The organism is Larkinella arboricola, from assembly GCF_003259745.1.
GTDB lineage: Bacteria > Bacteroidota > Bacteroidia > Cytophagales > Spirosomataceae > Larkinella > Larkinella arboricola.
This window is the reverse complement of sequence record NZ_QLMC01000001.1, coordinates 115,343-173,013: the sequence shown is the minus strand read 5'-3', so window position 1 is coordinate 173,013 and position 57,671 is coordinate 115,343. Positions and strand designations below refer to the sequence as shown.

Here is a 57,671-nt window from a genome sequence, read left to right as displayed (position 1 = left end):
TTCAGGTCGTTATTAACCACTTCATCGTTTAGCAGCGATCCAATGGCATTGTTATTGGAATTCAGTTTTTCGGTGGCCCGTCTCACGTTCGTCGTTGCTTCGACCGCCGTGTTCGAGACATCCTTCAACCGGGCGGTTGACGCCCGCAAATCCCGGACAATGGTGGTATCGGAAACCAGATCATGCGCCAGCGTCCCTTTGGCATTGAGTTGGGACGCAAACTGATTCAGGGAGCCGGAAGCCGAACTCAACGACCGGGTAACCTGAGCCGCACTATTGGAAGCCGCCTGTAGGTTCGCCATCGTATTCTTGAACCGGGTGGCCATCGTCGAATCCCGCAGAACTGCGCCCGCAACGCCCTTGCCTTTCAGCACTTCATCCAGAATTTTTTTAGCATCGGTCGTGACCCGGAGCAGGTTGTTGTTGTTGGCCTGCAACGTCGTCATGATTTCCTCGGTATTGAGAGCCGCTTTGGTATGCAGAATATCGCCGTCTTCGACAACCGGCGAGTTGGTGCTTCCACCAACAATTTCAACAATTTTGTTACCAATCAAACCATCCGTGCTCAAAGCCGCCTGCGCATCTTTGCGAATGTACTGCTGTACATCTTCTTCAATGTTCATGGTCACTTCAACCTGCGAGTTACCGTAAAACTGAATACGACGAACGGTACCGACTTTGACCCCGGAAAACCAGACGTTGGCTCCGGACTGCAAACCGCCTACGTTATTAAAAATGGCATTCACCCGAATGCTCTTGACAAACCGTTTCTGTTTTCCGCCCAGTACCATGATGCCGGTTACCAGAATGACGATGCCGATTAATACAAAAATACCGACGGAAATAGCCCGCTTATTCTCTGCAGCTTTCATTGCGTGTCTTTTTAGGTATGGATTTTACTCCTGAATCCTTGATGTAATGTCTTTACTTGTACCCGTTTATAGTCAGTAGGTTGCCTGTAACCTATCCCTGTTTAACGGGTTACTTATCAATCAATAAAGTTGTACTCATAAAACTGTTTTACGCGCTCATCGTTTGGATCTTCGAAAATTTCTTCGAACGTTCCCTGCCGCTCAAACCGGCCATCAAGCAGCATCGCAATCCGGTCGCCAACGGTTTTGGCGCAGGTTAAGTCGTGCGTGATGATAATCGAAGACGTATTATGGCGCTCCTGCACCTCATTAATGAGGTTGTTGATCTCGTTGGACGTAATGGGGTCCAGACCCGCCGTTGGCTCATCATACAGCATAATCTCCGGTTTCAGAATTAGCGTACGGGCAATCCCGATCCGCTTTCGCTGTCCACCCGACAGTTCTGACGGCATCTGGTTGATGGTCTGGCTTAGCCCGACATCTTCCAGGGCTTCTTCAACGGCTTTGTTTATTTCCGCGCGGCTCAGGTTGCGAACGTTCCGGATCAGCGGAAATTCCAGGTTCTCGCGCACGGTCATGCTGTCGTACAAGGCACTGCTCTGAAACGAGAAGCCGATTTTAAGCCGTAGTGCATCCAGCTCCCGGCTGTTCAGTTGGCTAACATCCTGCCCCAGTACATTTACCGTTCCTTCGTCCGGTTCCAGCAGCCCGGAGATAATCTTGATCAGGACCGACTTTCCGGTACCGGAACGGCCCAGCACAACCAGGTTTTCACCCTGGTACAAATCCAGATCGACCCCCCGAAGTACGTGCAGATCGCCAAACGAGATTTTCAGGTTACGGATTGTGATAACCCCTTCTTTCTGGTCGTTATATCGCGGTTGTTTAGGATTCATATCTACACGGCGCGAATGGCATTAATAATCTGCAAAGCCAGCAATTCTTCAATGAACACGAGAAACATCGACGTTACCACCGATGAATTGGCCGCCCGGCCAACCCCTTCTGTCCCTTTTGATGAATGATAGCCCTTGTACGAACCCACCATACCGATTGTAAACCCGAAAACAATCGATTTCACCACCGTCGAATTAATGTCCAGGAAAGAAATTGAGCTAAAGAACTGGTCGATAAACGTCATAAAGCTGGTGGCTTCATTTTGGTGGACATTCACGTAGGACCCCAGCATCCCGAGCAAAATAAAAAACATCGCCAGCGTCGGGATCATAAAGGTAGTAGCCACAACACGACTGACAACCAGAAATTTAAACGGGTTGGTCCCCGACACTTCCATGGCTTCGATCTGCTCCGTCACCCGCATCGAGCCCAGCTCGGCGCCAATGTTGGACCCCACCCGCCCGGAAGCAATCAGGGCCGTAACCAGCGGAGCCAGTGCGCGCACCAAGGCAATGGAAATCAGCGAGGGAAGCCAGGAGGTCGCGCCAAACGTAGCCAGCGACGGACGCGACTGGTTGGTGAACACAATCCCGGTGATAAAACCCGTCAGCGAAATGAGCGGCAGTGATCGCACGCCCACCTCGTAACATTGCCGGATGATTTCCTTCCCTTCATAGGGCGGAACAAATACTTCTTTAAAAAATTGCGCCATAAACGATGCTACATCGCTTAACGCCAGAAATATACGGTCGAACCGCCGGGAAACCACCGGCTTGGCCGACGAGTCACTTTTTGATGAGGTTGTGCTGGCTTGCATCAGTAAAAATCAATGGAACCGGGCAAAATTAATTTATGGTTTATTATTTACCGTTTTTAGTTGCCATTACTCGATAATTAGCCGATTATCTATGTTATCAAGAACGGGTTGCAACCGATAAATCCTAAACAGCTTTTTGTACTCTCTAATAACTGGTTTTGAGGATACAAGGTTAGATTTTGTTAGATTTGGCATTCGAAAAACATGAAATACCTGCGTATTCTCTTAAAAACCCTGTTAGGTCTGGTCGGAATTATTCTGCTTTTCCTGGCCGTTAGCCTGGCACCGGTCAGCGACACCCCGTACCGAAAAACCGATTATTACGCCCACACCCGGCAACGGCTTCTTCACCTGCCCAGGCCCCTCCGCCCCCAGACGGGTCTACAGGCAGGATGGGCAAAAGTGAACCTGACGCCCTCTTTTACCACCCCAACGGGTGGGTATGGGGTCCGCCGGGGGGAACACTGGAAAACCGTGAGCGATTCCATCTATGTCCGGACGGTCGTGTTGACCAACGGCAGCACCAAAGTAGCCCTTGTTGCGCTGGACCTCCTGATTACGCCCCCCACCGTAACAGAACAACTCAAAAAAAGATTGCCGGAAATCGGATTTCAGTGGGAGAACGTATTTACCGGAGCCATTCACAGCCATAATAGCCTGGGCGGCTGGGCCCCCGGACTGGTCGGCGGACTCTTTGCGGGCGAGTTCGACCAACGGGTGGTGGATCATATTACCAATGCCGTTCTGAAATCGATTACACTGGCCCAGCGGCAACTGGCTCCGGCGGAGGTGGGTTTTACGCAGATTGCGGCCCCCGAACTGGTGTACAACCGCATGAACAACGAAGGAGAGGTGGATGGTAACATCCGGCTTTTGAAACTTCGGAAAAAAACCGGTGAATCGGCGCTGCTTTGCACGTATGGGGGCCACGCTACCATCTTCCGGGCAGCGGATGCGCAGTACCTGAGCCGCGATTATCCGGGTGTACTGGTCGATCAACTCGAAAAACAATCGGGAAGCTTTGCTCTTTTTATGGCCGGATCGGTGGGGAGCACGGGTTCGAAGGTTCGCGAAGAAAAGGATGTTTTCCGCACCATCCGAAATTATGCCGACAGCCTGACAAACCGGATCGTCCCCGCCCTGCCGCAAGTAAAAACCCGACCAGATAGTACACTCGAACTGCTAACCCTGCCGCTGGAATTGCGCGAACCACACCCGCGCGTGGTCGGCAACTGGCGGGTCCGCCCCTGGCTGTTTTATTCCGTTTATGGTGATTATCCGTCGGATTTGAAAGCCCTGCGGATTGGCCAGACGGTTCTGCTCGGCACGCCCTGCGATTTTTCGGGAGAGCTGGTGCCAGCTCTCCTCCGTCAGGCGGGTCAGAAAGGATTTAATTTAATGGTGACGAGCTTCAACGGTGGCTATGTCGGCTATATTACCCCGGATCAATATTACCACAAGCAGGCTTACGAAACACAAACCATGAACTGGTTCGGGCCGGAAAACGGCGCTTACTTCGTTGAAATGATGAAGGGCCTGTTGGTGCGGCTGTAATCAAGGGTCTGGTACCATAAAAATCTTCGTGCAGATTAGGAAAGATTCACAGCGCCACTATATTTGTATGCGCAACTATCTGTGAGATATTTCTGAAAACCCGGCATGAAGTCCCTGATTAAAGCCCTCCTGCATTCCATTCCGTATATCAGAAATATGCGGATTCAACTGGAACAATACCAAACCATGTACCCGCCCGGCCATTATTACAGTCCGATTGTGGATGCTAAGGAATTGGCCGCATTACGCACGACTGTTTTCTCCCGCAAGCCCCGTCCGATCAAAGCCATTCGCCTGTGCAGGCACACGCAGTTTCAACTCCTACAGGCATTTGCGCTGGGCTATTACGATACCGTTCCCTTCCCGACCACTAAACAACCAGACTTTCGATACTACTTCGAGAATGATCTGTTCAGCTACGGGGATGCTATTATTTTACATTCCATGCTGCGCCATTTCCGCCCCCGCCGGATTGTTGAAGCCGGATCGGGTTTCAGTTCGGCGGTCATGCTGGATACCAGCGAATTATTTTTAGACAACTCACTGGCTCTGACGTGCATTGACCCGAACCCCGAGCGGCTGCACAGTCTGCTCCACCCTCAGGACCGGGGAAACCCAACGGTGTTGGTCACCAAACTTCAGTCTGTTCCTCTGGAGACGTTTGACACGCTGGCTGCGAATGATATCTTTTTTGTGGACTCTACCCACGTGGCCAAAACCGGTAGCGATGTTAATTACATCTTTTTTGAAATTCTGCCCCGGTTGAAAAGCGGAGTTCTGATTCACTTTCACGACATTTTTTACCCCTTCGAATACCCCGAAGAATGGGTGCTGGGCTGGAAAGGGTTCGGCTGGAACGAAAGCTACATGCTGCGCAACTTCATGATGTATAATGAGTGCTTCGAAATTGTGTTTTTCAATTCCTTCATGCACCAGCATTATACTTCCTGGATTTCAAAAAATATGCCCCGTTACAACTATAATCCGGGCGGAAGCATCTGGTTACGGAGAAAGTAACCTACTCAGTTTCCCACCAATGCGTATTCGGAACCGTCGCTCCCAGTACCACCACTTCGCCAATCCGGGGGGTGGCGACTTTCGTGCCCAGGTCCGCCGACCGTTTGAGCAGGCGCTGAATCGGGTCGCGCCAAGTATGCAGGGCCAGATTAAACTTACCCCAGTGAATCGGGATGAGTAAATCAGCTTTCACGTCGAGTTGTGCCTGAGCGGTTTGTTCAGGCATCATATGAATATCAATCCAGTCTTCATTGTACGCGCCACACTCCAGCAACGCCACATCGAACGGCCCGTATTTCTCCCCGACGGTTTTCAGTCCCGGATAGTAACCCGTATCCCCGCCGTAGTAAACCCTTTTCTGCGTACCGAGCAGGGCCCACGACGCCCAGAGCGTGGTGTTCCGGTTGGTCAGGCCGCGGCCTGAGAAGTGCCGGGCCGGAGCGCAAACCAGCGTCAGATCGCCCAGTTTGGCCGATTCGTGCCAGTCCAGTTCCGTAATCTGCTCCGGCGCAATGCCCCACTTTTCCAGGTGAGCGCCCACGCCCAGCGGCACAAAAAACCGTTCTACTTTGCTTTTTAGCCGGATAAACGTTTCGTAATCCAGGTGGTCGTAATGATCGTGGGACAGAATAACGGCGTCAACCTTCGGCAGTTCCTCCACGTCCATGTAGTGGTTGTACGGAAACCGTTTTGGCCCGCTAAAGGATGCAAACGAAGCCCGTTCACTAAATACCGGGTCGGTCAGCAGCGTTTTGCCCTGAATGCGAATCAGCAGCGACGAATGCCCGAACCAGCTAATGGCCACCTGCTCCGGCCCACCCGTTCCTTCAAAAAGTGCAGCATCGAACGGCACCGTCTGGATCGTGTCGGCTGGTTCAGACCCCGGTACGCCCGTGAGCATCTTCCAGGTTGCCAAAACCAGCTTGCCCGGCGACATATCGAGGCTGGTTGGCACCAGATTCTGAAACGTGCCGTCTTTATAATTGGGTGATGCCTGGATGCGTTTCAGCCGGTCGCCGGTCGCGTTGGCCCCAAACTGCGGAGAAAGATTGACAAAGGCAACCACGGCCAGTATTAGTAAAAGCAGGAGCGAAACAGAAATAAAGGCCATTCTTTTGATAACTTTTTTCATGAAAGTGGTGGGCAGCCTGTCAGGCATACGACTGGAAACAAGCTGATTCTCCGGGTAGTTCCGGCCCCGTTTAAAAACGATGCACCTATCTTCCTCAACCAGACTGGCCCGGATGCCGATGTGCGCAAAGGATACTGAATGGCCTTCAGAGCGTTGCTTTATATCCTAAAAAAAACGGCGGGTCGTTCCACCCGCCGTTGAAGAGCAAATCCTTAAAATAGAAAGCTTTTACTGATCACTTAACACGGTTGAACACAAACAAATCGACGAATGCCCATTTGCCGCCTTCTTTTTTACCGCGCTGAATGACGAGTTGGTTGTCGGAGCGTTTTTCGTAAATAATCCGGACCTGACCGTCTGATTTTTCAAACAACGCCTGATTTTTCTTGGCTTCAATGAACGAATACCGGTCCGACTGGTCTTTTTCTTCTGACCCAATCAAACCCGGCTTGAAGTGTTTGACAAGAACAATCGGGCCCTGTTCGGTTTGTTCGAAAATCAGCATTTCGTACATCGTTACCTTATTGTCTTTCATCATCCGCATGAAACCGGGCAGGTTGTCCCCTTCAGGAGCGGCCCAGGCAGCATCAATCGGCCCGCCATTAAACGTACCCCGCCAGCGGCCTTCCATAAAAGCAACATCAGACAACGATCCTTTCTGGGCAAAAACCGTCGGGGCCATCAGGAAACTACAAAAAACAACCAGTGAGAAAGATGCCAAACGGCGCAGCGCACGAAAGCGAGAGTTGGTAAATAAGTGCATGGGAATAGGTTTTATGATCGGCAAGATACTAAAATCTCTCTGATGAGACGCGGCCATTTGCTTTTTTGCAAACCCCTATAGACCTTGCTGATCCGAACTCTCCTAAACCCGTATGACTACCAACACTTTCAGGATGAAGTGGTTCCGACACCTTCTGACGCCAATCACCTGCGTTTACTTTCTGGCCCTGCCGCCCGCAACCGCTCAGTCGCTCCAGGCCGGTCCGCACGATTTGCAATTCGCCCAGTTACCAACCCGCTGGGACGAAGCCCTGCCGTTGGGAAACGGTACGTTGGGAGCCTTGATCTGGCAGAAGGCCAACCACGTACGGTTTTCGCTGGACCGGGTTGACCTGTGGGACCTGCGCCCGATGAAAGGAATTGACCGACCCGAATTCAGTTACCGCTGGGTGCAGGGGCAGGTTATGAAGAAAGACTACAAGATTGTTCAGGAGTATTTCGACAAACCGTACGATCAGGAACCCGGTCCGACCAAGATTCCGGGGGCAGCCCTGGAATTTGACACCCAGGGCTGGGGAGCCGTACAGTCGGCAAGGCTGTTGATCCGCGACGCTGTGGCGGAAGTAAAATGGCAGAACGGGGCTGTTTTGCGTTCTTTCGTCCATGCCACCGAACCCGTCGGCTGGTTTCGTTTTGAGAACCTACCGGCCCGGTTTTCGCCCACGCTGATTCCGCCCGCTTACGGAAAGCCGGTTCAGGAAAAAGCCGAAAACGCCGTGGTCGATGGTGATGATCTGGTCCGACTGGGCTACGCGCAGGGTATGGTTTCGCGCCAGAACAACAAAATCACGTACCACCAGACCGGCTGGGGTGGTTTTACGTATGATGTAACGGTACAGTGGACCCAGAAAGGCAAAACGGTGGAAGGCACCTGGACCATCACGTCTGACTATCCCCAGAAAAAGAAAACGCTTGTTCCCATCAAACCCGTTGGCCGAACGTATGCCGCCGATCTGGCGTCGCACCGCGACTGGTGGCACCGGTTCTGGTCAAAATCGTCGCTGCACGTGCCGGACCCCGTGCTTTTGAAACAGTGGCATCTGGAAACGTATAAGTTTGGTGCTACGGCCCGCGCCGACACCCCGCCGATTTCCCTGCAAGCCGTCTGGACCGCCGACAATGGCCGGATTCCACCCTGGAAAGGCGATTATCACCACGACTTGAATACCCAACTAAGTTACTGGCCGAGCTATAGCGGTAACCATCTCGAAGAAAGCATTGGGTACATCAACCACCTGGAAGAAAACCTGCCAACGTACCGCGATTACACCAAACGGTTTTTCGGGACCGACGGTATTGCCGTGCCGGGCGTTACCACCTTGACTGGCAAGGAAATGGGTGGCTGGATTCAATATTCGCTCTCGCCCACGGTTTCGTCCTGGCTGGCCCATCATTATTATTTACAATGGAAGTATAGCCAGGATGCGAATTTTCTGCGTCAGAAAGCGTATCCCTGGCTGAAAGGCGTGGCGCAGCACCTGGAACAAGTGACGGTTCTGGACGAGAATGGCAAACGCAAACTGCCCATCAGTTCAAGTCCGGAGATTAAAAATAATAGTCTGGAAGCCTGGTTCACCACTAACACCAATTACGATCTGGCGCTGATGAAGTTCGTGTTCAAAGCCGCCACGGAAATGGCAACGGCGCTGGGCAACGACACTGACGCCAAACGCTGGCAGGCCATTCAAAACCAGTGGGACGAGTTTGCGCTTACTGAACAAAAGGAGTTGATGTTTGCCGCCAGCCTACCCTACAACGAATCGCACCGCCATTTCTCCCACGTCATGGCAATTCATCCGCTGGGCCTGATTCGATGGGAAGACGGCGAAGCTTCACAGCAGATCATCCGGAATTCGCTGGCCCTCCTCGACCGCGTTGGGCCGGATTGGTGGTGTGGCTACTCATACGCCTGGCTGGGCAGTCTGAAAGCACGGGCCAAAGACGGTAACGGTGCCCGCGAAGCGTTACACACCTTTGCTTCGGCCTTTTGCTCTCCGAATTCGTTCCACCTGAACGGCGATCAGACCAAGTCCGGAAAGTCGAAGTTTACCTATCGTCCGTTTACGCTGGAAGGCAACTTTGCCTTTGCCGCCGGTTTGCAGGAAATGCTGATTCAGAGTTATGCCGGTTTTATTGAAGTGTTTCCGGCCATTCCGGCGAGCTGGCAGGAATCCAGTTTTACGGATTTACGAACCGAAGGCGCTTTTCTGGTCAGTGCCCAACGCCGGGACGGCGCTGTAACGGAAATTACAGTAAAATCAGAGAAAGGCGGCACTACCCGGCTGAAATTGCCTTTCCGCAAACACAGTATTAAAGCATCGAAACAAGCCACGGTTGAACCTACCGAAGCCGGTTTTGTAACCGTAAAATTGCAACCCGGCGGGTCGGTAACGTTGGTTAATCAATAACTTAGTTGTCTTTTCGGCGGGTCGTATCCCGTTTTTCCAGCGTTGCGCCCACACCAAAGGCATTCGGTTCGCTCGGTGGCACCACCCGGACTTTGCGTTTGCCCCGGCTTTCGCGCGGATTGATTACCGTGCCGGGCGTGGATACGGGTTCCGCAGCCGGGGCTGTCATGGGCACACCGTTCGAGGGCGTCACCACGGGCGAAATCGTCGTGGGCAACTGCTGCGGATTCTGGCGCACTGTTGTATCCCGTTGCGCGTAGCAGGCCAGAGCAGAAAAACTAAAAAGCAGGGAAAACAAAAGCCGGTTCATACCATAAAGATTAGTTGTAGAATGAAACGAAATGCAACGGCTTTTGTTAGAACCAACGGCACTAGGCTTTGGGCGGTTTCCGGAAGCCGTGCCGCTCCACCCAAAATCAGTTTACATCATGAAGTATAACCTTTTAGGCAATACGGGCCTGCTGGTTTCTGAACTCTGCCTCGGCACCATGACGTTCGGCGGCAAAGGCATGTGGACGGCTATTGGCCAACTGGACCAGGACCCCGTCGATCAACTGGTGAAACGCTCCATCGACGCCGGAATTAACTTTATCGACACGGCCAATGTGTATTCAGAAGGGCTATCGGAAGAACTGACCGGGCAGGCCATTCACAATCTGGGTCTAAGGCGCGATGATCTGGTCATTGCAACCAAGGTGCGGGGTAAAATGGGCGAAGGACCCAACCAGATCGGACTGAGTCGGAAACACATTCTGCAACAGGCCGAAGAAAGTCTGCGCCGGTTGAAAACCGACTACATTGACCTGTACCAGATTCACGGATTTGACTTTCTGACTCCTCTGGAAGAAACGCTCCGGGCTCTGGACGATCTGGTTAGCAGCGGAAAAGTGCGCTACATCGGAGCCAGCAACCTGGCGGCCTGGCAACTGATGAAAGCCCTCTCCTACTCCGAACACAAGGATGTAGCCCGCTTTGTGTCGCTCCAAGCCTATTACACCATCGCAGGCCGCGATCTGGAACGTGAAATCGTGCCCCTGCTGCTGGACCAGAAAGTCGGTTTGATGGTGTGGAGTCCGCTGGCAGGCGGTTTTTTGAGTGGCAAATACGGTCGCAACAAAAATCCGGAAGATGCCCGCCGGGCCAATTTTGATTTTCCGCCCGTCAACAAGGAGAAAGCATTCGACATTCTGGACGTTATGGAACCGATTGCGGCCGAAAAAGGCGTTTCGGTGGCTCAGGTGGCACTGGCCTGGCTGCTACACCAACCTGCCGTTACCACCGTAATTATCGGTGCCAAGAAACCCGACCAACTCGAAGACAATCTGAAAGCCGTTGATGTGGTGTTGAGTACCGACGAACTTACGAAGCTGGATGAAGTCAGCAAACTAGCCCCCGAATATCCGGGCTGGATGGTGGAACGCCAGATGAGCGATCGAAAAAAATACATCGCATAAACCATAAAAAAAGCCAGGGTCAACCCTGGCTTTTTTTATGGTTGAAACCGTTAGCGCTTAGTTCATAACAACCAGACGCGTAGGGGCTTCCGTAGGTTTTGAGTTTAAATTCACCTCTTTGCGGATGCTGCCCTCTTTTGATTTCACTTCGAGCTCATAGGTTCCATTGGCTAAATCAGCAACGTCCAGTTTAACGGCGTATTTCTGTGCTTTTTTACCAACAAATTGCTGGAAAAGCACCCGGCTGTTTTTATCACGCAACAGAACGACAACGGGTTCCGCCGACGTTTTTTCGACCGCCAGCCGAATCTGGTTGTTAACCGTTACGTAGGCGCTGGCATCGAACGAAAGGGCTTTCGGAGCAGCCGCCGGGTCAACAGAAGTAGTGCTTAAGAGAGCAGTGCAGATCAGGTTACTCAAAAGGTTCATCATGATATTTGTTGTTTAGTAATGGTCCGTCAGCGCGGTATTGTTTATGTCGTAGTACTGTTGTTTAGCTGTTCTCCTTATCTATATACCAACCTTATGCCAACAATTTTACAGAAACATAACACCCTATTAGTCAAACACTTGACCGATTGACAAGTTACTATATCTGTACGAATCCGGACACCCTCTGTTCACTTGCGGACAAAAGCGGACGCTTTATTAGTAGCGTTAAAACCGTCTTTGCACGTTATTTGCTTGTAAAACCATATCAATTACACCTTACGTTTTGCTATCAAATTCAATCACACAATTATGAAAAAAATTCTTTTGAATGTGGTGGTTTCGCTCGCCATTGTTGGTTTTGCCCAAACGGCCTCGGTCTCAGCGTCGGTTGTTGATTTTTCTACAACCGTCCGTTCAGCTTTTCAGGCGAATACAGATTCAACCGTAGCCCTGCTTGATAAAGCCGTAGCAGCCAACGCCAAAGGCGACAAGGCCGGAACCGTACAAGCGTTGCAGGCCAGCACCACGGCCCTCGAAGCCGAAGCCAAAAGCAGCACAGGCAGTCTGAAGGATAAACTAGTGGGGCAGGTCAGTAACCTGAAAAAACTGATTCCGCTGGCGCAGGCCGGTTTGCTCAAAGGCAATATGCTGCAAAAAGCCGTGAGTCTGGCTAAAACGGCCCTCGGTGCCAATCAAATTGAAAAGCTCATTGGGAGCGGCAATCTGATCTCGAAAGTCAGCGGTTTGACCAAAAATCTTAATCTGGTTAAAACGGGTCTTTCGGTAGTGGGCGGCAGCACCGCCAGTTCCGGCAACTCGCTCATCAATACCGCCCTGGGCAGCCTGTCAAAATTGGGCAAGGGTGGCGCTGTAGCAAAAGCCGCCGAACCCGCTGTAAAAAGTCAACTCAACAGCGTACTGGGGCTTGTAAAGGGAATTCTGTAAGAAAACCGTTAGCGGACAGGTAACAAAAAAGCCCGGTGCAAACGCCCCGGGCTTTTCCAGCTCAACTCTAACCCTTAAACACACACAAACAATCTTTATTAGAATACTGAATAACAAATCCTGATTAAACCGCTGACGGCCTGCCGGTTACTAATCCTGTTTATTGCCCGATGGCAAACGAGTAGCCAATCGATGCGCTCAAACCCCGGTTACGGATCGGAAGCTGGATAAATGGCAAATCATACTGCCGTGAAAAACCGTGTTCGTAGCGCGCTTCGACAAAGAATTTACCGGCTCCGGCTTCGGCGCTCAGTCCAAGCCCACCGATGGCGCTAAAATCCCAGCGGTTGTAATTGAGCATCCCCATATTCATATCCACATCCATCGGCTGGCTCCGGAAAATACCGCTGGTACGGGTTCGAATACGGCCGTTGACGGCATAACCGGCGGCTCCACCCGCCAGCATATAAAACTGCACGGGGCCCTCGTTCAGGTTGATTTTGGCCAGAACCGGCAGTTCTACATACCGCGTCTGGTAAGCAACCCGGGCACCGAGTGGCAGGTCCCAGCCGCCCAACGGCAGTTTAAAACCTTCATCAATCAAAAATCCTTTCTGAATATACGAGATTTCGGGCCGGATGCTGACACGCTCACTGACCGGCGCTTCGACAAAAAACGCGCCCGTCAGACCGGGTGACAGCCGAAAGGTAGGTGAAAAATTATCCAGAAATTCGGGTTTGGAAACTGCGCCCCAGTTGGCACCCGCCCGAAAGCCGACCTGAACCTGAGCCGATGCGGTTTGAATCAATAAAAAGGCTAGTGCGGCTATTCCGGCCAGTGTAAATCGTTTCATGATTGATAAAAATAGGTTGGTTGTCCATCGCAAACGGTCTCATTTTCGGATGCCGTTTGTTTCTGCAATCTGATGCTTTGACAGGTACGGACACCAATGGATTAATGCCATTTTACTTTTTTATCAATTTTTATTTATATGCTGGCCGCCAAACCCGGCTTTTCATTCAAAACATTGTCCTGATTTTTTGGATTTACTACGTAATCGATTAATCTGCTGATGAATGGATTATAAACCGCCAACGCAATACAGCTTTTTGCCGAAACCGCTTGACAAACTCGATTTCATAGGTCTTTTCGAGAAGGACCCGTTTGGCAATTCCTTATTTATCAAGCGCATTCTGATTGCCGTTATAGGCTGGATTACCTATTTCCGGTATACGCTTTATAATAAACTTAAAATTGAAGGCACCGAATATCTGGAGAACTTACCGGTCAGCAATGTGATTTTCCTTTCCAATCATCAGACCTATTTTGCCGACGTAATTGCCTTCTTCCACATTTTTTGCAGCGTTAAGTGGGGATTTAAAAACACGATTGTACCGCCGGTTTACCTGCTCTGGCCCCGCGCCCGCAATTATTACGTAGCGGCCAGCGAAACCATGAAAGGCGGCTTACTGCCCCGTATTTTTGCCCTGGGAGGTGCCATTCAGGTCGAACGGTCGTGGCGGTCGCAAGGACAGGATGTCCGTCGGGAAGTGGATAGTACGGCCAATGAACGCATCGTGCGGGCGCTTGAACACGGTTGGGTGGTTAGTTTTCCGTAGGGAACCACCAGCCCCTATGCTCCGATCCGGAAGGGTACAGGCCACATTCTGAAAACCGCTAACCCCATCGTAATTCCGGTAGTAATCAACGGCTTTCGGCGAGCCTTCGATAAAAAAGGATTACGGTTTAAAAAGCGGAATACGCAATTGAGCGTACGCTTCAAACCACCGCTGGAATACGATGCAGATGAATCCATCGACTCGCTGGTCGATAAAATACGGGAAGCCATCGAACAGGAACTTCCCAAAGAAAAAATGACGTGGCTCTAAAAGTCGCGGAGCGGATACGTCAGTCTAACATCCAGCGTAAGATCAGGTAGAGCGTAAACGAAAGCAGGATGGATACCGGCAGTGTCATGAGCCAGGCCAGGGCGATGTTTCGAACGGTTCCTCCCTGTAGGTTTTTAATTCCTTTGCTGGCCACCATGCTTCCGGCAATCCCGGACGACAGCATGTGGGTGGTGCTGACCGGTGCTTTATAAAGCGTCGCCAAGGCAATGGTGGTGGCCGCTACCAGTTCTGCCGAAGCACCCTGGGCATAGGTCAGGTGCTGCTTTCCGATTTTTTCACCGATGGTCACGACAATCCGTTTCCAGCCCACCATCGTTCCCAGACCGAGCGAGAGCGCAATCATCAGAATAACCCAAAGCGGAGCATAATCCGTAAACCGGCGCAGGCCCACTTTTTCGTTCAGGTTGGTTGTCAGTGTGGTTATATCCGTTGCACTCAGATCCACCTCCTCGCTTTCTATCAGCTTTTTAACGTTGTTGTTGATCAGCAGCAAGTCACGACGAACCTGTAGGCGGTCGTCCGTTTTAAATTTACCATCTTCCAGCGGTATATTAATTACACCTTGAAGATCAGTAATTTCCGCTTTGGTCTGGCGAACCCGTCGCCGGTCAGCATCCGATAAGCGAACCGTGTCGATTTTATTGACAACCTGAGAAATCTCCACCAGATTTCCGCGCATGGTCGTAGGGTCGATGTTATTGTTCAGGGCGAAATAAGCCGGCGTAATTCCGATCAGGATCAGCATGACAAGGCCCACTCCTTTCTGGCCGTCGTTCGAGCCGTGAAAAAAACTAACACCGGTACAGGTCGCGATCAGGATCGAGCGAATCCAGGTCGGCGGTGGAGCGTTTTTCTTGGGTTCTTTAAACAGGTCTTTGTTGCCAACCAGCTTCCGCAGCAGGTACATCAGGATAATGGCCAGACTGAACCCGATCAGGGGCGACAGCAGCAGAGCCTTCCCAATTTTTTCGGCTTCCTCCCAGTTGACACCACCCCGTTCGCCGGTGGTTCCCATCGTCGAAAACGCCAGGCCAACGCCCAGAATGGAACCAATGAGGGTGTGTGAACTGGAACTGGGTAAACCGAAATACCAGGTGCCTAAATTCCAGATGATGGCGCTGAAAAGCAGTGCCAGCACCATCGCAATGCTATGGTATACGTTCTGATCAACCAGCAACTCGACCGGCAACAGGTTGACAATTCCCATCGCAACGCCAATACCGCCCATTAAAACGCCAACAAAATTGCAGATGCCCGACCAAACTACGGCCACGTTGGGTTTCAGGGAGTTGGTATAAATAACCGTAGCGACGGCATTCGCCGTATCATGGAATCCATTTACAAATTCAAACGCGCAGGCAGCAAAGAGACAAAGAGCGAGGAGGATAAAAATATCCGTTTCTAATCCGAACATGCAGATACAAGTCTGTAGTACCGGGCCTTGTGAAACCCAAAACCCAATTAATTATTCCTCAAAAATACAGTAAACTTCCGAGGGCAATGTTAACTAAATGTTAAGCAATAACCGGACCGATTGTCAAAATTTTCCCGTTTTGTACTTAGCCCTGAATACTTTGTAACCTGCACAGTCGAAAAAGACGCAAAACAAATTACTGTTTCCCCGCCAGTTGTCCGCAAGCTGCGTCGATGTCTTTTCCCCGGCTCCGACGAATGTTAACCACCACGCCCCGGTCTTCCAGAAAACCGGCAAAATGGTCGAGCTTGTCTGCGTCAGTATTCCGGAAATCCGCTTCAGCAATCGGGTTGTATTCGATGATATTCACCTTAGCGGGTACCTTTTTCGTAAACTGCCACAGCTCCTTGGCGTCCTGTAAGGTATCGTTAAAATTATTGAAGACGATGTACTCAAACGTCACCCGGGTACCGGTTTTCTTGTAGAAATAGTTCAGGGCTTCGGCCAGCGCGGGCAGCGAATTGCTTTCGTTGATCGGCATGATCTGGTTGCGCTTGTCGTCGTTGGCGGCATGGAGCGAAAGTGCCAGATTGAATTTCACCTGATCGTCGCCCAGCTTTTTAATCATTTTGGCAATCCCGGCTGTCGAAACCGTAATCCGCCGGGCTGCCATACCCAGACCGTTGGGCGACGTAATCCGCTCCACTGACTCCAGCATGTTGGCGTAGTTCAGCAGCGGTTCGCCCATACCCATGTACACGATGTTGGTCAGACCGGTGCCGTAGGCGTCTTTGGCCTGCTGATCAATGGCTACGACCTGATCGACCATTTCGCTGGCTTCGAGGTTGCGTTTCCGGTCCATATACCCCGTTGCGCAGAATTTACAGGTCAGCGAGCAGCCCACCTGCGACGAAATGCAGGCCGTCATCCGATTGTCCTCATCCTTACGCAGCGCCGGAATCAGCACCCCCTCGACCAGATTACCGTCGTACAGCCGGAACGACGACTTAATGGTGCCGTCGGCGCTTTGCTGCTGCCGGGCCACCGACAGCGTGCGTACTTCAAAATGTTCCGCCAGCAACTGCCGGGTTTTCAGTGAAAGGTTGGTCATCTCGTCAAACGTCCGCACGGATCGTTTCCAGAGCCATTCCTGAATTTGTTTGGACCGGAAGCCTTGTTCGCCGTGGCTGGTCAGCCACGTTTTCAACTGGTCTTCGTTCAGTTTTCGTATATCCTGCTTTGTCGTTATCATCCTTCTTTATCTGCACGTTCCGCTTTCAGGTCGTCCGGTTTATTGTTGGACCAGCTTCGCGAAAATTCTTCTTTCTGTTTGCGAATCCAGTTCGTTCCCACCGGAATCCAGCCGGACGTTGCGTCCATGACTTTCGGCGCGATGGGTTTGACCATAGGATAGAGGTACGTTTCCTGCGTGTGTTTGATCGGCATACGTATCCCCATCCAGGTTAACAACCAGAGCATTACACTAATTCCGAAAACCCAGGTAAAAATTCCGACGGCGGCTCCGGCCAGGCTATCGAACGTGCCCAGCAGGGTATACCGCAGCGAATTCCGCAGGGAAAAACCCATGCGGTTGATCAGAAAAACCGTCGGAAAGAAAATAACGGAGAAGCCCATCCACGGTAATAACCGCCGGGCCACTTCCACACTGATGTACGGTGCCAGCAGATCAATCCCGAATCCTAAAAACTTAAATCCGACGATCATCGCTACCAAAAATGCAACAACGGCAACCACTTCTACCAGCAATCCCTTGCGGTAACCATTGTACGCACCATAGCTCAACGAGATCAGAATAACGATGTCGAGGATTTTCAAGTTTCGGGAGATGGTTTTGAATAGTTTATGGCTGAAAAGAATTGGATGGTTTACGGTTAAACGGTTATTTACGGACGTACAATGAACCCTTCAATAATCTAACCATTTTTACCCATCCAAAACCATCCGTTCTTTAAGACAGCAAATTCTTTACCATCGCCGAAATCGCTTTGCCGTCGGCCTGGCCCGCCAGTTCTTTGGTAGCTGCGCCCATCACTTTGCCCAGGTCCGACGGGCCGGATGCACCAACGCGGGCAATGATGGCCTGCAAACGGCTTTTCAGTTCCTCTTCCGAAAGCTGCTGCGGCAGGTATTTCTCGATCACGGCAATCTCGGCCAGCTCGTTCTGCAACAGATCCTCGCGGCCCTGGGTGCGGTAAATGTCGGCCGAATCTTTGCGTTGCTTAACGGCTTTGGTCAGCAGTTTAATCTCATCTTCGGGTTTCAGGTCGCCCCCGGCCGAGCCATCTTTGGTTTCTTCCAGTAAAATTAGCGATTTAATGGCCCGCAATGCCCGCAGCCGATCCTGCTCCTTGGCCTTCATGGCTTCTTTAATATCCGTATCGATCTGTTGTTTCAGCGACATATTTTTGAGTGATGAATTAAGAGTGATGAGTTAAGAATTGCTTAACCCGGAACCATTGAAAGTTGGGCAAAGTTACAAAAACGAGGGCGGCTTGTTACAACTCATCACGTATAACTCTTAATTCATCACTCAGCAAATGACTCGTTTGAGCGTAAACATCAATAAAATTGCCACGCTTCGGAATTCGCGGGGCGGCAACAATCCGAATGTGGTTAATGTAGCACTCGACTGCGAGCGGTTTGGTGCTCAGGGCATCACGGTCCACCCGCGCCCCGACGAACGGCACATCCGGTACCAGGACGTTCTGGATTTAAAAAAGGTTGTAACCACCGAGTTCAACATTGAAGGAAATCCCGACGCCCGGTTTATTGAATTGGTCACGCGTGTTCGGCCCGAGCAGGTGACGCTCGTACCCGATGCTGTGGATGCCATCACCTCCAACGCGGGCTGGGACACCCTGACGCACCGGGCCCATCTGACGGATTTAGTCAAACGGTTCAAAGATTTGGGCATTCGGGTTTCCATTTTCGTGGATGCCGACGAGCGGATGGTTGAAGGTGCTAAAGAGGTAGGTACCGACCGGATTGAGTTATATACCGAACCGTATGCTACTCACTACGCCGAAGACCGGGCAGCCGCCGTTGCACCCTTTGTTAAAGCCGCTCAGGTTGCCAACAAATTGGGGCTGGGCCTGAACGCCGGTCACGACCTGAGCCTGGAAAACCTGCGGTATTTTCAACAGGCGATTCCTGGTCTGCTGGAAGTTTCGATTGGTCACGCGCTCATCAGTGATGCACTTTATTTCGGCCTGGAAAACACCATTCAATTATATTTGAAACAGTTAGAAGAATAAAGAATTGAGACAAAAGAGTAAAGACTTAACCAAAGCGGTTTTAGTTACTCTCTTGTCTTTACTCTTTTGTCTCATGTCTCCCTTCTCGTGTCTTTCTATATGATTCAATCCGTCGAAACGCCCCATGCTCCGCTTCCCGCCGGGCACTACGCCCAGGCTACGGTCTGGAACGACCTGATTTTTGTATCCGGTCAGCTGCCGATTCATCCCGTTACAAAGGAAAAGATTACCGGGTCAATTGACGAGCAAAGCCGTCAGGTGCTGGAAAACATGAAGGCCATTCTGGAAGCTGCCGGAAGCGACCTGAACCACGTTCTGAAAACAACGGTTTACATTGCCGACATAGCACTCTGGGATCAGGTTAACGCGGTATATGCCGACTTTTTTGGGGAACACAAACCCGCCCGCGCGGTGGTACCGACCAACCGGCTACACTACGGTTTTCTGATTGAGATCGAAGCCGTGGCGGTGCGGAGAGCGAATCAATAAGAGAACCGGCCCGGTGTGCATACCGGGCCGGTTTTAAGTAATTCATTAAAGCGAATAATTCCCCCGGTACTGCCGCTTTACAAACTGATTGGCGTAATCGAAGTTGGTGATTTTCATGCTGGCACCGTCCCAAAAGAGTTTTTTACGACCGGGGAAGTTGTAACCGCCGTCAGCCCTGGCTTCCCGGTGCATGTAACTGCGCGTCGCCAGATTGCCCATCAGGACGGTTTCGGTCAACGGACCAGCCTCCTCAAACGACGAACTCGTGTAAGCGCCGTACCCCTGCTTGCAGGCTTTTACCCACTGCTGCTGATGTCCCTCCGTTTTGCCTTCGACCAACGGTTTTTCGGGACCGGGCAGCTTTTTACCGTCAAATTTTTCTTCCGGGAACAACCGTGGATTATTGCCAAACAACTCCGCCACCAGAATGCCCTTGCTGCCAATGAACATCATCCCGCCGTCGATACTCGTGAATACTTTCTCGTACGGAATGCCTTCCGGAACCTGCGGACGAATACCGCCGTCGTACCACGAAAACCTGATTTCCTTTACCTTACGGTTGTCCGACGGAAAGGTCAGGTGAATAGCCGATGAAGGCGGACAAACATCGTCGTAAAAGGCTTCCTTGAAAAAATCGGCGTACACCGACCCCACACTGCATTCCACTGAGGTGGGGTATTTCAGTTTCAGTGCCCGGAACGGTACATCCATGAAGTGGCAGCCCATATCGCCCAGTGCGCCGGTTCCGAAATCCCAATACCCGCGCCAACGGGTTGGCATATAGGCTTCGTGGTACTTGCGAAACGGAGCCGTTCCCAGCCACAACTCCCAGTCCACTTCCGAGGGCACCGGCTGCGATTCGCCCTTGTCTTTCGGCGACCGAACCCCCTGCGGCCACACCGGTCGGTTGGTCCAGCAGTTGACGGTATGCACAGGGCCAATCACGCCCTTCTGAATCCAGGTTTCGATTTTGCGCGTGTCATCCCCACTGCTGCCTTGGTTGCCCATCTGCGTCACCACCTTATAGTTACGGGCGGCTTCGGTCAGCATCCGGGCTTCGTAAATGTCGTGCGTCAACGGTTTTTCGCAGTACACATGCTTGCCCAACTGCATGGCCGCCATCGCAATTGGCGCGTGCATATGGTCGGGTGTTGAGATGATGACCGCATCGAAATTCTTCGCTTCTTTATCAAATAGCTCACGGTAATCCTTAAAATACGGCGCTTGGGCGAACTGGGCACGGTATTTCCTGGCTTGCCGGTCGTCAACATCGCAGAGTGCCACGATGTTGTCCGAGCCGTTGTTGTAAGCCAGACGGATGTTCACGTTGGCCTTTCCACCGCAACCAACAGCGGCCATGTTCAGCTTATCGCTGGGTGCCACAAAGCCGGGCCCACCCAGTACATGACGCGGTACGATGGTGAAACCAGCAGCCGCCAGAGCGCTTCCCTGTAGGAATTTTCGACGCGAGAGCGATGAGAATTTCATGAGGTCAGAAGTTGAAATCAGACGTGGTTACATCCTAACTGAGTTTCTGGCCAATTTTCATGGCAAGGCCCATATCACCCTGCACCTTCAGCTTGCCAAACATAAAAGCCGTCATGGGATTCAGCTCGCCCGTACCCAGTTTCTGTAAATCGCTCAGCGAGACTTTGATCGTGCTGTCCGCTTCGGCATCTTCGTTGGAAACCACCGGGGGCGACTGACGCCCGTCGATGTAGATAACTCCCTGATCGGTCGCCAGTTTGACTGTTGCATCAAAGCCGCTGTCTGTGCTAACCCGGCGCCGAATCTCTTCTGTAAAATCCTGTAAAGTCATGCGTATGGTTTATGTTGAATCAAATCACGAATAATTAGAACAATAGTTAATAAAACTAGCGGCTTTTTCGGTAAAAATATGCAGAATACCGAAATTTTTAGTAAGTTCAAACCCGTTAATTACCCTTTGAACAACGCTGTTTTTTTCGTGCGGATGGAGAAAAGGTCCGAAATGTCTGATTATGTGTAGATACATTCATGTTCTGCCATTTTTTGCCATTTAAGGCTTTTTACCTTTCTATTGGGCATAAACAGAGCCTTAATACGCTTTCAGGACAGGCAATTACGGTTTTCTCCTTTAGTAAACGGGAGATTGTAAAAGAGTAGGAGCCGAAAGCGGAGGCTGAAACGAAGCGATTACTGTTGACTAATTCGTTAGTTTATTTGTCTGATAATCATACTTTGCTGGACATTTGCTAAAAACGTGTATCCAGGATGCAAGCTGAACAAACACTTCTTCGACAACTCCGAAATGCTGACCCAATGGCCTTTCGGCGTGTTTATGATCGGTATGTGCAACGAATTTATTATTTTGCAGTAAGCATCCTTAAATCCCCGGAAGCAGCTCAACAGGTTGTGCATGATGTGTTTACGTCGCTTTGGGAACGTCGTCATACGCTCGACGAAGACATTCCGCTGAACGGTTACCTGTTTACCATGACATACCGCCTGGTACTGGTAAGTTTTCGCGAGCGGCACAGTCAATGCCAACCCAAAGAAATTTTACAGCGCCTGACCACGCAGTCGGGTTCGAATACGGAAGAAGAGGTACTTTATCAGGAGCTGGAATTATTGTATCAGCAGGCGGTTGCCCAACTCCCCTCCCGCCGTCGCGAAATCTACCTGTTGAGTCGGCACGAAGGGTATACTTCGCAGCAAATTGCCGACCGCATGAGTCTTTCTACCCAAACCGTCGATGATCACCTGAATCAGGCTTACAACACCCTGGGTAGTTATTTTGAACAACATACCTATTAAATTGTAAGGAATCGGTTGAATGGATTGCTCCGCACACGTACTGGCGCAACTGTTTCCTCAACCGATCCGTCACTCATTGAAATGGAGGATTTGCTGGTTAAATACGTTCGGAACGAATGCAACCCTGAGGAGAAACAATGGGTGATTAGCTGGCTGCAAAACCCGGATAACGAAGCTTACCTGCGCGGCCTCATGCGCAGGCAATGGAATAATCCCTGCGTTACTGCGGTCGATTCTCCTGACTGGCAGCGGATGTGGGCAGGCATTTCCGAGCAAACCAAACACCTGCCCGACGAACCCGAACCTCCGCTATACCGCACGGTATGGCAGCGGGTGATCCGGATTATCATCTGGGTGATGTGCATCATCACCCTTGGCTTCAGTGTCCGGCTTCTGCGTCAGGCACAATTACCCGCAGATGCCATCTACCAAGCCGGAGATAAGCCGTACAAGCGAGTTCCATTGCCGGATAAATCAACCGTTATCCTCAAAAAAAACTCCTCAGTCAGGGTTTCTTCCGACTGGTCGGGGCCCAACCGTCAAATCTGGCTCAACGGAGAAGCCGTGGTACTGGTGGCCAAGCAACCACTCAGTTTTCGACTACAGATTCATACCGGCAACCACGTGGTAACCGAAACAGAAGAAGGCCGGGTATATGTTAACCGAAAAGAGGAATCGACCCAGGTTATTGTTGAACAGGGCAAAGCAAACTTTATTCTCCAGGATGAGGGCCTGTTGGGCAAAATCAAAGCGTATGAATTAAAACAGGGCGAGATGGCTGAATACAATGAGAAATCAACCCAACTGATTCGTCGCCATAGCAATCTCTCTGCTTACTCTTTCTGGCCCAAAGCCAACTAACGTTACGTTGCTTCGCCGGAACAGGTCTATCGCCACACGGTATTACAGGCCCGTCAAGTGTTCAGTGGCCGGAACGACGGTCAGCACGCGTTGTGTAGAACGCTCCAGAATACCCGACGTTTTGACCTGAAACGATTTTTCAACGGTTTCGCTCCCACCCGTAATCTGTAGCGTATACGTGCCATCTGTCATGGCGCTCATGTCAAACCGTTGACGGTATTTGTCCTGGCTTCGGGGCATGGTTTCCGAAAATACAACCCGATTTCTCTCGTCGAGCAGCCGCACGACAATCTTGCATTTGGGATCGTTTTTTTGAATGTTCATCCATAGCTTCAAAGGGTTCGACGACGGATAAGTCGCTACCAGAAAGGGCTTGTTATCGGAGTTGTTTTGCGCAAAGGAAGTGCTTCCTGCCAACAAAAGGGCGCCCAGAAAAAGGGCATTGACCGTGCGGACAATCGTTTTCATAGTGTTCGTTAGATTTGTTGTTTACTGATCTAAAATCACCGAAAAGATGTAGCACACCCGTCCCCGGAGCGGTATGTTAGGAGCAATGGCTGAAAAAAAGGATAAACGGTTGTATAAGATCTTCAACCGGGATTCGGCGGATTACGAAGAATAACGACGAAGCTGTCCAGATCGCTCAAATCTGTGTAATCCAGGTTAGAACGGCACCGGGTTACTCAACATAATTCAAATCCTTCCCGTAGGTTTCATCAAGCGTCGCCAGTGACCAGAAGCTAATGAGAAAACAGAGCAGCGCCACAACAGCCGCGGACCCAATTACGCCCACGGACGGCTTAAGCGATTGGAAAAGCGGAATCGTTAGTAAAGTAGTGGCCCGCACGTTGTTGGCGATGGAGGTAGTAGCCGTCGAGCGTAGATTGGTTCCGAAGTGCTCCGCCGAGACGGTTAAAAACAGGGCGATATAGCCAATTGAAAACCCCAGGATGACGCAAACGGCGTAAAAGAGCGAAATCGACGTAATACCGGCAAACAGATAAATCCCCACAAAAACCAGATTGAGGAGCATCAGCGCCCCGATGGCCCGCCGACGGGATTGAAACCACTGACTGAGAGGGCCACTGATCAGATCACCCACCCCCATGCCGATGTACGTAAACATCACGACGCGCCCCGGGTCAACCGGTTCCGTAATACCCAGGGCTTCCGCAAATTCGTTACTGAATGTTGCCAGAATACCGATGACAAAGTACGTCGGAACGGCCAAACCCATGCACCGCAGATACGTTAAAAGCCGTTTTCGGTGGGTAAACAACGACCAAAAGTTACCGCGCTGAACGGTTTGTTCTTTCATCCTGAGAAACATCCCCGACTCAAATACCGACACCCGGAGCAAAAGCAAAACCAGCCCCAGACCGCCCCCAATGAAGTAGGTCGTCCGCCAGTCGAACAGCACGACGGTAAAGTAGGCAACCACGGCTCCAAACAGCCCTACACCCGCTACCAGTGAGGTTCCGTAGCCCCGGAGTTCTTTCGGCAAGATTTCGGAAACCAGGGTGATACCCGCCCCTAGCTCGCCAGCCAACCCCAGACCGGCCACAAACCGCAGGAGCGCGTAGGTATTGGCGTCCTGCACAAAACCGCAGGCAATATTGGCAACGGAATACGTAATGATAGAACCAAAGAGAACCGAAAGCCGCCCCCGTTTGTCGCCCAGAATACCCCACAAAACGCCCCCTAGCAATAATCCGGCCTGCTGCCAGTTCAAAACCGTTCCGCCAATGATGGATACCTGTTTTCCGTCCAGTCCCAGATCTTTCAGGCTCGGTACCCGGACAATGTTGAACAGAAGCAGGTCGTACACATCTACGAAATAGCCCAAAGCGGCCACGATTACCGGAATCGAAAACAGCGGCCGGAAAGACCCGGCAGGAGAAGCAGCATTCATACAAGCGGAAGAGAGGAGCTTTACTCCTCCAGATAATTCAGGTCTTTACCGTGGGTTTCAGGAATGGTCAGGATGGAATAAAAACCGATGGCAAAACTGAGAATGCCAACCACGATTCCGGCATTGATGACATCGACCGACGGTTTAAGGTAAGTATACAGGCTCGTCATGAGAATAACGATTCCGCGCACCATGTTCGGTACCGTCGTGGCAGCCGTTGCCCGCAGGTTGGTTCCGAATTGTTCGGCCCCGATGGTTACAAACATAGCCCAGTACCCAATACCGAAGCCCATTGCCAGGAAATACATATATAGACCATTCACCGTTTTGGGAACGGCAAAGATGTAAATCAGGCTGACCAGCAGAGTAAAACCCATCAGTAAGGCCACGGCTTTTTTGCGTGACTGCAATCCCTGACTGATAAGGCCGCTGGCCAAATCACCAAACGCCAGCCCCACGTAGCACCACATGATGGTCAGGCCCGGTTTGACGGGTTCCGTAATGCCAAACGCATTTCCGAACTCATTGCTGAACGTCGCCAGAATACCAATGACAAACCAGGTGGGAAGCCCGATACCGATGCATTTCATGTAGCGGGAAAACCGGCTCCGGTTGGTAAAGAACGCCATAAAATTGCCCTTTTGAACGTGTTTCTGCTCGGCTACGTCGGTAAACATTCCGGATTCGATTACGCCAACGCGCAGCAACAACAGGCCAATTCCCATGGCTCCGCCTACGAAAAAAGCGTTTTGCCAGTTAAATAATTCGACGGTAAAATAGGCAAATACCGCCCCAAACAGCCCGACCCCGGCCACCAGCGACGTTCCGATGGCCCGCAGTTGCTTCGGCAATACTTCCGAAACGAGCGTAATACCGGCGCCTAGCTCACCGGCCAGCCCAATCCCGGCAATGAAGCGCATCAGGGCGTAGTAGTCGGTCGGATCCATAAACGTAACCTTGTCGATGAAACCGCAGGCAATGTTGGCGATGGAGTAGGTCACAATGGAGCCGAAGAGAACCGAGAGCCGACCGCGTTTGTCGCCTAAAACGCCCCAGAGAATACCGCCCAGGAGCAAACCACCCATTTGCCAGTTGATGATGTTGGCCCCCACGCGGGAAATCTGCTCGTCGTTCAAGCCGAGATCTTTCAGGCTCGGAACGCGAACGATGCCAAAGAGCAGTAGATCATAAATGTCTACGAAATAACCTAAAGCGGCTACAATAACGGGAAGACCGAATAAGGATTTATAGGATACTTTCGGCGGGGGAGGAACAGTTGACTGCATTCGTTTGGCAAAAAAAGATCAGGAAAAAATAATAGTTGGCAAGTTACCGATTTAGCCACATTTGATCAAGTTATTGGCAAAGGTAGCATGGAATCCAACCTGTTGTTTACCAAGACGAAAAAATCGTCAGGTGGTTTTTCTGAATAGTAAAAACGGTTGTGGCGGTTGCCAACGCCCAGACCTTCAGAGCGATTCTCGAAAAAATAAAGAGTTGCTGAATCAGAAACAGAAGCGCGATTGCCGCCCAGCCACCGGTAACAATCCACGAATCGAGCAGAAAATAGATCGCAAAGCAGATTGCACCGACGCCGTTGAGCAGCAAATAATTGCCGAAAGCTGCGCGAACGTGGGAGAGCACGAACCGCATGGCTTCCCGGAAAGCGGGCAAGGCGTGGGTTTCGTTCCGCCGAAACAGCAGGATTTTGGCATAATCGCCAACACAAAGCGTAAACAGGACCGAAAGACCGAATAGCAGCAAACAGGCCAGCGCAAAATAACTCAGTTCCTCTTCGTTCAGCGTCTCACTCAGCGCCAGTCCGCCGAGTCCGCCCAGTAGCAGAAAGACGACACTGAGCAACAAAATAAAACCGGCTACGCACAGAAATAAACGAAAAAACCGCCCGAAGCTCTGCATACTGGCAACCAAAAACCAGCTTGCCTGAAAGGTTTGCCGCCGATCGGTTGCAGAAGCCAATTGCCGCAACATACCGCCCGAAAAAAACACGCTGATCAGCAGGTAAAGCAGGCCCAGCCAGAACCCGACGGTCAGTAAAGAATCTGTAGCCGCGCCGTGGCTGTGCCGAAAATCGGAATAAACCGTAAAATCAAAGCCGTTCAACAGTTTCAGGTATTCGAGCGAAGTGCCCATTTCGCGCCGGAGCGTCGCATAAGCCGGTAACAGCACCAGTAAGCTCATCAGAAAATTAACCCCATAGAGCCACAGCACCATGCGCCAGGAACGTAAAACAAGCGGGAAGGCACCAGCAACTATCATTCTGTTTCTATTAAATACACCTCTTTTTTCTATACCAGCCACGCCAGCCACTGCATCCAGTTTTGCGCCCAGAACATCAGTTTTGCGGCATATTTAGCCGCCGGGCTGGCGGGTGGCCGGATGGCGAAGCTGTTGTTATTCAGATTGATGTCCATGTAAATCTTCTGTTGCGGATCCACTTTAGCCCACTCAGCCTGGCTGGGTTGCGTCAGGGTAAAGGTGTGAGCGCTGGCTTTTCCGTTCCAATGCAGGAGTTTTTCGCTGCCATCTTCAAAATGCACCAGCACCTCAACGGGCAGTTGTGCATCACCCCGCCGATAAACCGTAATGGCCGAACGGTATGCATTGCCCTGACGAACACTCCTCACCGCATGTAACTCATAATCACATACCTGCGTGCCATAAAGCACCTGATCGAAAAACCAGTTCAGGTTCGGCCCTAACCGGCTGCCGAGCCGTTTCGCGACCACTTCGTTGACAATCGCGATAAAGTTTTTGGCGTTGGGATGTTTGAATTTCCAGCGGTTGAAGTACGTCCGCATGATTTCGTCCATCACCGGGCGGCCCACCAGACCGTCGAGCGTCCGCATCCAGGTGGCCGGTTTAAAATACGTCAGTTCACCGTAATAGGCGTCGGGCAACTGCCAGACATTGCCAAACGAGGGCGCAATGGCCGGGTGATCGAGGTGAACGTACGAATTGCGCGACACTTCCAGATTGCCCACCCGGTACCCAAAAAGATCCGTTAGGGAAGATTTCGGCCCGTAGGTTTCGTCCATAATCCGGCCTTCGTAATACTGGTTGAAGCCTTCGTCCAGCCACGCTTCCTCAAATTCGTTGGTCGCCAGCAACTGCATAAAGTACTGATGTCCAAACTCATGAATGACAACCTGCTCCGGCACCCGCACACCCGCGGGTAGCCCCCAGCTTGTTCCGGCGGTAATAAAGGTCGGATATTCCATACCACCCGCCCCAAGCCCCGACATGGGCGGATCAACAATGGTAAGCGTGGTAAACGGATAACGGCCCAGATGCTTATCAAAATAAGCCAGAGCCACCTTGGCCGCATCGATGTGCCGTTGTGCCTGACTGGCGTGCTCGGGCTGCATCAGAACGCGGATGGCCACGTGCCGCCAGCGGTCGTCGAAAACCGTAAAAGCCGTGGAAGCCGTCCAGGCAAAATCGACGACATCTTCGGCCCGCCAGCGCATGGTTTTGGTTCCGTTGGCGTTTTGCCGTTCGCTCTTTAGCAAACCCGTGGCGCCCACCCGAAAGTTTTGAGGGACCGTTACGGTTACGTCATAAACCCCATAATCGGCGTAAAACTCCGAATTGGCGTGAAACTGGTGGCAATTCCACCGCCCGGGCGAGGCTACATAACGGGTTCCGGGCGGTTCATAAACGCCAATTTTCGGGAACCACTGAGCCACCAGAAAGAAGTCATCGCTGTATCCCGTGCGGGCAAAAATCCGGGGCAACCTGGCGCGAAAGGCCATATCAATCGTGATACGCTGACCGGGGCCCAGCGGCTGGCTGAGCGGCACGCTGATCACCGTGCGGTCGTCGGCATTGGCATCATCGGGCTGAATAAACTGGTATTTGCCGGTTAGCACCTCTGTCTTTCCCGACGCTTGCCGGGCCTGCATCGACAGAATATCAATCCAGCCGTACGATGCCTCATCGTTTCTCTTAATAAAAGCCCCCCGCAACTGACCACCCGATTCACGCATGAACGTTGACTGACCGTTGCGAAATGCGTTTAAATACAAGTGAAATTGCAGTTCATGAATGACTTCATTCGACGGGTTTGTCCAGACCAGCGTCTCCTTCCCTGTCAGATATTTGGTATCGGTATCAAGCTGAACGTCTAGCTGGTAGTTGGCCAGACGCGGACTAAGCGGCACGAATTGAGCCTCCGCCGTCCGGACAAACCAGAGAAGAAAAAAAACGACGGTCCAGGTCCCGCTGCTCATCCTTTTGACCAGCTTTATTGATTTTCCCGAACCCGAATCGGCACCACGGCTTCGGTATTGTCCCAGACCAGCATCATATCCGTTCCGCCCGACTGCGGGGCAAAGCTGATGTAAAACTGTTCGGCCACGGCATTGCGTTTGCGGGCTAAGACCGGTACCCGCAGCACATCCTTCGTCTGGTCGTAATCCGTACCCCACTGGCCGGTTTCGCGGTTAAAAATCACAATCCAGTTGCCTTCTGATGGAATGGTCCAGAGTGAATACTCCCCTTCGTCGAGCGGCTGTCCGGCCACCGTTACGTTCTGATCCAGCGTAATGATCGTTGCTTCGTTCGCACCCGTCCGCCAGACCTGACCGTAGGGAACAATCCCCCCGAAAATTTTACGTCCTTTTTTATACGGCTGGCAATATTCTACTTTCACATAAACGCCATTCTGGTTAATTTCGGCAGTGGCCTCCGGACTCGCCGATTTGGTGTACGAACGAATGCCCCAGAAAGCGACCAGAACAAGCACCGCCAGGGCGCCAATAATCCACAAAACTTTTTTCATACATCAATTACGTTTGGATAGAGAGCAGGAAAGTTATAAAAATTTGTTGGGTTGCGGTTTTCTAACTCTATGATAACTTGCAACAAAAGCCGTGAACCATTAAAACCGTCTGGATGCCAGCGTAAGCCGGTTTTGCATCCGTCAAGCCCTAAACCGATACCGTTTGAAACCGAATAAATACCTGCTTTTCCTGGTGATAACCGTTGTGGCTTACGGGCTGTTCGAATATTATCGTCCGAAACCCATCAACTGGAGTCCGACATACATCAACCAGGACAAAATTCCATTCGGTACGAAGGTAGTATTTGACCTGTTGCCCGATCTCATGAACCAGCAGCCGGTGACGAGCCTGCGACTGCCGGTGTATAACCATCTCGCTAGTAGCGCCCTGCCCGCCCGCAGCAACTACATTTTTGTCTGCCATTCGCTTCAGCTAAACCGCCCGGACCGGCAGAAATTACTGGCGTACGTCAAGCAGGGCAATACGGTTTTTCTGTCGGCGTACGAATTTCCGGATTCGCTGGCGATGCTGCTGGGCTTCCGGGCCGTCCTGAAAGCGCCCACCCTGCGCGACACAACGCTGGGTATGAACTTCACCAATCCGACGCTGAAAGCCCGGACCGACTACCGTTTCCGGCACGACGACGGGCGGAATTTTCTGGTTACGACGAAAGCCGCTAACACCACGGTTCTGGGCCGCAACGCCCGCAATGAACCCATCTTTCTGAAAATCCGCTACGGTAAAGGCAATTTTTACATCCACAACCTGCCGATTGCCTTCACCAACTTTTACGTTCTTGACCCTGCCACCGCCGATTACGCCTACAAAGCCCTGTCGTATCTGCCCCCGCAGCCAACCTACTGGGACGAATACCAGAAACAGGGCCGGTTCAATGCCGATGAGCAGTCGCTGCTGCGTTACGTGATTTCGCAGCCACCGCTGGCCTGGGCTTATTACCTGACCGTCATTGGTTTGCTATTATACGTTCTTTTTGCGGGCAAGAGAACCCAGCGCAGTATTCCCGTTATTGAACCGCTGAAAAACACCTCGCTGGAGTTTGTTCAAACGGTTGGTCGTCTATACTATCAGCGGGCCGATCACGGCAATCTGGCTCAGAAAAAAATCCAGTATTTATTAGCCTTCATCCGCGAAAAGTTTGGCCTGAACACGGCCATACCCGACGAAGATTTTAAACAGACGCTGGCCCGCAAGAGTGGCGTTCCGGAGCCGGACGTTCAGGCTCTGTTTCGCCAGATTGCCTTTTCGCAGCAACAGGTCATGAGTGAATACGATCTGCTCCGGCTAAACGAATTAATTGAAAATTTTTATACCAATGCGAAAGCATAACCGCGATTTCACACCATGTCTCCTTACGAAAACCGCCTGGATTTAACCGAATTAAAAACTGCTATTGATGCCATTCGAGCCGAAATTGGCAAGGTCATCGTTGGGCAGCAGCCCACCATCGACTTACTTCTGACGGCCTTGCTGGCCGACGGTCACGTTCTGATCGAAGGGGTTCCCGGCGTTGCCAAAACCCTGATGGCAAAGCTACTGGCCAAAACCATTTCGGTTGATTTTAGCCGAATTCAGTTCACACCCGACCTGATGCCGTCCGACGTGCTGGGAACCTCCATCTTTAATCCCCGAACAACCGAGTTTGAATACCGGCGCGGCCCCATTTTCGCCAATATTGTGCTGATCGACGAAATCAACCGTGCCCCGGCCAAAACGCAGGCGGCTTTGTTTGAGGTTATGGAAGAACGGCAGGCTACCAACGACGGTATTACCTATCCACTGGCCGATCCGTTTCTGGTGCTGGCTACCCAGAACCCCGTTGAGCAGGAAGGCACTTACCGCCTGCCCGAAGCCCAACTCGACCGGTTTCTCTTTAAAGTGGTCGTGGGTTATCCAACAATTCTGGAGGAAGTCAATATTCTGAAAGGGCACCACGAACGGCGGAATCTGACCGACGCCGTTGAAGCCGTACAACCCTCACTGACAGCCGAACAGTTGCAGACGATCCGGGCGCAGGTCCACCGGGTTCATATCGAAGATAACCTGCTCGAATACATTGCCCAGATTGTGCAGAGTACCCGGACGAATAAATCCTTGTTTCTGGGTGCATCGCCCCGGGCGTCGGTGGCCCTGCTAAACAGTTCGAAGGCTCTGGCAACGCTCCGGGGCCGCGATTTTGTGACGCCCGAAGACATACAGGAACTGGCCGTACCCGTTTTACGGCACCGCGTTCTGCTCACCCCCGAACGCGAAATGGAAGGCGGTACAGCCGACGAGGTGATCGGTCAGGTGGTGCATAAGATCGACGTGCCGCGATGAGCCTGTTCCGCGCCCTTTACGTCTCGGTTCGGGTCTGGCTGACCTTGATTGCGTTTGTCCTGTTGTTCATTACGGCCTACCTGGTTCCGGCCCTGTTCCCGTTTGTTAAACTGGCGCTGGCGGTTTTCGTGGCGCTTTGTCTGTTCGACGGGATTATGCTGTTCCGGAAACCGGTGGAACGAACGGCTTTTTTTGCCCGGCGCGAACTCCCCGAACGGCTGTCGAACGGCGACGAAAACCCGGTGACGATTTACCTGGAAAACCGTTACCCGTTTCAGACGCAGGTGGAAATTATCGATGAAATACCGTTCCAGTTTCAGAAGCGGGATGTGCTGTTTACGGCCACGCTGAAACCCCACGAAACCAAAGCTCTACGCTACGAACTGCGGCCCACCAAACGCGGGGAGTATAATTTCGGTGCTGTCAACGTTTACGTCATGACCGCCCTGCAACTGCTGAAACGGCGGTATCAGTTTTCGCAGGATAAAACCGTGGCGGTATTTCCGTCCTACCTGCAAATGCGGCAATACGAACTGCTGGCGATCTCGAACCGGCTGTCCGAAATAGGCATCAAGAAAGTCCGGCGGGTTGGGCACAGCATGGAGTTTGAACAGGTCCGCCCCTACAGCCGGGGTGACGATGTCCGAACGATCAACTGGAAAGCCACCGCCCGCCGGAGCGATCTGATGGTGAATGCATTTCAGGACGAAAAATCGCAGGCCATTTATTGCCTCATCGACAAGGGCCGCGTCATGAAGTCGCCGTTCGAAGGGCTGAGCCTGCTGGATTACGCGATTAATGCATCGCTGGTCCTGAGCAATATTGCCCTGCTCAAACAAGACCGCGCCGGGCTACTGACCTTCTCCGACCGAATCGGACAGCTGGTAACCGCCGAGCGACGGCCCGGCCATCTTCAGAAGATTCTGGAAGTGCTTTATCGGCAGAAAACCCGCTTTCTGGAATCGGATTACGAAGCTCTGTACGCCAACATTCGCCAGCACATCCGCCAACGAAGTTTATTGTTGCTTTTCACTAATTTTGAAACAGTTAACGCCCTGCACCGGCAGCTTCCTTACCTGCGCCGGATGGCCAGAGAGCACCTGTTGATCGTTGTTTTTTTCGAGAATACCGAGCTTAAAAATTTGCTCAACAACCCGGCCAGTACAACGGAGGAAATTTATCAGAAAACCATTGCCGAAAAGTTTTATTACGAGAAAAAACAGATTGTTAAGGAATTACAGCAATACGGTATTCAAACCATTCTGACCGCTCCGCAGGAGCTGACCGCCGACACCGTCAACAAATACCTCGAACTGAAAGCCCGGGGTATGATCTAAACCCATGAAAAAACTTCGCTGGCTCCTGATTGGCCTGGTTATTCTGCTCATTGTTCTGCTGATCAACACGCTCCGGTTTTCGTCGAAACAACTGGCTAATGTGCCACCAGCGCCTGCGGTTCCAGTCGGCGATTCGGCCGTTCATCGGCTGGTTAAAGCCCTCCAGTTGCGGACGGTTTCCTACACCGATTATTCGCTGACGGACACCACGCAGTTTGAGAAGTTCCTGAGCCTGCTCCAGCAATCGTTTCCGCGGATTCACCGCCAGTTGAAACGGGAGACGTTTAACCGCTACGGCTTGCTGTACGAATGGAAAGGGCGCAACCCAGCCCTGAAACCCATCCTGCTCACGGGTCATTACGACGTAGTACCCGTTATCCAGGGAACGCAGCAACTGTGGAAACGACCGCCGTTTGCGGGTCTGGTGGAAGACGGCTTTCTGTACGGACGCGGCACACTGGACGACAAAAGCAGCGTACTGGCGCAACTCGAAGCCGTTGAATGGCTGATCAGTACCGGTTTCCGTCCCGAACGAACAGTTATGCTGGCTTACGGTCAGGACGAAGAAGTAACGGGTTTTCGGGGCGCCCAAACCATTGCTGCCGCACTGGAACGACGAAACATTCAACTGGAATACATCCTGGACGAAGGCGGAGTTCTGAAAACCGACGGTATTCCGGGTCTGAATAAACCCGTAGCCCTGATCGGCATTGGCGAAAAAGGATACGCCAGTATAGAACTGAGTAACGTAAGCAAAGGCGGACATTCGTCGATGCCACCGAAACAAACCGCCATCGGACTGGTGGCCGAAGCCGTGAGCAAGCTCGAAAAAAATCCGTTTCCGGCCCGGCTGGATGCGGGTCTGGACCAGATGTTTACGTATATCGGCCCCGAAATGCCGTGGGGTCAGCGGATTGTGTTTGCCAACCAGTGGCTATTTGCTCCTCTGATAACCCGGATCATGTCGCAGTCGAATTCGGGCAACGCGACGCTGCGAACCACAACGGCCCCTACGATTTTTCAGGCCGGCGTAAAAGACAACGTGCTGCCTATTGACGCCACCGCGACCATCAATTTCCGGATTCTGCCGGGCGAGACGGTGGAATCGGTTGCCGGGCGGGTAAAAGAAGTAATTGATGATGAACGGATTCAGGTTAAGGTACTCCAAAAATTTGTCAGTCAGCCCTCGCCGGTTTCCGACCCGAACTCCCTCGGTTTTGAGCGGATTCATCAGACGGTCAAAGGCGTCTTTCCGGAAACCATCGTTACGCCCTATCTAACTCTGGGCAGCACGGACTCACGGTTTTACGCCCGCGTCTGCCCTCAGATTTTCCGCTTCTCGCCTACACCCATGAACGACGAAGATACCCAGCGCGTGCACGGCACCAACGAGCGCATTCGCATCAGGGATTATCAGAACATGATCCGGTTTTACGCAACCCTGATCCGAAACAGCCAGCCCTAGAAAACGGGTGGCCCAACGGTTTTTTGGTCCGAACGGCTTGGAAATTGTGGATAACTCCGGGCGCACGGTGGATAACCGGGTTTACAGCACTCCACCGTCAGGAATCTATACCGTGGCAAGGGTAGCAGGAGCACCCGAATGACAGGAAATAAGCTGACTCGCTCAGGAAGAACAGCTATTCGTCCTCTTTGGCATTTGGCCAGCTGAGTGTAACCGATGTACCCCGCCCTTTCTTGCTTTCCAGTGTCAATCGCCCCCCGTTCCGTTGCATCAGGTCCTTCGACAAACTTAAACCAATGCCCGTGCCCTGCTGGGCTTGCCGGTCTGCGTCGGCGTACGTTACATCCATGCCTATGCCGGTATCAGCAATGCGCAGACTGGTCTGATCAGGCTCAATTGCAATGGAAATGCGGACGGCACCCCCGGGTGGCGTAAATTTAAAAGCATTGTGCAGAATGTTACGGAATACCAGCATGGTCATGTTCTCATCTGCCCAAACGCAAGCGGGAACGGCGTTGAACGTAACAATCAATTGTTTCTGACGGATAAAGCCCGTAAAACCATCCAGTGCATCCTGGATTAGTTCCTGTAACAACAACCGTTGCTGGCGTAGCTGCAAACCCTGCTGTTGATTTAGTGACCAATAGAGAATAGTATCCAGAGTCTGTGACAGCCCATTGACTTCCTGCTCCAGCCTGGTTAATTCGGTGGGATAACGGTCTTTAATTTTCAAAAGCGTAAAACTGGCTTTTAAACTGGCAACCGGACTCCTCAAATCATGCCCCACAATAGCGAACAGGCGATCTTTTAACCGGTTTGTTTCCTGAAGTTCCCGGGCCTGCGTTTCAATTTCCTGCTTTTTGCGGGTCAGTAATTGTTGGGCCCTATAAAACCGTCTTAGAAAATACCCTGTAATCCCGACCAAAGAAGTAAGCACGCTTATCCCCATGATGTACAACGGTCTTTGCCGGTTTGCCAGCGCCAGTTTCTGTTCCTGCTGCTTCACCTTCAAGTAGTCAAGCTGCGATTTTTTCTGTAGTAACTGAATGGTACTTTCTTTTTTCTCAAGTTCATACAACGCCTGAACTTTCGCCGACTTTTCAACCGTTCGTAAACTATCCGTAATTACCTGGTATTCTTTGTACGATTTTAGTGCCTGTTGGTAATAGCCCATTCTTTCCTGCACAAGGGCTAATGTCTCCAGCCCCATAGCGATGTCTTTGGCCACTTTTATTGATTTAGCGTCAGCAACGCAACGCTGAGCCAGCCGAAGGGCCTGCTTCGTAAGGCTATAAAGTGAATCAAACTGTTCACGGGCATAGAGTGTATCCGCCAGTTGCGCATAAAGCTGTAGACGGGTAGAGTCGTGCCGGGCGTTTTGTAATTGGGTTAGAAGCGATAAAGTGTTTTGCGCATAGGCATTGCTACCAATAATGAATAACAATCCAGCCAGAATTATTCGATTGAACAAGCAAGCAACATAACTTGTTTGGCAAACCATTTCAGCGCCATTTTTCATAGTACATGTGCAGATAGGACAGTAGTAACCCGGATACTTTTAGCGGTAAGAAACAAACTGTTTCTTTAAAAATCAAACTACTGACGGTTTTGTGAGTCCTGCCTGAGTGGGTGGGTGGTAAACGATGGTAAGCCCTGCACTGAAACGTCGCCGGGTAAGAGCCCAGTCTGAAAAGCCGTAAATTATACTGTTCAGTTCTTGTGTAACTTCTCAACTAAAAATTAAAGAGCAACAACACCGGCCTAATACGTCCTATTCAAGTTGTCATTTTCGGGCTGGGCAGCCAAAGACACGTTACAGCTTTTACGAGTTTACTCTCAAATGGTTTTTTATACTTTATATCCTTACTTGGTGATAATAAAAGCCGCCTGATCACCGCGCCCTTCTTTATTTAATTGATTAGCTCGTCGAGCGTATTCTACTTTCTTTATCTTCCGGTCTAAAAACCCCGCGTACAACCTACTGGCATCTTCATAAAGCCCAATGTCGTTTTTATATTTTTCGCTATTTGTGAACTGGGCGGAGGTTGAATCATAAATTATTTTTTTCAACGTTAAATCAGCCTGCGCCAGAAGAACCTGTATACTTTTTACAGAATGTAAATAGAGATGCCTTGGAGCATCCAACTGAAACCAGTTTGTACCGTAATGTTCCCAGGCATAGGAGGAAACGGTTGGAATACGAATGATGCAGTAACCAGTAGGTTCTAAAAGCGCATAAACCGCTTTTAAATTTTCCAGCGGGTCGGGGACATGCTCAAAAGAGTGGTTATACATAATAATATCCCACTTCCCTTTGACGTGCTGTATATAGTTTTTTTCAATCTTATAACCATTCGGGTAGGTAATCGTCTCGGGTATAAACGGATCGACCCCCTGTACATTTTTCATCCCTAACTCATACAACGGATATAAAAAAGCTCCCCTGCCGCTTCCGACATCGAGAATTCTGGTGTTTAGGCTTAGGGATAAGGAACCTAAAATATCGTATTGCCGTGCCGGGAAAAGCACTTTAAACGCACGAAAAGAATCCTTATCAGGAAACAGGGAAGCTAAATATTTATTCTTTTTAATAAAACCATTTATACCCTGGAATAAATTGGCTTTAGGGGGCTCAAAGCCGTTATAATCCTGAGGATAATAACGGGATAAATCATCTGGTATGTCCTGTATCTGTAAACATTCGCATTGGTCACACTGGAAGTAAACAAACGCTTCGCGTGTGCCAAGCATCATTTCCTTTACTGTGAAATATTTTTTCTCACCTTCACTTCCACAGATACGACACGTCATAAATCATTACGTTGGCTGTACAAAAATACCGTATTATAAGCTTAAAAGTCCTCCGTCTAAGAACGAATATAACCCCTTTCTATTCGCAAAAAGAGAAAAGCGGCTGGTCTAAAACTACTTTTCCTAAAAGCCCATCAGAAAGCCATTATCCAAGTTTAACCCGTAGCATCACGTCCAAGAAAGATCTGAATAATTACGGAGCTAGCCGGAACATCTGCCACTGTTTTTAACCGTTTAAAAAGCGATTGCGCAACCAGCGGTTGCGCAATCATGGTCTGATCGTGGATGATTATTTACTTTGCCTTGAAGAAGTTAATTCACTCATTTCCCCTGCGAAGCCGTGGCCAGCAGCTTCCCGCTCAGAACCGGACGGTTGTCTTTGGAATGGGTCAGAACCGCCAGGCTTTTCTGAAATTCCAGTTGTAAATCGTCACCCGTAAACCGGCAAATGACGTTTTCATAATGCGCCGTTTCGATAAACCGCCAGGTCATCGTAAATGTATTTTCGTCGCTCCAGGCACCGCTCGCGGCAATCCGGGTTTTGGTTTCATTCGGAACCGCCGTTGCAACCAGTTTCAGCGGAATGGTCGATAAATCCGTATCCCCTTCCACCCAACGCCCAAGGCCACACACAACGCGGTGTTCGCCCTTATCGTCCTGCAACGTACACACGCAGGAACCGTTTTGAAACGCCAGCGAAACCCGTTTGATGTTCAACGAATTATCAGCGATCTGAAACGGTTTGCCACTCACCCGGGCCGCGGTTGGCGACGTGGGTTGTCCGGTGGGGAGCGGTAAGGCCAGCGACGTAAGTTTCTGCTTCAAAGCTGCCGACGGTCTTGCCGTAATCGCGGTCTGCTGAATACCGGGTAAAATATGTTTCCAGACGTGATCCAGAATGGCCTGCATGTCACTCGTTTCGCTCGTAATGGCCACAACGGTGTCCTCCTTCGGCATCACGATGCAGTATTGCCCGTAAGCCCCGTCGCCCCGGTAAGCCCCGTTTCGACACCGCCAGAATTGGTAGCCGTAGCCTTGCAGCCAATCGTTTTCTTCTTTGGGCCGACTGCCTCCTTTCGACTGAATCTGGAATTTGGTGGCGTCTTCAATCCAGGCTTCCGACAAAAGCCGTTTGCCGTTCCACATGCCTTTTTGCAGGTACAACTGGCCGAATTTGGCAATATCTTCCGTGCGCACCCGCAGCCCCCAGCCGCCGGTTGCGATACCGTTCGGGTCGGTTTCCCAGTCGGCCCCCTCGATGCCCAGCGGATCGAAAAGCCGGGGCTTGAGGTAATCCAGCAATTTCTGGCCAGTTACTTTCTGAATAATGGCCGACAGCATGTAGGTAGCTCCGCTGTTGTAAACGAAGAACGTTCCGGGCTCGTGTTCAACCGGTTGCGCCAGAAACGCTTTCACCCAGTTGTTGTCAGGATCGGCCCGGAGCGAACCCGTCGAATCCTTGTCGTGACCCGTTGCCATCATCAGCAAATCCTTCACGCGCATGGCCGCCAGATTGGGACTCACGGTTGTAGGTACATCCTGCGGAAAAAACGAAACCACCTTATCCTCCACCGTCAGCTTTTTTTCCGCCACTGCCATCCCAATCGCCGACGACGTGAAGCTTTTGCTCAGCGAATACAGCGTATGTTTGAGGGCCGGTGCATACGGAGCCCACCACCCTTCCGCGACAACCTTCCCGTGCCGAACCACCATCAGGCTGTGCAGGTTCAGTTTAGCATCTTCTACGGCATTGACGAAATTCAGTAAACCGGCTGATGAAACGCCCTGTGCTTCGGGCAGACTGCGCGGGAGTTGAAACGACCGGAACGGAGCCGCCGTGAGGGTTGTGGGCAGTGTGCTGAACAGACCAACACCGGCCATACCCAGGCCCAGTTGATGAAGAAAATTTCGGCGATTTAAGGTCATCTTTTTAGGAATAGTATGATTTTATCGGGTGATAGTGCCAAAATACAGAGAAAATGGCAATCTTTAAGTTTCCGGTTCCCTATTTACTCACTATACCCTTCCATGAAAAGAAGATTTTTCCAGACAGTCTGTCTGATGAGTGCGCTGGCGGGCATCCCTACCGTTTGGGCGAACAACGATACCCCTGTTTCTTCCCAAAAACCAAAGACCGTCGATGCCGCGACGATTAAACTTCCGGCCGGTTTTTCGGCCACCGTTCTGGTAACGGATCTGGGTGCGGCCCGGCACATGGCGGTTAGCAAAAACGGCGATATCTACGTCAAACTGGCTAAACTGAAAGACGGGAAAGGCATTTACCGGCTTCGGGATACGAACAAAGACGGGAAAATTGACGAGCAAACGAGTTTTGGCGATTATCCCGGTACGGGCATTTTTATCAAAAACAACTACCTGTATGCTTCCTCCAACAGCGACGTGTACCGGTATGAGTTAAATGACAAAGGGGAAGTGATGCAGCCGGAGCAGCCGGAAAAAATTGTGACTGGTCTGCGGGTAAAGGAGCGCGATCAGTCCAAGTCGATTGCCGTCGATGATCAGTCGATGATTTATGTGAATATTGCGTCAGATAATGATGCCTGCCGCGAAGCCGGAACGGGCAAAGGACTCATGCCGTGTCCGCTGCTGGATTCAGCCGCCGGTATCTGGCAGTTTCATACCAATCGGCTTAACCAATCCTACAATGACGGTGTACGGTTTGCCACCGGTTTGAAAAACGTCGTCGGGCTTGACTGGAACACCAAAACCAACTCGCTGTTCGTCATGCAGCACGGTCGGGGTAAGTTTCACGACTTTTACCCGCAGTATTATACGGCCCAGCAAAGCAATGAACTCCCGGCTGAAACGATGTACGAGTTGAAAAAAGGCGTGGACGCGGGCTGGCCGTATGTCTATTACGACCACATTCAGAAAAAGAAAATTCTGGCTCCGGAATACGGGGGCGACGGCAAGAAAACGGGGGGCGAAAAGGCCATCAATCCGACAGCCGCTTTCCCGGCGCATTTGGCCCCGAACGGTTTGCTGTTCTACACCGGAACCCTGTTTCCCGAACGATACCGCAACGGAGCCTTCATTGCCTTTCATAGCCAGTCGGCTGAGTTGAAAAAAGGCTATTTTGTGGCCTTTGTGCCGTTTAAAAACGGAAAACCGTCGGGTCCGTGGGAAGTTTTTGCCGACAATTTCGCCGGTATCGATCTGGCAAAACCAACCGGCCCCGTGCAACACCGCCCCTGCGGACTGGCGCAGGGAACCGACGGCTCCCTGTACGTTTCAGACGATCTGAACGGAACGATTTTCCGGATTGCTTATAAGAAAAAATAAACATTTCTCGACGGCCCGACGGTATCGGTTCTTCAATACCGTCGCGCCGTCGAGAAATGTTACGCTACCACACTCTTCAATTCAAACGCTTCGGCCAGCAGACGGTATGATTCCAGCCGTTCTTCAAACTCCGTCCCCACGTTGACCAGCATCAGCTCATCCACCTCGTATCGATCGGCATAGATCAGCAGTTGTTTTTTTACCTCCTCCGCATTTCCCATAATCATCCGTTGCCGGTTATGCTGAATCCGGGCTTCTTCAGCAGGTGAAAAATCCACGGTTTTGATGTCATCATAGTCGAACGGGTCCACTTTCCCACGGGTTTCGTACTGCAAAAACCGGTAATCGATCATGGCCTGCTGCCGCTGAACGGTTTCGGGGTCATTGGAGCAAAAAACGAAAATGGCGACGTTGACCTGCGGCTGCTCCAGATTTTCGGACGGTTGGAAACGCGCCCGGTAATGCTGCACGGCTTCCGGGCCGCCGTGGGGGTTGATAAAATGCGCAAACGAAAAACCCATTCCAAAATGGGCCGCCAGCGTACCGCTCTGGCCCGACGAACTCAGGAGCCACTGCTCCGGTACAGACGGTGGTATGGGCATGGCCCGGACCTTTGCCTGAACACTCCCCGGCGCATACCGGTCGTTCAGGTAATTCTGTAAATCAAACAGTTGTTGAACCAGATCCTGATCGCTGAACGTATTGGTCGGGTTGAGCAGGCTGGCCGTTACACGGTCACCGCCCGGAGCGCGGCCCATACCGAGGTCGATGCGACCGGGGAAAAGCGTTTCCAGCATCCGGAAGTTTTCGGCTACTTTCAGGGCGCTGTAATGCGGCAGCATCACCCCACCCGAACCGATACGGATGGACTCGGTTTGCCCGGCAAGGTGCGCAATTAAAATCTCCGGCGTCGTACCGGCAAGAGACGTAACATTATGGTGTTCGGACACCCAAAACCGGGTGTAGCCCAATTCTTCGGTTAGTTTGGCCAGCGCCACGGTTTCCTGCAACGCTTCACGTGCAGTACTGCCTTTCCGGATCGGCGACTGATCTAAAACACTTAACTTCATCGTTGCTGTCAGTTATTGATCAAAAGTTCTATTGTTGCAGAACAATCATTCAAGTTAAAAAGGTGCCGAATTACTATAAACATTTCTTTTGCGAAACCGGCTTGTTTTTCTCAAACCGTTCTGCTAACTCGGCTCCTGTTCCTTTCCTTAATGACATGAAACCCTTGCTTTTAGTTCTCTTCTTAGGCCTGGTGCTACCCGCCCTGAGTCAACCTGCCTCCGTGGCCCGCGTCGATACCGGTACCATCAACGGAGCGCGCTACCGCATCGATTTTCCAGCATCCTGGGGCCAGTCGAATAACCCCAAGCGGTTACTCATTTACGCCCACGGGTATGAAACCATCGGGCATAAAGGCGGATTTCTGAGCGGAGACATGCTAACTCCCTTCCTGAAAAAAGGGTTTGCCGTGGCGCAGTCGGCCTACCGGCGGCAGGGGTGGGCGGTGGCGGAAGGCGTGGACGATTCGGAAGCGTTGCGGCAGTATTGCGTAAAAAAATACGGTCAGCCCGATAGCACCTTTATTACCGGACACTCGATGGGCGGTATGATCACGCTGGCGACGATCGAGAAATACCCGCAGCATTATCAGGGTGCGTTGCCCTTCTGCCCTATCTCCGGTCATATCTACCAGTCGCTACAGAACCACCTCTTTACCATGCTGGTCACCTTCGACGCCCTTTATCCCAACACCCTGGATTTGACAAAATTGGCTGCTGGCACCGCCAAACCTGTTGCGCCGGATGTGCTCCAGAAGGCGCTGCAAACCGACTCACTGACGGGTCAGCAATTTGCCCGCCGGTTTGCGGTGAAATATAAGGATGTACCGAGTGTTCTCTGGTTCTTTCAGGAAATCTACCACGACATCAGCCAGCAGGCAGGTGGCAATCCGTTCGATAATACGAACGCGCTGTACGGCGGTTTTCCGGATGATGCGTTGGTCAATCGGAAGGCAACCCGGCTGACGGCCCAGCCCAAAGCCCGTTCGTTTCTGGGTCCGTACACGATCTTTAGCGGTAAAATCAGCGACCCGGTTTTGCTCGTTCACACGACCTATGACGAGCTAATTCCGCCCGAAATCGGAACCGCCTACGATGCCATTGTGCGGCAGGCAGGCAACGATCAGTTGTTCGTTATGAAGTTTACCGACGGGCAGGGCCATTGCCGGTTTACGCCCGAACAAACCGAAGCGGTTTTCGATCAACTGCGCCACTGGGCGAAAGCGGGGCAAAAGCCGGTAGCGGGGGAAGTAAAATAGCTCAGTCCACGAAGCCTTTCATCCCGTCTGTTATCACGGTGTTCAAGGCCCCTTTTTCATCTTTATAAATCAGATACGCATCCAGCTCCCGGTGTCGGGCCAGAAACCGCCGAGTCTCATCCAGCCCCATCACCAGAAAAGCCGTTGCGAAAGCATCGGCTGTCATGGCATCTTTTGCAAAAACCGTTGCGCTCAGGAGAGCATCAGGTCGGGAAAAACCGGTTTTCGGATTGATAATGTGGCCGAACGTCTCCCCGTTTTGCCGGTAATAATTCCGGTAATTGCCCGAGGTTGCCATCGCCCGGTTTGCCAGCCGGATGGTCGTCTGCAAACCGCCGGGCCTGACCGGGCTTTCAACCCCGACTTTCCACCACTGGCCTTCACTCCGCTGCCCCCGGCAACGCAATTCCCCGCCGACTTCCACCATGTAGCGGTCAATGCCGTTGGTTTCCAGAAACTCCGCCAGCACATCGACGGTATAGCCCTGCGCCAGCGCATTAAAATCTAGCCGGACGTTTTTTTTCAACTTCCGGACCGAAACCGCATCGAAACGGATGTACTGAAAACCCACGTAGTCGAGCAGCGAATCGACATTGGGCAACCAGGGTTCACGGGATTTTTTGGCTTGTTCATAGGCTTCGGCCAGCGGTTTAACGGTTGGGTCGAAGGCTCCCTGCGTGATTTCGTACACCTCCGCCGACTTCTTCAAAACCGGATAAAAATACGGCCGTTCAAACCGGTGAGATTCCGCGCGATTAAACCGTGAAATTTCCGAATCAGGACGGTACGTAGACAAACATTCGTCGATTGCCACCAGGATGGAATCGATGGCGCGTTTGAAATTCCGCTGTTGGTCATCCGGGTACTTGATGTGGTAGGTTGTTCCCTGCGCTTCGCCTTCCAGGCTTACCATCGGCGTTTCCACCAGCCGCAGCGGCTGGACCGGTTTACCCAAAAATGACACAAGAACCGGAAAAAGACCGATCATCAACGCTACCTCTTTCATGAATTTCCGGCGCTACAAATTGTGTTTGACACGGTAAGCGTTGAGTTGCTCCTCAACGATCCGGTCCTCAATTTTCACATTTTTCAGGTAGGTATACGCTTTTCGGGACAGGAAATTGTTGTCATTCTGCAACAGACCGGCAATGATCCGGCCAGTTTCGGGATCGGCCACGCGGTGGTGCAGGAAAAGATCCAGCGTATTGCTCAGCAACTCCCCGTTGGCCGAGACCAGCGACCGAGCCAGGGCGGTTTTCAGGGGCTCGCTCAGTTGGGGCGCTTCCTTGAGTTTGGTAATGAGCTGATTTTTCAGGGCGTAGTTGACCCGGCCATATTTTTCCAGCAGCGCCAGTTGTAGTGCATCGTTTTTCAGCGCTTCCGGACTGAGCGCATGAATGGCCCGTTCGGCCCGGTTGAACTGGTTGTTATCGATAAAACCCAGGAGGACGTTTTGCAATTCCGGCGTCAGCTCAACGTAGCCGCGGATGTGGTTGAGCGCCCAGAGTTTGTCGCTGGCATCCGGACTTTCCAGAATTTTCAGCAAAAAACCGGGCGATAGCCGCTTTTCGGTCAGGTCCGTGACTTCTTTCTGCGCCGGTCCGTACACAATGTGCCACAGCTTATACGTCGTATAAACCGCGCCTTCGACCACGTAATCCAGTACGTTTTTGGCCGTAGCCGACGAAACCGCATCCAGATCACCAGCCGCCGAAGCGGGCTTTGGCACCAGTTCCTCGTACGAAAAATTCGCCAGCGGAGAGAGCGGGTCGGACAGCAGATCGCTCAGGCGGGTGTATTCCTCCGGCTTGAACGGTTCGTGCTCGGTTTTACTCAAAAACTCTCCTTTCGGTAGCTCATAGCCCAGATACCGACCGGTTACGTTCCAGTACACCACAATGTCCAGCAACCGGCATTTGTTGTCGAAACAGACACTGGTTTTAATTTTCCGGAAATACAAAACCGGATACCCTTCCTTCGACCGCGCCTGAAACAAGGTGTCGTTGTCGACATCATCCTTGAAATCGACGATATACGCCTGAACGGTATCCGGCTGTAACGAAATGGTTTGCGTCTGAAAATAGCGAATGGTTTCCTGGCTTCGGTAGGCCGAAAACAGCAGCATTCCTGCGAAAAGTACGTTGAGTAACCCGAATCTCTGAATGCTCTTCATACGCTAAAATCAGCCTTTTTGCGCCGAACCCGGTACAATACCGCCGTGTTCTTCAATCAGTTTCCGGAGATCCGCGAACGGCACCTCCAGCGGACTTTTGTTCAGCCTGCTGGCCAGCGCGGCAGCCGCCCCGGCCGCCTGCCCCATGCCCATGCACGACGCCTGCACGCGCAGGGCCGAATTGGCCAGCCGGTCGCTGCTCAGGCAACGTCCCGCAACCAGAAAATTCCGGCTGTTTTTCGGGACCAAGGCCCGGAGCGGAATCGTGGGGACCACCCCTTCTTTTAAATGATCGGGAACCACACCGTTTTCGTCGTGCACGTCGATGGGATAATACGAATACGAAACCGCATCGTCGAACACTTTGCCAGTCACGTAATCTTCGTGCGTGATTTTGTAATGGCCGTCGATGCGGTAGGTTTCGCGCACGCCGGTTTCGTTCTGAACGTCAATAATTTTCGTCTTCTCGCAACCGGGCAGCGTCCGCAAAAACCGCAGGGTTTTTAGCAGTGACATTCGGCCGTCGATATTGGCCTTCGTGTGTGTTTCCGACGTTGTGGAATCGGCCCCCAGCACGTGCTGGATGTTATCCCCGGCGCTTCTTAGCAAACCGACAATGTTGTTCCGAAAATCGGCTTTCACCAGATTACCTTTCTTGATTTCTTCCTGATAACGCGCCTGAATCATCTTCAGGTCCAGCGACTTGAAATCGTAGCCACCAATCTGAAACATGAGCGTTCCCGGCTGCGTCACCGATTCGCGCAGCAGCGTAAACCCGGCCAGCGAAGCCGTGTAGGCGTTGCCCGTGCAGTCGATCACCTGATTGGCCACAATTTCCGTACTGGTTCCTTTTCCGACGGTTTGCACGACCCAGTTGCCTTTCTGGAAAACCGCCGAAGTGGGCGTTTCGTAAAACCGGATTTGCACCCCCGCTTCAATGGTTTTCTCCTCAATCAGCATGGCATACAGCTGGCCGTTCAGGCGCACCTGATGGCGCGGATGATGCCGACCGTGCGGAATCGAAAAATCCGGCAGGGTGTCATCATTGAGCGCAACGGCTTCCTGCACCATTTCCCAGCCAATACCGCCGATCACCTGTTTGCCCCAGGCGAAGAAAATCCCCGGAAACGCCACACCACCGGTGGTGGTGGTCCCGCCCAGTTGACTGCCGTTTTCGACCAGAATAACTTTCCGACCGGCCCGGGCCGCCTGAATAGCCGCAACCACGCCCGCCGTTCCACCCCCGACTACCAGAATATCGGTTTTCAGGGTCTTTTTCTGTAATTTGTAGGGTTCGGCCAGTACCTCCCCTTTCGCCAGCCCTGGCGTGGTCATCCCCAGCGACAGTGCTCCGAGCGCCGTGAGAGCCGATCTTCTTTTTACCTTTTCCATGATTTTGCGGTTTTTGGTTTACGGTTTTCTGTTTACAGTAGGCTGACGCCCTATTTTCTCGAACGTGTCAGTAAACGGAAAACCGTAAACCGGCTCACTTTTTAATACCCCGGATTCTGGTCTTTGGCCGGGTCGAGTCCTTTGTTGTAGTTCATTTCCGAAACCGGAATGGGCCACAGCAGGTGTTTATCCACAACGTTTTTGCCTTTGGCCGTCAGAATAACCGCTTTGGCTTTGCCGGTACGTTTCAGATCAAGCCAGCGTTTGCCGCTGAGCTGGAATTCGTACGCCCGTTCCTGCAACACCAGATCCCAGAAGGTGGCAGCATTGTAATCCGTCAGTTTATAATCGACGGTTGATGGCGTATTTGCCGGTTTTCCGTACGCCCGGCGATGCACCTGGTTGAGCGCTTCCATCGCGGCCGCGGTTGGTCCATTGCCCGCGCGGCTGGCCGCTTCGGCGTAAATCAACAGGACATCCGAATAGCCGTAAACCGGATCATCATTCCCGGCTCCATTCTGACCAACGGCCTGCGTATCAATAAATTTGGAACTTACGAGCGTTGTAGCGCCCAGACCAAAATCGACAATATCCCACAACTTTTTCCGTAAATCGTTGTCGTCCCAGGCTTTGTACACCGAATTCGACGCGTCGCCATACACCGCATACGCCCCGCCGAAGTTGAACAGTTTGGTGTTGGGGTGGTTCGAAATCCAGAGCATGTAATTTCCCTGGCTGACCTGTCGGGCGTATTTCAAGTAAAAGATTTCTTCGGAAGTCGAAACCAGATCCGGCCCCCATACTTTCGTCTGAAAATCTTCCTTGGTTGTCACCGGCACCAGCGAGAACTTGTTGGATTTGATTACTTCGTCGGCTTTGTCACGGGCTTCGGCAAACTGGCCCAGTTGCAGGTAAACATCCGCCAGCAGGGTTTTGGCGGCCCACTTCGTCGGTCGGCCCGCAACGGCGGGATTGTCCGGCAAACCGGCTTCGGCTTCTTTCAGGTCCGCCAGAATCAGGGCGTAGACTTCCTCCGCCGTACTCCGTTTCAGGTCAATGTCGTCCATGTTGGCTTCGGTCCGAATCGGAACACCCGCCCAGTTGCGCACCAGCTGGAAGTAATTGAAAGCCCGCATGAATTTGGCTTCCCCCACGTATTTAGCGACATCGGCGGGGCTGATGGCCGACCCCTTCGGCGCGCTCCGAATCACCAGATTGGCATTGCGGATACTGAGGTAAAAGGCGTTCCATAAACCGGCCACCCGCGTGATATTCGCGTCATTGAAGCCCTGAAAATCGCTCAACGGAGCCCAGCTTCCGCGCCCGAACGCGTAGTCGGTCTGCGACTCCAGGGTGGCTTCGTAGACGCTCATATTCGTGTTACGCAGGGGCGAATAAATGGCGCTGGCTGCGGTTTCCACTTCAGCCGCCGTGTTGAAAAAAGTTTCAACAACCAGAGATTTCGGTTCTTCTTTCAGCGCATCTTCGCACGCCATCAGAAACAAAGCCGGGAGAAGAAATAATATCTTTTTCATAGATCTTTTCAATTTTGAATGATAGAATGAGGGAATGATAGAATAGTTTTTCAAGAGACAAGTGCCTTTAATACTCACTCATTCTATCATTCACTCATTCAAAATTAAAAGCCGACCCGCAGGCCGAAGGTGACAGATTTGGCAACGGGGTAGCTGTAAAAGTCAAGTCCCTGCGCCGTCGAGTTGGAGCCTCCCCGCGAATTAACATCCGGATCCCACCACGAGTAGTTGGTGAACGTCAGCAGGTTTTGCCCACTGGCGTAGAGTTGTACGGAGCGTACCCAATTCACATTCCAGGCCTGGAGGGGCAGCGTATACGACAGTTGAATATTTTTCAGACGCAGGAAGGAACCGTCCTCGATGTAGCGATCCGACGCCCGGGCGTTGACGCTGTTGCTAATAATTGGATATTTGGCGTTCGGATTCGTTGGCGACCAGTGATCCAGGAACACCTCGCGGGGCATATTCAACCCGAAACCGTAGTCGATGGTACTTCCCATAGCGCTGGCATTGAACAGGTTATTCCCCTGAACGCCCTGCAAAAACAGGTTTAGTTCGAAGTTCTTATACGACATAGTAGAGTTGAAGCCATAGATAAACTTCGGATTGGGATTGCCGATGTACGTTTTGTCTTTGACTGTTATGCTTCCGTCGCCATCCAGGTCTTTGTATTTGATTTTCCCTTTTTCGTCATAGCCGTCTTCGGCATACCCCCAGAACTGGCCGATGGGCCGCCCCTCGCGCAGAATGCTGGTCACGTCGTTGATGACCACCACACCAACCTGCCCGCCCAGAATATCCTGACCATCGTATAGTTTGATGACGCTGTTGCGGTTGAAGGCAATATTGGCGTTAGCGTTCCATTTGAATTCACCGGTTAAAATCCGGCCATCAATCCCCAACTCCAAGCCACGGTTCTGAACTTCGCCGACGTTCTTGATGGTGCTGGTATAGCCCAGCGACGCTGGCAATGCAACGGTATTCAGCAGATCCCGGGTATTTTTCACGTAATAGTCAGCCGTCACCACAATCCGGTCGCTGAACAGCCCCAGGTCAACCCCGAAGTCCTTCTGTTCGGTCGTTTCCCATTTCAGATTGCCCGGCAAAAGCGTTCCCGGGGCAAACGTATTGTACAGCGCATCGCCAAAAACCGTCTTGCCCGAATTCAACTGATTCAGGGTTGCGTAGGCCGAAATGGCCTGGCTTCCGGTCAGGCCCCAGCTCGCCCGTACTTTCAGATCCGAAATGAAGGGGTGATTTTTCAGAAATTCTTCATTCGATGCCCGCCAGGCCAGGGCTGCCGATGGAAACGAGCCCCATTTGCTGCCCTCACTGTATTTGGAGGAACCATCCTGGCGAAAACTGACCGTTGCCAGGTACTTGTTATCGTAAGAATAATTGACCCGCGCCAGGTACGACAGTAAGCTCCATTTGGAATAACCCGACCCCGGAATCCCCGGCGTAATGGCGGCCGACAGATCATAGGTCTCGAAGGCATCACTCAGAAAACCGGTGCCACTTCCCGACAAGGCCGTTCGGGTAAAATCCTGGTACGTAAAACCGGCTACAGCCGCTACGCTATGTTTCTGGTTGAAGGTTTTGTTGTAGCTGATGGTATTCTCGCTCAACAGGCTCATCTCCTGAGCCGTCGAAACACTGGCACTACCCTGCGAATTGACAAACTTACGGGTTCGGTAGCTATCGGCCCGGTCGTCCCGGTTTTCGATACCGCCCGAAATTTTAATGGTAATGTCTTCGATGGGTTTGAACACCAACGCTGCGTTGAGCAGGGCGACGTTGGCTTTGGTACGGTTGTTCTCTTCATTGATAAAGTTGAGCGGATTGATCATGTCCGTAGCCACAAACGGATACGCCGTTGCCAGAATTCGGTAGCTGCCATCTTCGTTATACGGCGTCAGCGTAGGGGGTGCCGAAAGACCGCCCGCAATCATCGAGTTTCCCCGGCTACCGCCCCCGCTATCTTTCCGGCCCGTATTCAGCCGCGATAACGTTCCGGAAAAATTCACGCTGAACTTGCTGCTAATCGTGTGATTGACGTTGGAACGCAACGAGTAACGTTTATAATCGCTGCCCTTCACAATCCCGTCCTGATCGAAAACACTTCCCGATAAAGAAAACTGCGTTTTATCGTTCCCTCCGCTTACATTCAGCGAGGTGTTTTTCATCGGCGCACTCTGAAACACCAGATCCTGCCAGTCGAAACCTTCGCCAAAACTATTGATCTGGTCCTGCGTAAAATACGGTTTCAGTTTATCGTTGGCGGCCTGCTCGTTGTAAAACTGGGCGTATTCCTTTGCATTCATCAGATCCAGCTTTTTGCGCAGTGTCTGCACACTGTAGCTGGTTTCGAGATCGACGCGGGTTTTGCCGGATTTGCCCTGTTTGGTCGTAATAATCACGACCCCGTTCGCACCCCGCGATCCGTAGATGGCCGTTGCCGACGCATCTTTCAGTATTTCCATGCTTTCAATATCGGCATTGTTCAGAATGGTCGGGTTGCTGCCCGAAATCGGAAAACCGTCAACCACATACAACGGCTCGTTGCTCCCCTGAACCGAGTTGGTGCCACGAATCCGGACACTGACCGGAGCCCCCGGAGCGCCGGTATTTTGCTGCACCTGCACCCCGGCGGCCCGCCCTGTCAGCGCCTGCAATACGTTCGTGGCCGGATAGGCATTTAATTCTTTGGACTTTACCTGCGCCAGTGATCCCGTCAGGTCACTTTTCTTGACGGTTCCGTAACCGACCACCACCACCTCTTCCAGACTCTTCGTATCCACCTGCATCCGAACATTCAGGCTGGTCCGGTTACCGATAACGACTTCCTGATTGAGATAACCGACAAACGAAAAAACCAGCGTAGCCTCCCCGTCCGGAATGTTCAGCCGGTATTTACCGTCGCCGTCGGTGGTCGTTCCCCGCGTCGTGCCTTTCATCACCACGCTCACGCCCGGCATTCCTTCCCCCTTTTCGTCCGTTACGTTCCCGGAGATGTCCCGGTCAAGGGATTGTTCGGTCTGAAGCTGGGTATTTCGGGGCGAAATGCCGGGCAAAGCGGGCGACGCGGGTGGTTTACTGAGCAAAATCTGTTTTTTGCCGACTACTTCATAATTGACTGCCGCATTCCGGAACAACTGGTCCAAAACCGTCGATAAGGGTTGGTTTACGACGTTGATCGACACGCGCCGGTCGGCCTGAATCTGCTGCGGAATATAGGAAAACGTCACTTTCGCAACCCTTTCCAGTCGGGACAATACGACACTAAGCTCCTGATTGGCAACTGACAACGTAACGGGCTGCTCAAGTACAGCCTGCGCTCTGGCGGTTTCGGCGTAGGTCATTCCAACGAACAGCCAGGCACAGAGAAGTTGGATAAATGTGATCCGCATAAGGGTTCGGACGAATGCGTGATTGAGTCGAGGTAATTTCATACCTTTGATCGTTTTTGTTTAAGGATAAAGCAAAGACAAAACGCCCCTGTACCCATCTGCGAGGATGCGTCGGCTCGGAAACCGTCAGTAGGGGCAAAATCCGGTCGGTGATGCTTGGACCCATCGCCGACCTTCCTTTTTTGGGTTTACGGTTTTTGGTATACGGTTTTCAGTTTATACTGCATAAGTGGATGTATTAGTAAATGCCTGCTAAATTGGACCCTCTATTAATCAGCGAAAAATCAACGAGCTACTCCTTTCAACCATCGACAAAAAACAGTAGCACCGCTACGGACAACCCGGTCCGGAAATGACAATCTGGGCGTCAATGATTTTATAGGTCGCCCCCAGGAGCTTACACATGATGGTCAATTTATCGTACAGATTTTCCTGATCCAGTGAGGTGGTTATGTAGCAGTTCGCCATCAACTCCTCGTCATACATCACATCCACGCCATAGGTTTTTTCAATTGCCGTTATAAGGTCCGCAACCGGCGCATTCTGGAACGTGAACGTCGGCACCTGCTTCGGCTGAACGAGGATGGCCGGTTTCTCCACCAGCGTTTTCACCAGCCGATGCTCCTGATCCAGATACGTAACCTGCTGGTTGGGAGTCAGCACCACGCCGATGGTTTCGGGATCGGATTTAACCCGGTTTTCGGTCACCAGCTTGGGCGAATACACCGACACGCGCCCCGTCTGAACGGCCACCTGCACATTTCGGTCGCCGGGGTTGGCTTTAATGCGGAAACTGGTTCCAAGCACTTTGGTGATCAGGTCGTGCGAATACACCAGAAACGGCTGGTGCGGATTTTTCTCGACCTCAAAAAAAGCTTCCCCGATCAGCGTCACCTCGCGTTTCTCGCTGGCGAACGTAGCCGGATACCGAAGTGTACTGCCCGGTTGCAGCGTCACCACACTCTGGTCGCTCAGCACCAGACGTTCGGGCTGGGTCGAGCGATTTATGCGTTCCAGAACCGTCGTTTGTGATTCCAAAACTGATTCGCGCTGTGCCAGTATTTCCGAGCCGGACGGTCGGGTCAGATACCACCCCAAGCCGCAGCCCACCAACAGGACAACCGCAGCCGCCCAGTAGGGCCGAAGCCGGAACCGCTGGTGCATCGGGACCGCCGGACGATCGCGAATCGTCCGATCGGCCAGTGATTGCCAGTTGCGGCCCAGAAGCCCCTGTTTTTCGGAGTCAGTGGCTGGTAGATCCACGTTGGAGTCCAGTGATGCGTACCATTGGTCGAGCACTGCCCGTTCTTCGTCGGAGCATTCTCCTTTCAGGTATTTGGCAAGCAGTTCCTGGTACTTGGCGCGATCCATTGGCTTTTGTCGTTCGTTCAAAAGCTTAGACGGACAAGCCCGAAAATTCCCTAAGACCTTTTATACTTTTTTTGAGATTTATTTTCAGCCTACTGAGAATCAGGCCGTCAGGAAAGAAAAAAAAGCACCCATACCGTTACAAAATCGCGTAGGTTCTGGCGCAGAAAGGTTGTGGAACGCGCCAGATGGTATTCGATGGTTTTCTCCGAGAGATTCAGCCGCTGGGCAATTTCCCGAATCGTCAGGTGCTCGAAACGATTTAGAATAAATACTTCGCGCGTTTTCTCGGGCAATTGTGCCAGTGCGTTCTGAATGGCATCCGTTAGTTCGTTCAATTGCACGGCTTCAGTGGTGGAGAACGTTTCGGCGGGGAAAAATTGCCGGAGCTGATCGAGGTAATGCTCCTCCTGAATATTCCGACGGATGTAGTCGATCATCAGATTCTTGAGCGACACGCCCAGAAACGCCGGCAAGTTGATGATGCGCAGCGAATCGCGTTTCTGCCAGAGCATCACGAACAGTTCCTGCGCCAGTTCCTCAGCCACATCTTTCCGCCGGAGCTTACGATGGGCCGTCACGTACATTTTGTACCAGTACCGATCGTACAACTCCCTGAAAGCCTGCTCGTCATCGTTACGAAGCAGACCCAACAATTCGGTATCGGTGAGCGATTGTAGAGACATCAGGCAGAATTTATCAACAAAATTGTAATAAACCCCGAAATGTTTCAAAAAATCCCGGTTTTAATTTTGGTTACGACCTCAATCAACCGATAAAAACATACGGTTTTAAGCTTGGAATAAACTTCCTGAAATCCAACAAAAACATTTTTTCAAACAAAAAACTAATACCTTAGTTTTGAAACTAATAAATTAGTCATACATTTGATTGAAGGAACCATTAGCGCCATTCATTATGCAAGTTCGTGAATTAACCAATACCGAAGAGGAAATCATGAAGGTATTGTGGAAACTTGAAAAAGGCTTTGTCAAGGACGTTCTGGCCGAACTGTCCGAGCCCAAACCCGCCTACAATACGGTTTCGACGATTATCCGCATCCTCGAAAAAAAAGGACTGGTAGGCTACCGCGCCTACGGTAAAACGCACGAATACTACCCGCTCATTACGAAGGAAGAATACAAACGCTTCGAGATGGAACAGCTCATGTCCGGGTATTTCGATAACTCGCTGAAAAAACTGGTGTCGTTTTTCGTGAAAGACCGCAAGCTGAGCCTGAAAGAAACCGATGAAATTATCGAACTTCTAAACCGTAAAAAGGACTCATGAACGCAGTACTCGACTATTTCCTGAAAGCCAACCTGTTTCTGGTGCTGTTTTACGCCTGTTACTGGCTCTGGCTGCGAAAGCACACGTTCTTCCGCCTGAACCGTCTGTATTTGCTGGCGTCGGTGCTGCTTTCGCTGGTTCTGCCCTTTATCGAACTGCCTTCCGAAACCGTCGAAACCATTCCGATACCCGTTGGTGCGTTTACTATTCCGGTTACCATTACGCCGGTTGAACCCACCGGACCAGACTGGGAAACCATCGGCTATGGATCCTACGGGTTGATTTCGGTTATCCTGCTGGGCCGGCTGCTGATTCAGATAACGGGAATTGAACGACTCATCCGGCGCTCGGAACGACACGAGGTGGACGATTACACGCTGGTGCTGCCTTCCGACGAGCGCGTGCCGACGTTTTCATTTTTTCGGTATCTGGTACTTTGCCGCCGGGATGCGCAGTCTGCCAACACCCCAATCGTGGCCCACGAGCTGGTCCATATCCGGCAATGGCATAGTTTTGATGTGCTGCTGCTGGAGGCTGTTCAACTGGTTTTCTGGCTGAATCCGGTTTTGTTTCTTTACAAACAATCCATCCAGCAGGTGCACGAGTTTCTGGCCGATTCGCAGGCGGAAGACAAACACCAATACGCCACCTTCCTCATCGATTATGCCTTTGGCGTTCAGCCCAATACTCTGACCAACGGCTTTTTCAAACCGTCGCTCCTGAAAGAACGGATTATCATGTTGCACCGCCGGACCACCAGCCGCTGGGCCCTGGGCAAGTACGTACTGGTATTGCCCCTTCTGCTGAGTCTACTGGCAATGACCACCGCCCGCGACGAAATCTCGCAATTGGTAAACCCGGTTTCGGACCAGAAAATTACGGTTTCCGGAAAAGTGACCGATCAAAATGGGCAGCCCTTACCGGGTGCCACGGTGGTCGTTCAGAACGGCACAATCGGTGCCCAAACCGATGCGCAGGGCCAATACAAAGTCGAAAACATACCCGCTAACGCAACGCTCGTTGCCAGTTTCGTGGGTTTTGAAAGTCAGAAAAAAGCCGTTGCGGGGAAGAAAACGCTGGATTTTGAGCTGACGGCCGTGGTCAAATCGCTGGATAAAGTTGTCGTTGTTGCCTACGCTTCAAACCCTACTGCAAAAACTGCTGCTCCTAAAAAGGACGGCTTTACGGTAGTAGAGCAAATGCCGGAATTTCCGGGTGGAAAACAGGCTTTAGGTCAGTATCTGGCTACCAATTTGCAATATCCAGCGGATGCTCGACAAAATAATACGGATGGAACGGTTTATGTACAATTCGTGATCGGAACGGACGGAACGGTACACAACATCCGCGTACAGAAAGGTATCGGTTCCGGCTGCGATGAAGAAGCCGTTCGGGTTGTGGGAAAGATGCCAGCCTGGAAACCAGGGATTCAGGAGGGTAAGCCCGTAGCGGTGCCGTATGTACTGCCAATTGAATTTCAGCTGGAAAAAGACGAGCCAACGCCCACTCCCAAGCGAACCGGAGAGCTGAAGATAAACTTCGACCGAGCGAATCCGGTCAGCAACGACCCTGATAAGCAACCGCTTTATGTTGTTGATGGCGAGAAAATGACTGCCAGATCGATAAAATCAGGCTTTCCATCCAACTTGCCCCCCCATGACATTCAGGAAATCAATGTCCTGAAAGGCGCTTCGGCTACCAGCCTATACGGCGATGAGGGCAAAAATGGCGTGATTCATATCACCACCCGGCAGAAAGCAATGACCGAAACACTTCAGCGGGCAGGTCGTGTGCAGTATGATGGACAACCGCCGGTTTACATGCTGGACGACAAAATCATTACGCAGGAAGCGTTTCGGAAACTAAATCCGGACGAGATCGAACGTGTTGAGGCCGACCACTCCAAATCGACGTACACCATCAAGGCAACCACAAAACACTAAGCCGCCATGAAAGCTCCCAAACCCTTATCCACGCGGCTGCGGTTCTGCCAACGGCGGCTCGACAACCAGCTCATTTCCTACACCTTTGGGCCGAAACCGTCGGCTTTTATCACGCCTTTCTTTGAACCTTCAACCTTAAAACAGCGAATTCTTATGTTACAGAAGTCAGAAACCAGCCGCTGGGCCATCGCTAAATACGGCTTCGCAACCCTGCTGATTGCCAGTCTGTTCGTCTTCGTAGCGGCCTGCGAAGATCAGTCGAAGAAGGATGTGGTCAGCAAAAACCCGATTACAATTTCGGGGCAGATTTTTGATTCCAACGACAAACCAATCCCGGGGGCTAACATCGTGCTGAAAGGATCGCAGACGGGCACCAGCACCGACGCCAACGGCGAGTACCAATTCAACGTGCCCGGCAATGGCACCCTGGTTGTTTCGTTCGTCGGGCACCAGAGCATCGAAGTGCCAGTTAATGGCCGGGATGCTCTTTACGTCCGGCTCGCCCAGCCCACCGACGGTAAACCATCCACGTACTGGACCGGCACACCCAGAATTCCGAAGCATATCAGGAACAGCAACATCACGGATCTGCTTGACCGAAAACCCGTGGATGATGGCAACGGTAAAATTTTTACCATGGTTGAACAAAATCCCGAATTTCCGGGCGGGATGAAAGCTTTAGGGGAGTTTCTGAGTAATAACATAAAATACCCGGCCGCAGCAGCACGGGCTGGTGTATCAGGCCGGGTGTTTTTGAGTTTGGTCATCAATACGGACGGTAGCATTCAGGATGTAACGATCCTGAAAGGCATCGGTTTTGGGGCCGACGAAGAAGCGATCCGGGTCGTTAAATCCATGCCACGCTGGAAGCCGGGGATACAGGATGGTAAACCGGTGCGGGTGAAGTACAACCTGCCAATAAATTTTCAATCAACTGAAAAGAGCCTTTAAAACATCTTAGCTAAAAATCCTCCATAGCTGTCTCTAAAGGCAAACAGCTATGAATTAAGATACGTATCACTTAATCAAAAAGCCCCGGCGCGGTAAACGTCGGGGCTTTTCAGGTCTTATTTCCGCTGGATTCGGGGAAATAACGCTATGAATCTCTCATAAAACTGCTTGTAAATCTCGGGTGCCTGCCCTTTTTCCCAACCTACCGTAAACTCGGTTTTGGCGCGCTTCCAGCTAACCGTCACATCGGGCTTTTC

At 51.7% G+C, this 57,671-nt stretch carries 52 protein-coding genes (2 of these 52 running past the window's edge); 20 read left to right on the top strand and 32 right to left on the bottom strand.

Going from position 1 to position 57,671, the window contains the following annotated elements; all coding sequences use genetic code 11:
• The 3 genes from LX87_RS00745 to LX87_RS00735 all read right to left on the bottom strand — a co-directional run.
• Nucleotides 1-872 carry the 5' portion of an MlaD family protein gene (locus LX87_RS00745; protein ID WP_111626266.1) on the bottom strand. The gene continues 172 nt to the left of window position 1, outside the view, so the window shows 872 of its 1,044 coding nt (coding positions 1-872); the start codon lies at nt 870-872; its stop codon lies off the left edge, out of view.
• A 116-nt stretch (nt 873-988) separates the two neighbouring features.
• Nucleotides 989-1,768: an ABC transporter ATP-binding protein gene (locus LX87_RS00740; RefSeq protein WP_111626265.1), complete on the bottom strand. Its 780-nt coding sequence runs from the start codon at nt 1,766-1,768 to the stop codon at nt 989-991.
• Nucleotides 1,769-1,770: 2 nt separating this feature from the next.
• Nucleotides 1,771-2,586 (bottom strand): MlaE family ABC transporter permease, encoded by an 816-nt coding sequence (locus LX87_RS00735; protein ID WP_111626264.1) that lies wholly within the window; start codon nt 2,584-2,586, stop codon nt 1,771-1,773.
• Nucleotides 2,587-2,790: 204 nt separating this feature from the next.
• Between LX87_RS00735 and LX87_RS00730 the strand changes: the two genes are divergently transcribed.
• Complete coding sequence (locus LX87_RS00730) at nt 2,791-4,140, top strand: neutral/alkaline non-lysosomal ceramidase N-terminal domain-containing protein (RefSeq protein WP_111626263.1); 1,350 nt, start codon at nt 2,791-2,793, stop codon at nt 4,138-4,140.
• A gap of 105 nt (nt 4,141-4,245) precedes the next feature.
• Complete coding sequence (locus LX87_RS00725; RefSeq protein ID WP_111626262.1) at nt 4,246-5,157, top strand: class I SAM-dependent methyltransferase; 912 nt, start codon at nt 4,246-4,248, stop codon at nt 5,155-5,157.
• Between the two features lies 1 nt (nt 5,158).
• Here LX87_RS00725 and LX87_RS00720 read toward each other — a convergent pair whose 3' ends face one another.
• Nucleotides 5,159-6,289, bottom strand: a complete 1,131-nt coding sequence (locus tag LX87_RS00720; protein WP_111627427.1) for an MBL fold metallo-hydrolase — start codon at nt 6,287-6,289, stop codon at nt 5,159-5,161.
• Between the two features lie 235 nt (nt 6,290-6,524).
• Nucleotides 6,525-6,971, bottom strand: coding sequence for a DUF6265 family protein (locus LX87_RS00715; protein ID WP_111627426.1), 447 nt, complete (start codon nt 6,969-6,971; stop codon nt 6,525-6,527).
• Nucleotides 6,972-7,164: 193 nt separating this feature from the next.
• Here LX87_RS00715 and LX87_RS00710 point away from each other — a divergent pair, with 193 nt between their 5' ends.
• Nucleotides 7,165-9,480, top strand: coding sequence for a glycosyl hydrolase family 95 catalytic domain-containing protein (locus LX87_RS00710; RefSeq protein ID WP_229310502.1), 2,316 nt, complete (start codon nt 7,165-7,167; stop codon nt 9,478-9,480).
• Nucleotide 9,481: 1 nt separating this feature from the next.
• Here the strand turns inward: LX87_RS00710 and LX87_RS00705 are convergent, their stop codons facing one another.
• On the bottom strand, nt 9,482-9,790 hold the full coding sequence (locus LX87_RS00705) for a hypothetical protein (protein WP_111626260.1): 309 nt from the start codon (nt 9,788-9,790) through the stop codon (nt 9,482-9,484).
• A 118-nt stretch (nt 9,791-9,908) separates the two neighbouring features.
• Here LX87_RS00705 and LX87_RS00700 point away from each other — a divergent pair, with 118 nt between their 5' ends.
• Nucleotides 9,909-10,934 (top strand): aldo/keto reductase, encoded by a 1,026-nt coding sequence (locus LX87_RS00700; RefSeq protein WP_111627425.1) that lies wholly within the window; start codon nt 9,909-9,911, stop codon nt 10,932-10,934.
• A 57-nt stretch (nt 10,935-10,991) separates the two neighbouring features.
• Here the strand turns inward: LX87_RS00700 and LX87_RS00695 are convergent, their stop codons facing one another.
• Entirely contained in the window at nt 10,992-11,366 is a 375-nt protein-coding gene (locus LX87_RS00695) for a hypothetical protein (protein ID WP_111626259.1), read from the bottom strand.
• 309 nt (nt 11,367-11,675) lie between these two features.
• On the opposite strand from LX87_RS00695, the gene LX87_RS00690 reads away from it, so the two are divergent.
• Nucleotides 11,676-12,311, top strand: a complete 636-nt coding sequence (locus tag LX87_RS00690; protein ID WP_111626258.1) for a hypothetical protein — start codon at nt 11,676-11,678, stop codon at nt 12,309-12,311.
• A 160-nt stretch (nt 12,312-12,471) separates the two neighbouring features.
• Here LX87_RS00690 and LX87_RS00685 read toward each other — a convergent pair whose 3' ends face one another.
• Complete coding sequence (locus LX87_RS00685) at nt 12,472-13,164, bottom strand: porin family protein (protein WP_111626257.1); 693 nt, start codon at nt 13,162-13,164, stop codon at nt 12,472-12,474.
• Between the two features lie 223 nt (nt 13,165-13,387).
• Between LX87_RS00685 and LX87_RS00680 the strand changes: the two genes are divergently transcribed.
• Both LX87_RS00680 and LX87_RS29315 read left to right on the top strand, forming a co-directional pair.
• Nucleotides 13,388-13,930 (top strand): lysophospholipid acyltransferase family protein, encoded by a 543-nt coding sequence (locus LX87_RS00680; protein WP_310587867.1) that lies wholly within the window; start codon nt 13,388-13,390, stop codon nt 13,928-13,930.
• Nucleotides 13,931-14,077: 147 nt separating this feature from the next.
• The gene (locus tag LX87_RS29315; protein WP_310587866.1) at nt 14,078-14,200 is read left to right on the top strand and encodes a hypothetical protein; all 123 of its coding nucleotides are present in this window, start codon (nt 14,078-14,080) and stop codon (nt 14,198-14,200) included.
• Nucleotides 14,201-14,219: 19 nt separating this feature from the next.
• Here the strand turns inward: LX87_RS29315 and LX87_RS00675 are convergent, their stop codons facing one another.
• From LX87_RS00675 to LX87_RS00660, 4 genes are all read right to left on the bottom strand, one after another.
• Nucleotides 14,220-15,635 (bottom strand): inorganic phosphate transporter, encoded by a 1,416-nt coding sequence (locus LX87_RS00675; protein WP_111626256.1) that lies wholly within the window; start codon nt 15,633-15,635, stop codon nt 14,220-14,222.
• A 196-nt stretch (nt 15,636-15,831) separates the two neighbouring features.
• Nucleotides 15,832-16,887: a dual-specificity RNA methyltransferase RlmN gene (rlmN, locus tag LX87_RS00670; RefSeq protein ID WP_111626255.1), complete on the bottom strand. Its 1,056-nt coding sequence runs from the start codon at nt 16,885-16,887 to the stop codon at nt 15,832-15,834.
• Complete coding sequence (locus tag LX87_RS00665; RefSeq protein WP_211325260.1) at nt 16,884-17,471, bottom strand: CvpA family protein; 588 nt, start codon at nt 17,469-17,471, stop codon at nt 16,884-16,886. Before LX87_RS00665 ends, rlmN begins: the two co-directional genes overlap by 4 nt.
• Nucleotides 17,472-17,604: 133 nt before the next feature.
• The gene (locus LX87_RS00660; protein ID WP_111626254.1) at nt 17,605-18,057 is read right to left on the bottom strand and encodes a GatB/YqeY domain-containing protein; all 453 of its coding nucleotides are present in this window, start codon (nt 18,055-18,057) and stop codon (nt 17,605-17,607) included.
• A 136-nt stretch (nt 18,058-18,193) separates the two neighbouring features.
• Between LX87_RS00660 and LX87_RS00655 the strand changes: the two genes are divergently transcribed.
• Nucleotides 18,194-18,910, top strand: coding sequence for a pyridoxine 5'-phosphate synthase (locus tag LX87_RS00655; protein ID WP_111626253.1), 717 nt, complete (start codon nt 18,194-18,196; stop codon nt 18,908-18,910).
• Nucleotides 18,911-19,009: 99 nt separating this feature from the next.
• A complete protein-coding gene (locus LX87_RS00650; RefSeq protein WP_229310501.1) occupies nt 19,010-19,399 on the top strand; it encodes a RidA family protein in 390 nt (129 codons plus the stop codon).
• A 45-nt stretch (nt 19,400-19,444) separates the two neighbouring features.
• Here the strand turns inward: LX87_RS00650 and LX87_RS00645 are convergent, their stop codons facing one another.
• Nucleotides 19,445-20,887: a Gfo/Idh/MocA family protein gene (locus LX87_RS00645; protein WP_111626252.1), complete on the bottom strand. Its 1,443-nt coding sequence runs from the start codon at nt 20,885-20,887 to the stop codon at nt 19,445-19,447.
• 34 nt (nt 20,888-20,921) lie between these two features.
• Nucleotides 20,922-21,218: an SCP2 sterol-binding domain-containing protein gene (locus tag LX87_RS00640; RefSeq protein ID WP_111626251.1), complete on the bottom strand. Its 297-nt coding sequence runs from the start codon at nt 21,216-21,218 to the stop codon at nt 20,922-20,924.
• 434 nt (nt 21,219-21,652) lie between these two features.
• Here LX87_RS00640 and LX87_RS00635 point away from each other — a divergent pair, with 434 nt between their 5' ends.
• Both LX87_RS00635 and LX87_RS00630 read left to right on the top strand, forming a co-directional pair.
• On the top strand, nt 21,653-22,195 hold the full coding sequence (locus tag LX87_RS00635; protein ID WP_111626250.1) for an RNA polymerase sigma-70 factor: 543 nt from the start codon (nt 21,653-21,655) through the stop codon (nt 22,193-22,195).
• A gap of 24 nt (nt 22,196-22,219) precedes the next feature.
• Nucleotides 22,220-23,056, top strand: a complete 837-nt coding sequence (locus tag LX87_RS00630; RefSeq protein ID WP_170139285.1) for a FecR domain-containing protein — start codon at nt 22,220-22,222, stop codon at nt 23,054-23,056.
• A 42-nt stretch (nt 23,057-23,098) separates the two neighbouring features.
• Here LX87_RS00630 and LX87_RS00625 read toward each other — a convergent pair whose 3' ends face one another.
• From LX87_RS00625 to LX87_RS00600, 6 genes are all read right to left on the bottom strand, one after another.
• A complete protein-coding gene (locus LX87_RS00625; protein ID WP_111626248.1) occupies nt 23,099-23,524 on the bottom strand; it encodes a T9SS type A sorting domain-containing protein in 426 nt (141 codons plus the stop codon).
• 211 nt (nt 23,525-23,735) lie between these two features.
• Nucleotides 23,736-24,968 (bottom strand): MFS transporter, encoded by a 1,233-nt coding sequence (locus tag LX87_RS00620; protein ID WP_111626247.1) that lies wholly within the window; start codon nt 24,966-24,968, stop codon nt 23,736-23,738.
• A 20-nt stretch (nt 24,969-24,988) separates the two neighbouring features.
• Nucleotides 24,989-26,254, bottom strand: a complete 1,266-nt coding sequence (locus LX87_RS00615; RefSeq protein WP_111626246.1) for an MFS transporter — start codon at nt 26,252-26,254, stop codon at nt 24,989-24,991.
• A 106-nt stretch (nt 26,255-26,360) separates the two neighbouring features.
• Nucleotides 26,361-27,248 carry a hypothetical protein gene (locus tag LX87_RS00610; RefSeq protein ID WP_146624408.1) on the bottom strand — a complete coding sequence of 296 codons (888 nt, stop codon included), beginning with the start codon at nt 27,246-27,248 and terminating at the stop codon, nt 26,361-26,363.
• Between the two features lie 29 nt (nt 27,249-27,277).
• On the bottom strand, nt 27,278-29,221 hold the full coding sequence (locus LX87_RS00605; protein WP_111626244.1) for a M1 family metallopeptidase: 1,944 nt from the start codon (nt 29,219-29,221) through the stop codon (nt 27,278-27,280).
• A gap of 14 nt (nt 29,222-29,235) precedes the next feature.
• On the bottom strand, nt 29,236-29,772 hold the full coding sequence (locus LX87_RS00600) for a DUF2911 domain-containing protein (protein ID WP_111626243.1): 537 nt from the start codon (nt 29,770-29,772) through the stop codon (nt 29,236-29,238).
• Between the two features lie 163 nt (nt 29,773-29,935).
• Between LX87_RS00600 and LX87_RS00595 the strand changes: the two genes are divergently transcribed.
• From LX87_RS00595 to LX87_RS00580, 4 genes are read left to right on the top strand one after another with little or no spacing between them, the layout of a single operon-like run.
• Nucleotides 29,936-31,120, top strand: coding sequence for a DUF4350 domain-containing protein (locus tag LX87_RS00595; protein WP_111626242.1), 1,185 nt, complete (start codon nt 29,936-29,938; stop codon nt 31,118-31,120).
• A 15-nt stretch (nt 31,121-31,135) separates the two neighbouring features.
• Nucleotides 31,136-32,110 (top strand): AAA family ATPase, encoded by a 975-nt coding sequence (locus LX87_RS00590; protein WP_111626241.1) that lies wholly within the window; start codon nt 31,136-31,138, stop codon nt 32,108-32,110.
• Nucleotides 32,107-33,447 carry a DUF58 domain-containing protein gene (locus LX87_RS00585; RefSeq protein WP_111626240.1) on the top strand — a complete coding sequence of 447 codons (1,341 nt, stop codon included), beginning with the start codon at nt 32,107-32,109 and terminating at the stop codon, nt 33,445-33,447. The genes LX87_RS00590 and LX87_RS00585 overlap by 4 nt, the downstream gene beginning before the upstream one ends.
• 4 nt (nt 33,448-33,451) lie before the next feature.
• Entirely contained in the window at nt 33,452-34,912 is a 1,461-nt protein-coding gene (locus tag LX87_RS00580) for a M20 family peptidase (protein ID WP_111626239.1), read from the top strand.
• A 175-nt stretch (nt 34,913-35,087) separates the two neighbouring features.
• On the opposite strand, the gene LX87_RS00575 is transcribed toward LX87_RS00580, so the two are convergent.
• The 3 genes from LX87_RS00575 to LX87_RS00565 form a co-directional block, all read right to left on the bottom strand.
• Nucleotides 35,088-36,383, bottom strand: a complete 1,296-nt coding sequence (locus LX87_RS00575) for a sensor histidine kinase (protein ID WP_170139284.1) — start codon at nt 36,381-36,383, stop codon at nt 35,088-35,090.
• A 392-nt stretch (nt 36,384-36,775) separates the two neighbouring features.
• Nucleotides 36,776-37,723, bottom strand: a complete 948-nt coding sequence (locus LX87_RS00570) for a class I SAM-dependent methyltransferase (protein WP_111626237.1) — start codon at nt 37,721-37,723, stop codon at nt 36,776-36,778.
• A 321-nt stretch (nt 37,724-38,044) separates the two neighbouring features.
• On the bottom strand, nt 38,045-39,649 hold the full coding sequence (locus LX87_RS00565; RefSeq protein WP_111626236.1) for a serine hydrolase domain-containing protein: 1,605 nt from the start codon (nt 39,647-39,649) through the stop codon (nt 38,045-38,047).
• A 102-nt stretch (nt 39,650-39,751) separates the two neighbouring features.
• Here LX87_RS00565 and LX87_RS00560 point away from each other — a divergent pair, with 102 nt between their 5' ends.
• Nucleotides 39,752-41,026 carry a PQQ-dependent sugar dehydrogenase gene (locus LX87_RS00560; protein ID WP_111626235.1) on the top strand — a complete coding sequence of 425 codons (1,275 nt, stop codon included), beginning with the start codon at nt 39,752-39,754 and terminating at the stop codon, nt 41,024-41,026.
• 59 nt (nt 41,027-41,085) lie between these two features.
• Here the strand turns inward: LX87_RS00560 and LX87_RS00555 are convergent, their stop codons facing one another.
• Complete coding sequence (locus tag LX87_RS00555; protein WP_111626234.1) at nt 41,086-42,096, bottom strand: LLM class flavin-dependent oxidoreductase; 1,011 nt, start codon at nt 42,094-42,096, stop codon at nt 41,086-41,088.
• 164 nt (nt 42,097-42,260) lie between these two features.
• On the opposite strand from LX87_RS00555, the gene LX87_RS00550 reads away from it, so the two are divergent.
• Nucleotides 42,261-43,352: an alpha/beta fold hydrolase gene (locus LX87_RS00550; protein ID WP_170139283.1), complete on the top strand. Its 1,092-nt coding sequence runs from the start codon at nt 42,261-42,263 to the stop codon at nt 43,350-43,352.
• 1 nt (nt 43,353) lies between these two features.
• On the opposite strand, the gene LX87_RS00545 is transcribed toward LX87_RS00550, so the two are convergent.
• The 7 genes from LX87_RS00545 to LX87_RS00515 form a co-directional block, all read right to left on the bottom strand.
• Nucleotides 43,354-44,358 carry an FAD:protein FMN transferase gene (locus LX87_RS00545; protein ID WP_111626232.1) on the bottom strand — a complete coding sequence of 335 codons (1,005 nt, stop codon included), beginning with the start codon at nt 44,356-44,358 and terminating at the stop codon, nt 43,354-43,356.
• A gap of 12 nt (nt 44,359-44,370) precedes the next feature.
• Nucleotides 44,371-45,525, bottom strand: a complete 1,155-nt coding sequence (locus LX87_RS00540; protein WP_146624407.1) for a hypothetical protein — start codon at nt 45,523-45,525, stop codon at nt 44,371-44,373.
• 9 nt (nt 45,526-45,534) lie between these two features.
• Nucleotides 45,535-46,917: an FAD-dependent oxidoreductase gene (locus LX87_RS00535; RefSeq protein WP_111626230.1), complete on the bottom strand. Its 1,383-nt coding sequence runs from the start codon at nt 46,915-46,917 to the stop codon at nt 45,535-45,537.
• A gap of 101 nt (nt 46,918-47,018) precedes the next feature.
• Nucleotides 47,019-48,452: a RagB/SusD family nutrient uptake outer membrane protein gene (locus LX87_RS00530; protein ID WP_111626229.1), complete on the bottom strand. Its 1,434-nt coding sequence runs from the start codon at nt 48,450-48,452 to the stop codon at nt 47,019-47,021.
• A gap of 104 nt (nt 48,453-48,556) precedes the next feature.
• Nucleotides 48,557-51,904, bottom strand: a complete 3,348-nt coding sequence (locus LX87_RS00525; protein WP_229310500.1) for a TonB-dependent receptor — start codon at nt 51,902-51,904, stop codon at nt 48,557-48,559.
• A 288-nt stretch (nt 51,905-52,192) separates the two neighbouring features.
• Nucleotides 52,193-53,233 carry a FecR family protein gene (locus LX87_RS00520; protein WP_111626227.1) on the bottom strand — a complete coding sequence of 347 codons (1,041 nt, stop codon included), beginning with the start codon at nt 53,231-53,233 and terminating at the stop codon, nt 52,193-52,195.
• Nucleotides 53,234-53,340: 107 nt separating this feature from the next.
• Entirely contained in the window at nt 53,341-53,916 is a 576-nt protein-coding gene (locus LX87_RS00515; RefSeq protein ID WP_111627422.1) for an RNA polymerase sigma factor, read from the bottom strand.
• A 232-nt stretch (nt 53,917-54,148) separates the two neighbouring features.
• On the opposite strand from LX87_RS00515, the gene LX87_RS00510 reads away from it, so the two are divergent.
• Genes LX87_RS00510 through LX87_RS00500 form a run of 3 tightly spaced genes read left to right on the top strand, consistent with a single transcriptional unit; the run spans nt 54,149 to nt 57,414 of the window.
• Nucleotides 54,149-54,520 carry a BlaI/MecI/CopY family transcriptional regulator gene (locus tag LX87_RS00510; RefSeq protein ID WP_111626226.1) on the top strand — a complete coding sequence of 124 codons (372 nt, stop codon included), beginning with the start codon at nt 54,149-54,151 and terminating at the stop codon, nt 54,518-54,520.
• Nucleotides 54,517-56,463 carry a M56 family metallopeptidase gene (locus tag LX87_RS00505; RefSeq protein WP_111626225.1) on the top strand — a complete coding sequence of 649 codons (1,947 nt, stop codon included), beginning with the start codon at nt 54,517-54,519 and terminating at the stop codon, nt 56,461-56,463. Before LX87_RS00510 ends, LX87_RS00505 begins: the two co-directional genes overlap by 4 nt.
• Nucleotides 56,464-56,469: 6 nt before the next feature.
• The gene (locus tag LX87_RS00500; RefSeq protein WP_111626224.1) at nt 56,470-57,414 is read left to right on the top strand and encodes a TonB family protein; all 945 of its coding nucleotides are present in this window, start codon (nt 56,470-56,472) and stop codon (nt 57,412-57,414) included.
• A gap of 116 nt (nt 57,415-57,530) precedes the next feature.
• Here LX87_RS00500 and LX87_RS00495 read toward each other — a convergent pair whose 3' ends face one another.
• Nucleotides 57,531-57,671, bottom strand: partial view of a hypothetical protein gene (locus LX87_RS00495; RefSeq protein WP_146624406.1) — the final stretch only. 258 nt of this gene lie beyond the right edge of the window; 141 of the gene's 399 nt are visible here — the last part of the coding sequence; the start codon falls outside the window, past its right edge — the gene reads right to left on this strand; the stop codon is at nt 57,531-57,533.

Bases quoted from the DNA above. Each gene is read 5' to 3' on its own strand.
- LX87_RS00740 (WP_111626265.1), bottom strand. From the start codon at position 1,768: ATGAATCCTAAACAACCGCGATATAACGACCAGAAAGAAGGGGTTATC.
- LX87_RS00735 (WP_111626264.1), bottom strand. From the start codon at position 2,586: ATGCAAGCCAGCACAACCTCATCAAAAAGTGACTCGTCGGCCAAGCCG.
- LX87_RS00730 (WP_111626263.1), top strand. From the start codon at position 2,791: ATGAAATACCTGCGTATTCTCTTAAAAACCCTGTTAGGTCTGGTCGGA.
- LX87_RS00725 (WP_111626262.1), top strand. From the start codon at position 4,246: ATGAAGTCCCTGATTAAAGCCCTCCTGCATTCCATTCCGTATATCAGA.
- LX87_RS00720 (WP_111627427.1), bottom strand. From the start codon at position 6,289: ATGAAAAAAGTTATCAAAAGAATGGCCTTTATTTCTGTTTCGCTCCTG.
- LX87_RS00715 (WP_111627426.1), bottom strand. From the start codon at position 6,971: ATGGCCCCGACGGTTTTTGCCCAGAAAGGATCGTTGTCTGATGTTGCT.
- LX87_RS00710 (WP_229310502.1), top strand. From the start codon at position 7,165: ATGACTACCAACACTTTCAGGATGAAGTGGTTCCGACACCTTCTGACG.
- LX87_RS00705 (WP_111626260.1), bottom strand. From the start codon at position 9,790: ATGAACCGGCTTTTGTTTTCCCTGCTTTTTAGTTTTTCTGCTCTGGCC.
- LX87_RS00700 (WP_111627425.1), top strand. From the start codon at position 9,909: ATGAAGTATAACCTTTTAGGCAATACGGGCCTGCTGGTTTCTGAACTC.
- LX87_RS00695 (WP_111626259.1), bottom strand. From the start codon at position 11,366: ATGATGAACCTTTTGAGTAACCTGATCTGCACTGCTCTCTTAAGCACT.
- LX87_RS00690 (WP_111626258.1), top strand. From the start codon at position 11,676: ATGAAAAAAATTCTTTTGAATGTGGTGGTTTCGCTCGCCATTGTTGGT.
- LX87_RS00685 (WP_111626257.1), bottom strand. From the start codon at position 13,164: ATGAAACGATTTACACTGGCCGGAATAGCCGCACTAGCCTTTTTATTG.
- LX87_RS00680 (WP_310587867.1), top strand. From the start codon at position 13,388: ATGGATTATAAACCGCCAACGCAATACAGCTTTTTGCCGAAACCGCTT.
- LX87_RS00675 (WP_111626256.1), bottom strand. From the start codon at position 15,635: ATGTTCGGATTAGAAACGGATATTTTTATCCTCCTCGCTCTTTGTCTC.
- rlmN (WP_111626255.1), bottom strand. From the start codon at position 16,887: ATGATAACGACAAAGCAGGATATACGAAAACTGAACGAAGACCAGTTG.
- LX87_RS00660 (WP_111626254.1), bottom strand. From the start codon at position 18,057: ATGTCGCTGAAACAACAGATCGATACGGATATTAAAGAAGCCATGAAG.
- LX87_RS00655 (WP_111626253.1), top strand. From the start codon at position 18,194: ATGACTCGTTTGAGCGTAAACATCAATAAAATTGCCACGCTTCGGAAT.
- LX87_RS00650 (WP_229310501.1), top strand. From the start codon at position 19,010: ATGATTCAATCCGTCGAAACGCCCCATGCTCCGCTTCCCGCCGGGCAC.
- LX87_RS00645 (WP_111626252.1), bottom strand. From the start codon at position 20,887: ATGAAATTCTCATCGCTCTCGCGTCGAAAATTCCTACAGGGAAGCGCT.
- LX87_RS00640 (WP_111626251.1), bottom strand. From the start codon at position 21,218: ATGACTTTACAGGATTTTACAGAAGAGATTCGGCGCCGGGTTAGCACA.
- LX87_RS00635 (WP_111626250.1), top strand. From the start codon at position 21,653: ATGCAAGCTGAACAAACACTTCTTCGACAACTCCGAAATGCTGACCCA.
- LX87_RS00625 (WP_111626248.1), bottom strand. From the start codon at position 23,524: ATGAAAACGATTGTCCGCACGGTCAATGCCCTTTTTCTGGGCGCCCTT.
- LX87_RS00620 (WP_111626247.1), bottom strand. From the start codon at position 24,968: ATGAATGCTGCTTCTCCTGCCGGGTCTTTCCGGCCGCTGTTTTCGATT.
- LX87_RS00615 (WP_111626246.1), bottom strand. From the start codon at position 26,254: ATGCAGTCAACTGTTCCTCCCCCGCCGAAAGTATCCTATAAATCCTTA.
- LX87_RS00610 (WP_146624408.1), bottom strand. From the start codon at position 27,248: ATGATAGTTGCTGGTGCCTTCCCGCTTGTTTTACGTTCCTGGCGCATG.
- LX87_RS00605 (WP_111626244.1), bottom strand. From the start codon at position 29,221: ATGAGCAGCGGGACCTGGACCGTCGTTTTTTTTCTTCTCTGGTTTGTC.
- LX87_RS00600 (WP_111626243.1), bottom strand. From the start codon at position 29,772: ATGAAAAAAGTTTTGTGGATTATTGGCGCCCTGGCGGTGCTTGTTCTG.
- LX87_RS00590 (WP_111626241.1), top strand. From the start codon at position 31,136: ATGTCTCCTTACGAAAACCGCCTGGATTTAACCGAATTAAAAACTGCT.
- LX87_RS00585 (WP_111626240.1), top strand. From the start codon at position 32,107: ATGAGCCTGTTCCGCGCCCTTTACGTCTCGGTTCGGGTCTGGCTGACC.
- LX87_RS00580 (WP_111626239.1), top strand. From the start codon at position 33,452: ATGAAAAAACTTCGCTGGCTCCTGATTGGCCTGGTTATTCTGCTCATT.
- LX87_RS00570 (WP_111626237.1), bottom strand. From the start codon at position 37,723: ATGACGTGTCGTATCTGTGGAAGTGAAGGTGAGAAAAAATATTTCACA.
- LX87_RS00565 (WP_111626236.1), bottom strand. From the start codon at position 39,649: ATGACCTTAAATCGCCGAAATTTTCTTCATCAACTGGGCCTGGGTATG.
- LX87_RS00560 (WP_111626235.1), top strand. From the start codon at position 39,752: ATGAAAAGAAGATTTTTCCAGACAGTCTGTCTGATGAGTGCGCTGGCG.
- LX87_RS00555 (WP_111626234.1), bottom strand. From the start codon at position 42,096: ATGAAGTTAAGTGTTTTAGATCAGTCGCCGATCCGGAAAGGCAGTACT.
- LX87_RS00545 (WP_111626232.1), bottom strand. From the start codon at position 44,358: ATGAAAGAGGTAGCGTTGATGATCGGTCTTTTTCCGGTTCTTGTGTCA.
- LX87_RS00540 (WP_146624407.1), bottom strand. From the start codon at position 45,525: ATGAAGAGCATTCAGAGATTCGGGTTACTCAACGTACTTTTCGCAGGA.
- LX87_RS00535 (WP_111626230.1), bottom strand. From the start codon at position 46,917: ATGGAAAAGGTAAAAAGAAGATCGGCTCTCACGGCGCTCGGAGCACTG.
- LX87_RS00530 (WP_111626229.1), bottom strand. From the start codon at position 48,452: ATGAAAAAGATATTATTTCTTCTCCCGGCTTTGTTTCTGATGGCGTGC.
- LX87_RS00525 (WP_229310500.1), bottom strand. From the start codon at position 51,904: ATGAAATTACCTCGACTCAATCACGCATTCGTCCGAACCCTTATGCGG.
- LX87_RS00520 (WP_111626227.1), bottom strand. From the start codon at position 53,233: ATGGATCGCGCCAAGTACCAGGAACTGCTTGCCAAATACCTGAAAGGA.
- LX87_RS00515 (WP_111627422.1), bottom strand. From the start codon at position 53,916: ATGTCTCTACAATCGCTCACCGATACCGAATTGTTGGGTCTGCTTCGT.
- LX87_RS00510 (WP_111626226.1), top strand. From the start codon at position 54,149: ATGCAAGTTCGTGAATTAACCAATACCGAAGAGGAAATCATGAAGGTA.
- LX87_RS00505 (WP_111626225.1), top strand. From the start codon at position 54,517: ATGAACGCAGTACTCGACTATTTCCTGAAAGCCAACCTGTTTCTGGTG.
- LX87_RS00500 (WP_111626224.1), top strand. From the start codon at position 56,470: ATGAAAGCTCCCAAACCCTTATCCACGCGGCTGCGGTTCTGCCAACGG.